Genomic DNA, 55703 nt, shown 5'->3' with positions numbered 1-55703 from the left:
TTTCTCCGCATCGTCGAGGCCGGCAGCCTGTCCGCGGCCGCGCAGCAGTTGGGCACCAGCCAGCCCACCATGAGCCGCAGGCTGCAGGCCCTGGAGCGCCTGCTGGGCGTGAAGCTGCTGCAGCGCTCCACCCACGGCATGCAGCTGACCGAGGAGGGCGGGCGCTGCTTCGAGCATGCGCGCGAGCTGGTGGGCCACTGGCAGGCCATGGAGGCCGATCTGCGCGGCCCTGCCGACCAGCCGCGCGGCACGCTGCGCGTGGTGGTGCCGCATGCCTACGGCCAGGAGCAGCTGGTGCGCCCGCTGATGCGCTATCTGCGCCGCCACCCCGAAGTGAACGTGGAGTGGATGCTGAGCGACCGGCCGCCCAACTTCGTGGCCGACGGCATCGACTGCGCCATTCGCGTGGGCATGGTGGAGGACCTGTCGGCGGTCGCCATCCGCATCGCGCAGGTGCGGCGCATCGTGATCGCCGCGCCTTCGGCCCTGCCCCGGGGCGCGGGCCTGCCGCGCTCGCCCGCCGAGCTGGCGCAACTGCCCTGGCTGGCCGCCAGCATCTTCTACCGGCGCGAGCTGACGCTGCAGCGCGTGGACGAGCCCGGCCGCCAGAGCCTGATCGAGATCGCGCCGCGCCTGTCCACCGACAATCTCTACGCCCTGCTCAGTGCCGCGCGCGACGGCCTGGGCCTGGGCGTGGTGTCGGCATGGCTGGTGGACGATGACCTGCGCTCGGGCCGGCTGCTGCACCTGTTGCCCGAGTGGGAGGCCGCGCCCCAGCCTGTGAGCATCGTCTACCCCTATGCCAAGTTCTACCCGGCCAAGCTGCGCCACTTCGTGGAGGCCATGCGCGAGGCCATTCCCCACATGCCGGGCATGCGCGGCGCCTGAGGCGCCGGCGCGGGCGATCTTGCACAATAGCCGCCTTTGCTTTACGGTGCGCCCCTTGTCCGACTCCTTGCTGCCTTCCTGCCCCGAAACCCCTGCGCCGCAGATTCCGCTGAGCTATCTGCGCAGCGTGGATTCGGGCGTGGCGCCGCATGCGGTCGCGCGCCTGCGCACCGAGCGGCTGGCGCGCAGCACGCGGCCCTTTCTCTCGCGCGGCGGCCCCAGGGGCGAGCGCTGCGAGGGCTGCCGGCTGCGGCCCTCGCACTGCATGTGCCACCTGCGCCCGCAGCTGGCCACGCAGGCGGGCGTGTGCCTGCTGATGCACGACGCCGAGCCGCTCAAGCCCAGCAACACGGGCTGGCTGATCGCCGACGTGGTGCGCGATACCTGGGCCTTCGGCTGGTCGCGCACCGAGGCCCACCCGCAGCTGCTGGCCATGCTGGACGACCCGCAGTGGCAGCCCTACGTGGTGTTCCCGGGAGAATTCGTGCAGCCGCCCGGGCGCGTGGTGCAGGCGCTGGTGCCGCAGCCCGGCGCGCCAGCCCGGCGCCCGCTGTTCATCCTGCTGGACGCCACCTGGCCCGAGGCGCGCAAGATGTTCCGCAAGAGCCCGTACCTGGACCGCTTTCCGGTGCTCAGCCTGCACCCAGACCAGATCTCGCACTACCGGCTGCGCCGCTCCACGCGCGCAGACCATTTCTGCACCAGCGAGGTGGCGGCGCTGTGCCTGGAGCTGGGCGGCGACGCCGCCGACAGGCAGGCGGGCCGGGTGCTGGAGGCGTATCTGGCCGTGTTCACCGAGCGCTACCTGCAGGCCAAGCACCAGCAGCCGGCCGATCCGGACAGCGCCGCGCACCGGCAGCTGCAGGCCTGCATGCATGAAAAACGATAGCTGCCGACGCTTCGTGGGAAAGGGACAAAGGCTGTCCCGGATGGAAATTTTGCGCAGCCCTACGGCATAAGCATTCCACTCCAAGCGATAAAGCCTGCGGGACAATGGGCGGCTGGAGCCTGCATGGATGCAGGGTTGCAGCGTATGCCGGGGTGGATGGTGAAGACAGGCGCCGATGGCCAGAGGTCTCGGCGCTTTTGTTTTTTCCGGAAGTGGATATGAGTCAGAGCTTGCAGTGGATGGGCCGGGCCGTGGTGGCCGCGGGTGTGGTGCTGGGTGTGGCCGCGGGAATGGGTTCGGCCGTGGCCGCCGTGCCGGCGCAGGATATTCCCACATCGCCCACGCTGCAGCGCTGGCAGGCCGGCGGCACCGTGGTGCTGGGCGTGCGCGAGGCCGCCCCGCCCATGGTCTATGCGCTGGGCGCGAACGAGAAGTTCGTCGGCTACCACCTGGAGCTGTGCGAGCGCGTAGTGCATGCCATCGCGCCCAGGGCCCGGCTCAAGTACATGGTGCTGACGCCGCAGAACACCATGCCGCTGATCCACAACGGCACGGCCGACTTCAACTGCGCGAGCATGACCAACAACCTCACGCGCCAGAAGCAGGTGGCCTTTGGCCTGACCACCTATGTGAGCGAGGTGCGCATGGCCGTGCGCGCGGACTCGGACATCACCTCCTTCAAGCAGCTGCAGGGCCGCAACGTGGGCGCCATCACGGGCACGACGGCGGTGCAGATCCTGCGCAAGTACGCAAGCGACCATGGGCTGAGCTTCACGACGCTGATGAGCAAGGACCAGTACGAGAGCTTTCTGCTGCTGGAGTCGGGCCGTGTCGATGCCTTCGTGCTGGACGACAACATGCTGGCCGGCGTGATCGGCCAGAGCCGGAATCCCCAGGGCTACAAGATCGTGGGCGAGGTGATCGGCGCCGAGCCCATCGCCATCCAGTTCAGCCGGCACGATCCGCAGATCAAGAAGGCCGTGGACGCGGCCATCCTGCAGATGATCCGTTCGGGCGAGCTGCACAAGCTCTACGACAAGTGGTTCATGCAGCCGATTCCGCCCCGCAACGTGAACCTGAACCTGCCCATGGGCGAGATGCTCAAGAGGCAGCTGGCCGCGCCCGACGACACGCCGCTGGAGCAGTTCGTATTGCCCCGGTGAGGCCGGGCCGCCGCTGCGGGCGATAGACTGCAGGGCAAACCTCGGGGAGCTTTGCCGTGCTGGAGTATCTGGTCTATCCGCTGATTGCGCTGATGTTCGTCGCCGTGTTCACGCGCGAGGTGATCGCGCCGGCATCGCGCAATGCCTGCGACCGGCGCTGGCTGCTCTATAGCACGGGCCTGGGCCTGCTGACCCTGACCGCCGCGCTGGCGCTGGGCTACCTGCTCGAGGACCGCATCCGCGCCCATGCGCTGCTGGACGTGGGCGCGCGCTGGAATCCGCTGCTCACGGGCCTGCTGAGCTTTTTCCTTACCAGCTTCGTCTTCTACTGGTGGCACCGGGCCACGCATGCCTCGGACCTGCTGTGGCGCGTGTTCCACCAGCTGCACCACAGCGCGCGGCGCGTGGAGGCGCTGACTTCGTTCTTTGCCCATCCGCTGGATTCGGCCGCCGCGGTGCTGCTGAGCACGCTGTCGAGCTACTGGGTGCTGGGCGCCAGCCCCGCGGCGGCGGCCGTGGCCCTGGCGCTGACGGCGGCCTTCGACCTGTTCACCCATGCCGACCTGCGCACGCCGCGCTGGCTCGGCTACGTGTTGCAGCGCCCGGAGATGCACACCGTGCACCACCGGCATGGCCACCATGCGCAGAACTATGGCCTGCCGCTGTGGGACCTGCTGTTCGGCACCTGGTCCAACCCGGCCGAGCGCGCCGCGCGCCTGGGCTTCGACGACGAGAAATCCGAGCGCATTGCCGAGATGCTGCTCTGGCGCGACGTGCACAAGACGGCGCCGGCCTGTGCGACCGCCGCCGCCCGCGCCGACGAGCCCCGGCGCTGAGCGCAGGCATCCGGTCGGCGGTTTCAATAGTCAAAATTGATAGCTTGTTCCGCAATGTGGAAGAGCGCCGGACCCTGATTTTGTGGGAATTTGTTAACGGCCGTCCACATGGCCGCCGGCGCTGTTCGACTATTCAAACCCAGGGCTTACCCTGAGCTGAAAAATCTGTTCCAATTCGCCGCGCCAGCCTGACACAAGGCTGGCAAACCCCTGCCCGGCAGGGCGCGCATGCTGCTGCACGCCTGCGCCGTAGGCTGCCATGCCCACCAGCGCAAGCGGCCGCCCGGCTGTAAAGCGCTGTTACCCGCCGCCCGGCCGGATTTCCGAATACTAGTCCGGTCAAGCCTGCATCCGCCGGCAACTTTTGGGCTGCAGGCCGCTCCAATGCCTGACGGCGCGGCGGCCCGGACGCGGCAGGTCCCGCTTCCTGGGGCAGCGGCTGCACGCAGGCCAGCCCGCCCGGGGCCCGTTTTTTTGATCGCAAGCCCGACCCTCGCTCGGGCGAAAGGAAAGGTGTCCGGTTTTGATGGAGACAGCGTACAAGCTGCACTACAACCCAGCGCTCGACGGGTTGCGCGGTGTGGCAATCCTGTTGGTGATCCTCTCCCACGCGCATGCGCCGCTGTTCGATGGCGCGTTCTTCGGCGTGGACCTGTTTTTCGTGCTCAGCGGCTTTCTGATCACATCGCTGCTGCTGATGGAATTCCGCAGCCAGGGCCGCATCGACTACTGGCGCTTCTATCGCCGGCGTTTCTTCCGGCTCATGCCGGCGCTGGCCCTGTTCCTGGGCGTGTACTGCATCGCCGCGCCCTTCATCTGGCCCGACCTCACCGACATCTACTCGGACGCGCTGGTCTCCATCCTCTACCTGGCTGACTACGGCATCGCCTTCTTCGACAGCCCCGACACGCTGCTGCACATGTGGTCGCTGTCCGTGGAGGAGCACTTCTACCTGATCTGGCCGCCGCTGCTGGTGGTGCTGCTGCGCAAGTCCGCGGCCATGCGCGGGCGCATCTGGCTGCCGCTGCTGGCGCTGTGGGTGCTGAGCACGCTGTGGCGCGCGTTCTGGGTGGGCCAGGGCCAGCAGTTCTACGAAATCTTCTTCCGCTTCGACACGCGGGCCTCGGGCCTGGTCGCGGGCGGCCTGCTGGCCGCGCTGATGGTGGAAAAGCCGCAGTGGATCGAGCGCCTGAAGTCGCAGCGCGCCTACTCCATGTGGTTCGTGCTGGCCGTGCCGCTGATCATGGAACTGGGCTGGGACAACCAGCATGCCATGCTGTGGGGCATCACCGTGGTGGAGGTGGCGGCCATCGTCATCCTGCTGTCCGTGCAAAAGCCCGCAGGCCTGGTCTACGAGATGCTGACCGCGCCCGCCCTGGTCAAGCTGGGCCGCCTGTCCTATGGCGTGTACCTGTGGCACTACCCGGTGGTGCGCTACCTGCGCGCCGAGTATTCGTGGCCCGTGGCGGTGATCGGCGGCGTGCTGATCTCGACGGCGCTGGCGGCCCTGTCGTTCTACACGGTGGAGCGCTGGGCGCTGCGCTACCGCGACGGCCGCCAGACCGGCCGCATGCCGGCAAGGTCCGGCATGGCGCGCCAGGAGCCCGCGCTGCGCGAAGCCACCCAGAACTCCTGATGAAGCCGAACCCCCCGGAGCCTGCAAGCCCCGGGGGTTTTTTCATGGCGGCTTCAGAAGCCCGCGCCGGGCTGGGCCAGGTATTCGCTTTCCTGCGGCGTGCTGGCGCGGCCCAGTATCGGGTTGCGGTGCGGAAAGCGGCCAAAGCGCGCAATGACTTCCCGGTGCCGGTAGGCATAGTCCAGCGTGCCGGCCAGGAACTCGCGGCTGGCGGCGTCGGGCGCCATCTGCGCCAGCGACTGGAAGGCCTGCACGCTGCGCTCCTGCATGGCCATGTCCTCGGCATGCTCGAGCGGCAGGTACATGAAGATGCGCGCCACTTCGGGCAGCTCCAGGTCGAGGCCGCGGTCCTGGGCCTCCAGCGCCAAAGCCAGCGCCTGCGGGTCGCCCGCGAAGCTCCGGGGCGTGCCGCGGTGGATGTTGCGCGTGAACTGGTCCAGCAGCAGGATCAGCGCCAGGCACGGCCACGGGCCCTGCGCGGCCCAGTGGCGCAGCTGTCCGTCCAGCGCCGCCTGCACGGCGGCGCCGAAGCGCTCGCGCAATGCGGCGTCGAATGCCGCGGACTTGGTGAACCACTGGGCCTGGTGCGCGAGCGCCGTGGCATTGTCGGGGCGGGTGCTGCCGAACCACTGGGCGAGCACGGCATCGGCCAGGCCGGCGTCATGGGCCGGTTGGCCGGCGGCGGTGGGGAGGGGAGGCTGGGAGGAGGTCATGCGCCATTGTGGTGCGCGCTGGCGACAAGCTCAATGATTTACACGGCTTGCCCGCAGCTCACAATTTTCCCGGGCATGCTGGGGCCGGGCCGCGCAGGCCGGGCGCGCCTGCGTCAACGCCGGCCGGCCTGCCGCGTTAGGCAGGAGCCGGCCGGCGGTGGAAGAATGAATCCCCCGCCCCTGCAGGGGAATCGGCCCGCATTGAAAATCAAAAACAATAGCGCATTGCGCGTGTTTTCTCGGGCTGCAAGGCTTGAATCGCTGAGAATTTTTACGGAACTGGTGTCGTGATGAATCGCCGCTCTTGGTTGTTGGTGGCTGCAGTGGGCATGGGCTTGGCTGCGTCGGGGTGCTCGGGCAAATCCATGCCCAGCAGCGTGAGCGTGACCACGCAGAAGCTGCAGGAGATGGTGGCGCGGCGCTTTCCCAAGGAGTTCCCGGTCGCCGGCCTGCTGCAGCTGCAGCTGAAGGCGCCCGCGCTGACCACGGTGCCCGAGCGCAACATGCTCAACGCCGTGATCCCGGCCGAACTCACGGGCAAGGTGCTCAAGGAAAGCTACAGCGGCCAGCTCAACGTGGATTTCGCCCTGCGCTACGAAAGCACCGACCGCACGCTGCGTGCCCACCAGATCAAGGTCAACAGCCTGGAGATGAGCGGCCTGGCGCCGGCCATGAGCGACATGCTGGCCACCTACGCCAATGCGCTGGCCGAGCAGGCGCTGGGCCAGATCGTGCTGTACCAGCTGCAGGACCAGGACTTGGAGCTGGCCAACACGCTGGGCGTGGAGCCCGGCGCCATCACCGTGACGCCCCAGGGGCTGACCGTGGCGCTGGTGCAGAAGAAGGCTGGCGCGCCGGCGCGCTGAACGCCTGCTTACGCACCCGCCGCACCGGCGAGGAGCGGAGAGGCGGAAAAATCCACGCGGGCCTGCACCAGCGGCTGCATGGCCGCGATCAGGGCGCGCGCATCGCCGCGCCGCCACTGGAAGGCATAGTGCAGCGGTGCCAGCGGCAGGCGCGCCCCCACGCTGCGCAGCTGCAGCGCCTGTACCCAGTGCGCGGGCAGAAAACCCACGCCCACGGCCTGGCGCAGCATGCCCGCCACGGCCGCCCAGCTGTTGCAGACAATGCGCTCGTGCACCGTGGCCTGGTGGGCCAGCAGCCAGTCGTCCAGCAGCCGGGTCGTGCCCGCGCTTTGCGGCAGCGTGACCAGCGGGTGGCGCTGCAGCAGCGCCGCCACGCCCAGGCGCCCCGCGCCCGCCAGCTGCGGGGCGCAGGCCCAGGCAAAGCGCGCCGCGCCCACGGGCTGGGACAGCAGTTCGCTGCGCGACGAGCGCCCGGCTATCACGGCAAAGTCCAGCTCGCCGTCGGCCAGGCGGCGCTCGAGCACGCCGCCCACATCCACCACGGGCTCCAGCGTCAGCCGCGGATGCGCCTGGCGCACGGCGGCCACGAAGGCCGGCAGCCAGGTCAGCGCCGAGAGGTCGCCCACGCCGAAGCGGCAGTGGCCGGTGAGCGCGGCCCGCGCCGGGCTTTCATCCAGCGTGCGGCCCAGCGCGGCCATGGCGTTGAGCACCTCCAGCGTGGCAGGCAGCAGGCGCTGGCCCTGCTCGGTGAGCACGGCGCGGTGGCCGCTGCGGTCGAACAGCGGCTGGCCCAGCGCTGCTTCGAGCTCGGCGATGCGCTTGGACAGCGAGGACACCGACAGGTGCACGCGCTCGGCTGCCGTCGCGAAATTGCTGCAGGTGGCGGCCCACCAGAAGGCTTCGAGCTGCTTGACCGAGGGCTGCGGCATGGTGAACTTGTTTCCAGAAAGCGAATTTCTTCATTCTAAATAACTCGCTTTTCTTCACCATGGCGCGGGCCTACAGTGGCGCCTCATTCCCTGATCCCGCCTCCCGCCATGGCTTCCTATGCTGAACCTTCGTCCGTGAAACTGCCGGCCGCGCTGCGCCCCATGCTGTCGCTGCACGACTTCGAGGCCGCCGCGCGCCGGCGCCTGCCCCGGCCCATCTTCGGCTACATCGCGGGCGCGGCCGAGGACAACAGCTCGCTGCGCGACAACCGCGAGGTGTTCGGCGAATACGGCTTCGTCACCCGCGTGCTGCGCGACGTGTCGCAGCGTTCGCAGTCCGTGGAGCTGTTCGGCCGGCGCTACAGCAGCCCGTTCGGCATCGCGCCCATGGGCATCAGCGCGCTGTCCACCTACCGGGGCGACCTGGTGCTGGCGCGCGCGGCCCAGCAGGCGGGCATCGTCTCCATCATGAGCGGCACCTCGCTGATCCCCATGGAAGAGGTGGCGCGCGAGAGCCCGGACACCTGGTTCCAGGCCTATATCCCGGGCGACCAGGCGCGCATCGACGCGCTGATCGACCGGGTGGAGCGCGCGGGCTTCGGCACCCTGGTGGTGACGGTGGACATTCCCATCTCGGCCAACCGCGAGAACAACATCCGCACCGGCTTTTCCACGCCGCTGCGCCCCAGCCTGCGGCTGGCCTGGGACGGCCTGACGCGGCCGGGCTGGGTGGCCGGCACCTTCGCGCGCACGCTGCTCAGGCACGGCATGCCGCATTTCGAGAACTCGTTCGCCACGCGCGGCGCGCCCGTCATGTCGTCCAGCGTGCTGCGCGACTTCTCGGCGCGCGACCACCTGAGCTGGAGCCACATCGAGGCCATACGCCGGCGCTGGAAGGGGCCGCTGGTGGTCAAGGGCCTGCTCAGCGTGGAGGACGCGCTGCAGGCCCGGGGCGTGGGCGCCGACGCCATCGTGCTGTCCAACCACGGCGGCCGCCAGCTCGACGGCGCGGCCTCGCCCATGCGCGTGCTCGAAGCCGTGGTGGCGGCCCTGGGCCCCGGCTATCCCGTGCTCATCGACAGCGGCTTTCGGCGCGGCTCGGACGTGCTCAAGGCCCTGGCGCTGGGTGCGCGCATGGTGCTGGTGGGCCGCCCCTTCAACTATGCGGCCGCCGTGGCCGGCGAGGCCGGCGTGGCGCACGCCATCGGCCTGCTGCGCGATGAGGTGGACCGCAACCTGGCCATGCTCGGCGTGACGGGCTGTGCCGAACTGGGCCCGCAGCACCTGGTGCGCCGCGGCGCCTGATCCCGCCATCACCCATTAATCCAAGAAGGAGACTTCCCATGCCCCGCTTCTTTTCGCGCTGCAGCGCACGCAGGCTGCTCGGCAGCCTGGCCTTTGCACTGGCCGTGCCGGCAGGCACATCGGCGCTGGCCCAGTCGGCCTATCCGAACAAGCCCATCCGCCTGATCGTGCCCTTTGCCGCGGGCGGCACCACCGACATCATCGCGCGCGTGGTGGCCGATCCGCTGGGGCGGGAGCTGGGCCATCCGGTGGTGGTGGACAACAAGGGCGGCGCCGGCGGCACCATCGGCGCATCCGAGGCCGTGCGCGCCAGGCCGGACGGCTACACGCTGAGCGTGGCCACGGTGTCCACCATGGCCACCAACCCGGCCATCACGCCCCGCTTCCCGTACAACCCCGAGACGGACTTCGTGCACATCGTCAACATCGCGGCCACGCCCAACATCATCGCGGTCAATCCCCGGTTCCCGGGGCATGACTACAAGGGCTTTGTCGAGGCACTGAAGAAGAATCCCGAAAAATACTCGTACGCCTCCACCGGCACCGGCAGCATCACCCACATGCTGATGGAGCTGTACAAGAGCATGGCCGGCGTGCAGATGACCCATGTGCCCTACCGGGGCGCGGGCCCGGCGCTCAACGACGTGGTGGCCGGCCAGGTGAACATGAACCTGGACAACCTGCCGTCCTCGCTGCCCTTCATCAAGGCCGGCCAGCTGTTGCCCATCGTCGTGGCCGCGCCGCAGCGCCTGGCCGTGCTGCCCCATGTGCCGACCTTCAAGGAAGTGGGGCTGGAGCCAGTCAACCGCATGGCCTGGTACGGCATCGTCGCTCCCAAGGGCACGCCCAAGGAGGTCGTGGACCGGATCAACGCCGCCGTCCGCAAGGTGCTGGCCGAGCCTGCGGTGAAAAAGCGCATCGAGGACACGGGCTCGCTGGTGATCGCGAACAGTCCCGAGCAGTTCGCCGAGCAGATCAGGAGCGAGCTCGCCACCTACAAGGAGGTGGTGAGCCGGCAGAAGCTGACGCTGGATTGAATCCCCGGGGCGCCAGCTCCGGGCGCGCGCCCCGGCGTCCGGTCAGCGCGGCTTGGCGATGGGCTCCAGGCCGGTGTCGCGGATGGCCTTGTGGGCCGCGGGCGAGGTGTAGAACTTGAGCAGCTGCTCCAGCCCCTGCGGGTTGCCCGAGGTGCTGGCCGTGCCGGCCGAGAAGATGGTGTAGTGCTGCACCGAATCGGGCAGCGTGCCCACGTAGGTGATGCCTTCGATGGGCAGCAGCTCGCTGACCTGCTGCAGTCCGATCTCGGCCTCGCCGCGCGCCACGATGGTGCCCACGCGCTCGGTCACGATCTTGCGGCTCTTGGGCATGACCTGGTCGTGGATGCCCAGCTTCCTGAGCATCTGGGTCTCGTAGTAGGTGCCGCTGGCGCTGGCCGAGTAGGCAATGCTCTTGGCGTTCAGCAGCACCTGGCGCAGCTTGTCCTCGGTGCCGATGTCGGGCACGGGCGCGCCCTTCTTCACGGCCACGCCCACGGCCGAGCGCACCAGGTCGACCTGCGTGCCGGGCACGACCAGACCCTTGTCCGCGAGCTGGTCCAGCGCGCCGCGCGCCAGGATCACCACATCGGCCTTCTCGCCCTTGGCCAGGCGGTTGGGAATGGAGGTCGGCGAAGCGCCCATGGACGATCCGTAGGCCGATTCCACGGGGATGCCGGTCTGGGCCGTGAACTGGGGCGCCAGCAGCTTGTGCGCGGCCGTGAAGCCGCCCGAGGTCATCAGCCGCACAGGCTCCTTGCCGGACGTGGCCGTCGGCTGCTGGGCGCAGCCTGCGGCCAGCAGCGCGGCCGCCAGCAGCAGGGCGCGGCGGCCGCGCTGCAGCGCGGGGGCGTTCGGGGATGTCTTCATGGTGTCTCCTGCAATGGGAATGGTTGTAGTGGTCGGGAAATAGGGCGCAAACCCTTGCGGGCCATGCGCGGCACACTATGCTTGCGATAGCGGCCCGGACTGCGCATTGTGGTCGCCGGCCGCGCAAGGCGTCCAATACTGTTTGCGTCTGAACTTGATATGAAATTCGTTTTATGGATCTGCGCCGCCTGACCTGCTTTCTGGCCGTGGCCGAGGAGTTGAACTTCAGCCGCGCGGCCCAGCGCCTGCACATGAGCCAGCCGCCGCTGAGCCAGCAGATCCGCCTGCTGGAGCAGGAGATGGGCGCGCAGCTGTTCGAGCGCTCGCGCCGCGCGGTGTCGCTGACGCCGGCCGGCGCGCTGCTGCAGGACAAGGCGCGGCAGATCGTGGCCCTGCACCAGCAGGCGGGCGAACTGTGCCGCATGGCGGCCTCGGGCCTGGCCGGGCGGCTGCGCATCGCCTTCACGGCCTCGGTGCCGCTGTTCGCGCAGTTCTCGCGCATGCTGGGCGAATTCCGCCAGCGCTATCCGCAGGTGGAGCTGGATCTGCAGCACATGACCACGGGCGAGCAGATCGCGGCGCTGACGGCCGGCCAGATCGACGTGGGCTTCATGCGCCCTTCGCCGGCCTTCCGCATCCCCCTGCCCATCCGCGAGCAGACGCTGTGGCGCGACGAACTCATGCTGGCCCTGCCTGCGGCGCATGAGCAGGCGGCGGCGGGCACGCCGCTGGCGCTGCGGGCCCTGGCCGAACAGCCCTTCGTGCTGCACCCGGCCGTGCTCGGCGGCGGATTGCACGAGCACATCCTGGCGCTGTGCAGCGAGGCCGGTTTCGTGCCGCGCATCGCCCAGCCCGCGCGCGAGACGGCGACCATGCTGGCGCTGGTGGCGGCGGGCCTGGGCGTCTCGGTGGTGCCCAGCGTCTACGAGCGCATCTGCCCGCCGGGCGCGGTGTTCCGGCCGCTGGCCGACGCGGCCCGCCATTCGCGCATTGCGCTGGTCTGCCGCCAGGACGAAAGCGCACCCTGCGTGCAGATGTTCTGGCAGCAGGTCTGCGCGGTGCGCGACTGAGGCGGCCCCTCAGTCCGCGCGGATGCGCGCGGCCTGGATGACCTCGGTCAGCTCGCGGGTTTCGGCCTGGATGAAGCTGGCGAACTGGGCCGGCGTGCCGCCCTGCAGCGTGGCGCCCATGTCCGACAGCGTCTGGGTGACGGCGGGCGTGGCCAGGCTCTTGTTCAGCGCATCGTTGAGCGTCTGGATCACGGGCGCGGGCGTGCCCCGGGGCGCCACCAGGCCCCACCAGACCGTGGCCTGCACGTCCACGCCCTGCGATCGCGCCGTGGGCACCCTGGGCAGCAGCCGCGAGCCGTCCTTGTTGAGCACGGCCAGGGCGCGCAGCGTGCCGTTGTTCACATGGCCGGCCACCTCCAGCGGATTGATGGCCATGAAGTCCAGACGCCCGCCCAGCAGGTCGGTCACGGCCATGGAGCCGCCCTTGTAGGGCACGTGCACGGCCTCGAAGCGGGCCGTGTGCTCCAGCTGTGCGCTGGCCATGTGGCCCGAGCTGCCCACGCCGGCCGTGCCGTAGGACAGTCCGCCGGGCCTGGCCTTGCCTGCGGCCACCAGATCGGCCAGGGTGCGGTAGGGCGACCTGGCGTTGACCACCACGACCAGTGGCGCCTCGGCGATACGGCCCACGGGGATCAGGTCGGTGGCCGGGTCGAAGCTGAGCTTGGCGTACAGCGCCTTGTTGGTGGTCAGCGTGTTCGAGGCCGCGAGCAGCGTGTAGCCGTCGGGCGTGGCGCGCGCCACGGCGCCCATGCCGATGTTGGTGCCGCCGCCGGGCTTGTTGTCCACCACCACGGGCTGGCCCAGCGCATCGCTCATGGATGCGGCCACCAGGCGCGCGACGATGTCCACGCCGCCGGCGGGCGCGTAGGGCACGATGACGGTGAGCGGGCGCTGCGGAAAGCCGGCGGCCCGGGCGCCCGGCCCCAGGCTTGCCAGGCCCAGGCCGATCAGCCCCAGGGCCTGGCGGCGGTTGCGCAAAGGATTGCTGAGAGAAGATGCGGCGGCATTCGGCAGGCGGTGCATGCAGGTCTCCATGAAGGTGTTGGCTGTCAGCCGGACATGCTACGGGCCAAAGCGGGGGCCGGCCGCACGGCGGCATAAGCAGATTTGCGTATGCGCGGCAGGAAAGAGCGCCTACCTGCGGCCGCGGTAGGCGAGCAGCCGCAGCGCGTTGAAGACCACCAGCAGCGTGGAGCCTTCATGCACCGCGACGGCGGCGCCGATGCCCAGCCCCATGATGGTGGCCGGTACCAGCAGGGCCACGATGCCGAGGCTGACGAACACGTTCTGGCGGATCACGGCGCGGGTGTGGCGGCTCAGCCCCACGGCGAACGGCAGATGCCGCAGGTCGTCGGCCATCAGCGCGATATCGGCGGTCTCCAGCGCCACGTCCGAACCGGCCGCGCCCATGGCGATGCCTACCGTGGCATTGGCCATGGCCGGCGCATCGTTGACGCCGTCGCCCACCATGGCCACCCGGGTTTCCCGGCGCAGCCTACGGATGGCCTCGACCTTGTCCTCGGGCATCAGGTCGCCGATGGCCTCGTCCAGGCCCACCTGCTCGGCAATGGCCCGGGCCACCTTGCTGTGGTCGCCCGAGATCATGATCATGCGGCTGATGCCCAGCTCCCGCAGCTGCTGCAGGGCCTCGCGGGCCCCGGCGCGCGGCGTGTCGAGCAGGCCGATGGCGCCCAGGTCGCGGCTGCCCCGGCGCACCGCCATGGTCGTGCGGCCGCTGTCGCCCAGGCGCCCGATGGCCGCGCGCGCCGCATCGCCCAGCGGCGCGACACCGTCGCTGCCGAACATCCCGGCCTTGCCGATCCAGACCGTCTCGCCGCCCAGCCTGGCGGTCACGCCGCGGCCGACGAGGTTCTGCAGGCCCTCGGCTGCTTCGGGCGGCTGGCCGCCCAGGCGCTGCAGCCCGTCGCGCACAATGGCCGCCGCCAGCGGGTGGTCGCTCAGGGATTCGACGGCCACGGCCACGGACAGCAGCTCTTCCTCGGTGGCGCCGTCGGTGGGCACGATGTCGGCAATGCGCGGCCGCCCTTCGGTGAGCGTGCCGGTCTTGTCGAAGGCCATGGCCGTCAGCGCGCCCAGTTCCTCCAGCGGCGCGCCGCCCTTGATCAGCACGCCGCTGCGGGCCGCGCGCGCAATGCCCGACAGCACCGCGCTGGGCGTGGCGATGGCGAGCGCGCAGGGGCTGGCGGCCACCAGCACGGCCATGGCCCGGTAGAAGCTCTCGCGGAAAGGCTCGTCGACCACGACCCAGGCGAACAGCAGTAGGAACGACAGGCCCAGCACCACGGGCACGAAGATGCGCTCGAACCGGTCGGTGAAGCGCTGCGTCGGGGACTTGCGGGTCTCGGCCTCGCCGACCATCCGGACCACCCGGGCCAGCGCCGAGTCGCCCGAGCGCCGCGTGACTTCGATCTCGATAGCGCCGGCGCCATTGAGGGTGCCCGCGAACACGCGCGATGCCGCGTCCACGGCGTCGGGCCGGGCCCGGGCGGCCGCGGCGTCCGCAACCGGATGCTTGTCCACGGGAATGCTCTCGCCGGTCACCGGCGCCTGGTCGATGGCGGAGCTGCCGGCGACGATGAAGCCGTCGGCCGGCAGCCGCTCGTTCGGCCGCACCAGCACGATATCGCCGACTGCCAGCTGCTCGACGGGAAGGCTCTGCGTCTGTCCGCCGCGCCTCACCGTCGCGGTCTCGGGGGCCAGCTGCGCCAGCGCCTCGATGGCGCGCCTGGCGCGCCCCATCGCATAGTGCTCCAGCGCATGGCCGAGGCTGAACAGGAACAGCAGCAGCGCGCCTTCGGCCCAGGAACCGAGCGCGGCCGCGCCCGCGGCGGCGACCAGCATCAGCGAGTCGATCTCGAAGCGCCGCAGCTTGAGGTTGTCGACGGCCTCGCGCAGCGTGTAGAAGCCGCCGAAGGCATAGGCCAGCACGAAGCAGGCCAGCGGCGCCCAGGACGGTGCCGCCGTCGCCCAGCGGGAGATGGCCGCGCCCGCGCCCAGCAGCACGCCGCAGGCCAGCGCAAAAATCATCTCGGTATTGGGGCCGAGCAGGCCGCCATGCGCGTGAGCATGATCGTGGTCGTGGCCGCCTTCTCCGGGGGCATGGCGATGACCGGCTTCGCCGTGCGCTGCCGCGGGCGGCGCGGCCCCGGCCTGCTGCGGGGTCACGCCCAAGCCGGCCAGGGCGTCCAGCAGGGCCGGCTCGCCGGTCAGCCGGCGGTCGAAGTCGATATGCACCAGGCCCGTCGCGCTGGCCTGGGCCTGCAGCACGCCGGCCAGGCCCTGCAGATGGCCGGTCACGGTTTCCGCGCGCCGCGGGTGGCCTATCCCTTCCATCTGCCACAGCACATGCGCGAAGCGTTCGGCGATGCGGGCGCCGGCGGCCTGGGCCAGCTCGCGGATGCGGGCCAGCGGCAGGGCCTGCGGATCGAAGTGGATGCACAGCTGCGCCGGTGCGTCTCCTGCGGCTTCGCTGACATGGACCTTGTCTATGCCCTGGCGGCCCTGCAGGTCTTGCAGGAGCCGCTTCACGACGGCGTCGTGCGCGTCGGGAATCTGGGGCAGCACCAGGGGGATGTCGAGGCGGAGCTTGTGGGTCATGGAGGTTCTTGCGTTCGGCGGCAGGCCTGTTGGCCTCTGGCGCACCAGGGACATGCCGCCTGGGGCAGGCTTGCCGGGGTGCGTGGAAATGGCTGGCCCCATGCTCCTATCGAACGGCCCGGCCCGATGTAGGGTGGGACCAATATTGCAGGTGCGTCCAGGCGTCGTGCCGCGGCCGGCGCCGGCATGGACCCTGTGCCATGGCAAGAACGCCTTGCTTTTCAGCTGCTTATATGATGAATGGATTGATGAGGAACCCTGAACGATGACACAGCATCCGCAACTTGCCGACTACTCCGTCACGCGCAAATGGCCGGCCCGGCATCCCGACCGCATCCAGCTGTATTCGCTGCCCACGCCCAACGGCGTGAAGGTGTCGATCGCGCTGGAGGAGATGCAGCTGCCCTACGAGGCGCACCTGGTCAGCTTCGAGACCAACGACCAGCTCACGCCCGAGTTCGTGGGAACCTTCCCCAACAACAAGATCCCGGCCATCATCGATCCGCAGGGCCCGGGCGGCAGGCCGCTGGCGCTGTTCGAGTCCGGCGCCATCCTGATCTACCTGGCCGAGAAGAGCGGCAGCCCGCTGCTGCCTGCCGATCCCGTGGCGCGCTACGAGACGCTGCAGTGGCTGATGTTCCAGATGGGCGGCGTGGGCCCCATGTTCGGCCAGGTCGGGTTCTTCCACAAATACGGCGGCAAGGACTACGAGGACAAGCGCCCGCGCGACCGCTACATCAACGAATCCAGGCGCCTGCTGGGCGTGCTGGAGCAGCGCATGCAGGGCCGCCGGTGGATCATGGGCGACGGCTTCACGATTGCCGACATCGCCATCTGGCCCTGGGTGCGCAACATCTCGGCGGCCACGGGCTACAACGCGGGCGAACTGGTGGGCTGGAGCGGCTTCCCCGAGCTGCAGCGCGTGCTTGCGGCCTTCGAGGCGCGGCCGGCCGTGCAAAAGGGCCTGAACATCCCGCCGCGTGGCTGAGCGCGGCGCCCCGGCGTTGCAAAGGCACGGGCCACTGTCCCAGCCATGATGTCTTTCAATACGGGCTTTTGCCTACATATTCTTCCCATCGGGCCTGGCCTGCCGCCAGCCCCCCAAGGAGAACGACATGACAAGCACCCGCAAGCCCATCCTCGAAAGCGCGCCGCTGGGGCCGCGCTGGCCCTGCCTGGACCCGTTCCTGTTCTGCGCCCACCACGACGATGCCTATCCGGCCGGTGACGGCAGCCTGGGCGTGCAGGCCGTGGAACTCGAGGGCCGCGAAATGGGCAGCGACTTCAGCGCCAGGGACGGCTTTTCGATGTACCACGGCGACAGCGTGCCCGGCTTTCCGGGCCATCCGCACCGCGGCTTCGAGACCGTGACCCTGGTGCGCAAGGGCCTGATCGACCATTCCGATTCGCTGGGCGCGGCCGCGCGCTTTGGCGGCGGCGACGTGCAGTGGCTCACGGCCGGCAAGGGCATACAGCATTCGGAAATGTTCCCGCTGCTCCACAGCGACCGGCCCAATCCGCTGGAACTGTTCCAGATCTGGCTGAACCTGCCCGCGCACAGCAAGATGGTGGCCCCGCACTTCACCATGTTCTGGAACGAGCGCATTCCGCGCCTGGAGCATGCCGATGCCGACGGCAGGAAGACCACGGTGACCGTGGTGGCCGGCGAACTGCCGGGCGCCGGCCGGCCGCTGGCGCCGCCGCCCGAATCCTGGGCTTCGCAGGCCGAGGGCGACGTGGCCATCTGGACGCTGGCGCTGGAGAGCGGCGCGCGCTGGACCCTGCCGCGCGCCCGGGGGGCCGAGACCCACCGCATGCTCTACTTCTTCGTGGGCCAAAGCCTGCAGATCGCCGGCCAGGGCGTGGACAGCCACCAGGCCCTGCACATCGATGCGCAAAGCGACCTGGAGCTGGTCAACACCGGCGGCGACCTGGTGGAACTGGTGCTGCTGCAGGGCCGGCCCATCGGCGAGCCCGTGGCCCAGTACGGCCCGTTCGTGATGAACACGCAGCAGGAGATCATGCAGGCCATGCAGGACTACCGCCGCACCCGGTTCGGCGGCTGGCCCTGGAAGTCCGACGATCCCGTGCACGGCAGCGAATGGCGGCGCTTTGCGCGCTATCCGGGCGCGCAGCACGACGATCTGCCGCCCGCGGCGTTGGAGGCAGCGCGCTAGCGGGCCTGAAAGAACCGCCTGCCGGCGGGGCTTCAATCGCTGACACAATGTCGGCCTGACCGCCACGATCCCGGGTCGTGGCGGCTTTGTTTTGACTGGACGCATGCCATGAACATCACCAAAGACACCGCCGTCACCATCCACTACAAGATCCACGAACTGCTCAAGGGCGGCGTCGCCGTCAAGCTGCTCGACAAGGGCGACGTGGCCTATCTGCACGGCGGCTACGACAACATCTTCGCCAAGGTGGAGCAGGCGCTGGACGGCAAGCAAAAGGGCGATGCCGTCACCGTGGACCTGGCCGTGGAAGACGCGTTCGGCGAGCGCGACGAAAGCCTCAAGCGCACCATTCCCAAGGGCGAGTTTCCCCCGGGCGTGAAGGTGGGCGGCCAGCTGCGCGGCACCAACGACCAGGGCCAGCCCCAGATCTACAACGTGGTCAAGATCAAGGGTCCCGTGGTGCTGCTGGACGGCAACCATCCGCTGGCCGGCATGGCGCTGCGCTTCAGCTGCGTGGTGAACGACGTGCGCGCGGCCACGCCCGAGGAAATCGAGCACCGCCACGTGCACGGCGGCCACGGCCATCACCATTGAGCCGCAAAGGCGCGCCGGCCTGCGGCGCGCCCCCGGCCCGAAAAAAAAGCCGCCGCCCTTCTTGGCAGGCGGCTTTTTCATGCTCCTCTTACGGGAGCTGCTGGCGCCGGCTGTTGCTCATTTTCATGCTGCTTACAACGTGGAAACACCATTTGACAGGCGCTGGCAGCTATCAAATGCAAAGCGGTAGAGGATGCCACCGGTGCGACCGCGCGGCTACTTGAGCCGGTGCAGCAGCGCGCGGCGCAGCAGGCGCGCGGCACGGTCGCGGATCTGGAAAGGGCTGTGGCTCTGGCCCGGCCGCACGCGCGCCCGCGCGCACGCACCCAGGAAATCGTGCAGCAGCACGCTGTCGTCCAGCGTGCTGATGTTCGGGTGGCTGAACTGGAATTCCGGATGCCACTGCGTGGCCGCGATATAGCTCTTGAGCGAGAAGGGATTGCGGTAGATCGCCTCCGGAATGTGGTCGGGAAGGCTCCAGGCCTCGATGTTGAATTCGGGCGCCACTTCCTTGATGCCCTGGTGGTGGATGCTGTTGACGCGCGCGCTCTGCAGCCCGCCGTAGAGCGTGGCCAGGCGGCTGCCGGGCTCGATGGCGATGTCGTGGTAGTGGCGGTCGTACTCTGTGGCGTTGCGGTGCTGCTGCGCCCCCGCTACCTGGGTCTGGATGTCCTGGTAGAGCGTGCCGCCGAAGGCCACGTTGATGATCTGCAGGCCGCGGCAGATGCCGAAGATGGGCTTGCCGGCCTGGGAGAAGGCCTCGATCACGGCCATGTCGTAGAGGTCGCGCACCTTGTCGCCCTTCCACTCGGGGCGCAGCGGCTGCTCGCCGTAATGGCCGGGCCACACGTCCGAGCCGCCGTGCATGACCACGCCGTCGAGCCAGTCCGCATAGTGGGCCAGGGTCACGTCGCCGCGCGCCGTCTCTCCCGTGGGGCAGGGCACCATGACCACCATGGCCCCGCCCGACATCACCCAGTGCAGCACCGACTGTTCCACGTATTGCAAAGTCTTGCCGGTGAACAGCGGACGTTGCGGGTCGGCGTAGGAAAAGCAGGCCGACAGGCCGATCTTGAGGCGGCGCGAGGCAGGCAGGCTCATGGGCAGGCTCCTTTTGTTGCTTTTGCGGGCAAGGCTCGGGCCCATGTTAGGGCCTGTGCGCCCTCCGCGCGAGCCCGCTCGCAAACAGGACGCATCCATTGCAAACAGATGTGAAGCCATCCGCGCGCGGGTTGCCGCAGTGCAGCGCCCCGGCCTGTTCTTGCGCTCCGTCAGGGTTTACGCGGGATTTGCCCGGCAATGGTTTTCGGCTCCGGAAGAGCGCGTCACAATGATCCAAAGCCCATGCCATCAACCGGCATAACAGGGCCTGTTGGGCAGACCCGGAAGCCGGCGTTACCATGGTTTCGCCGGCTCTCGAGACGGCCACGACAACTCTCGCCGCAGCGACTGCGGCATTTGGTGACTAGGAGGATTTGCATGCAAGTACAGGTTCATGCCGACGATTCCATCCAGGGTGGCGAATCTTTGGCGCAGTGGGCGCAGGAGGAAATCAATGCCAAGTTGGCCCGCCTGAAGGAGTATGTAGTGCGTGTGGAAGTGTTCCTCACGGGAGTGGATGCGCTCAAGACCACGGGCGGACCCGGCAAGCGATGCGTGCTGGAAACCCGGGCCACGGGCCGCCCGCCGATCGCGGTCAACGCCGAGGCCGAGAAGGTCAAGGATGCGTTCAATGCCGCCATCGAAAAGCTGCGGCGCGCGGTGGAAACCGATCTGGGCAAGCTCAAGGACAAGAACGGCCGAGAAAGCGTGCGCGGCGTGGACGATCCCACGGCCGAAGGCGTGGCAACGGCCTGAGTATTCAAGTCGTTTTTGCGGCCGGCGCTGTGGGGACAAGCGCCGGCAGCCAGCAAGACCGGGGCATGTTCAGCAGAACATGCCTTTTTTGTGCGCCGTGCCTTGTTGGCGGCGCGGGCATCAGGCCGCGGTCAGCGCGCCCGCCCGGGTGAGCTTGTCGGCCACCAGCAGCTTCTCCATGTCGCCCTCGCTCATGATGCCCAGTTCCTCGGCCACCACGGCGATGCGCTTGCCGCTGGCAATCGCGGTCTTGGCGATCCGGGCGGCCTTCTCGTAGCCGATCAGCGGGTTGAGCGCCGTCACCAGCGTCACGGACTCGGCAATGCGCGCGTCCAGCAGGTCCGTGTTGGCCGCGATGCCTTCCACGCAGTTGTGCTGCAGCGTCGTGCAGGCATTGCACAGGTGGTTCAGGCTCTTGTGCAGGGCCCAGGCCATCAGCGGCTCGAAGGCATTGAGCTGCAGCTGGCCGGCTTCCACGGCCATGGTGATCGCGGCGTCGTTGCCTATCACCTCGAAGCAGACCTGGTTCATCACCTCGGGAATCACGGGGTTGACCTTGCCGGGCATGATGGACGAGCCCGCCTGGCGCGCGGGCAGGCGGATGTCGGCCACGCCGGCCTGCGGGCCCGAGGACAGCAGGCGCAGGTCGTTGCTGATCTTGGACAGCTTGACGGCGATGCGCTTGAGGATGCCCGAGATATCGGCGAACGCGCCGGTATCGCCGGTGGCCGCGATCAGATCGCCGGCCTTGACCACGGGCACGCCCGAAATCTGCGCCAGTGCCTGCACCACGGCATCGGCATAGCCCACGGGCGCGTTGATGCCGGTGCCGATGGCCGTGCCGCCCATGTTCACTTCGGTCATCAGGTAGGCCGATTCGCGCAGGCGCTTTTCGTCGTCGGCAATCATGGCGGCGAAGGCGGCGAATTCCTGGCCCAGCGTCATCGGCACGGCGTCTTGTAGTTGTGTGCGGCCGATCTTGAGGATGGAGGCGAATTCGCGTGCCTTGGCGTCGAAGGCGCCGCGCAGCGCGGCCAGGGCGGCCAGCAGCTTCTGGATGCCGGCATAGGTGGCGAGCTTGACGGCCGTGGGATAGGCATCGTTGGTGCTTTGCGATGCGTTGACGTGGTCGTTGGGGTGGATCACGTCGTAGCGGCCCTTGGGCAATCCCAGGTGCTCCAGCGCACGGTTGGCGATCACCTCGTTGGCATTCATGTTCGTGGAAGTGCCGGCGCCGCCCTGGATGACGTCGACCACGAACTGCTCGTGCAGCCGGCCGGCAATCAGGTCGTCGCAGGCGCGGGAGATGGCGCCGGCCTGTGTGGAATCGATGGCGCCCAGCTGCAGGTTGGCCTGGGCGGCGGCCTTCTTCACGAAGGCCAAGGCGCGGATCAGCTCGGGCATGTGGGCCACGGAGTGGCCGGTGATGGGGAAGTTCTCCACCGCGCGTGCGGAATGGACGCCCCAGTACGCGTCGGGAGGGATGGTTTTGATGCCGATGAAGTCGTGTTCTTGGCGCATGGGTCTGCTTTTTCTGTAGCAAGAATGGAAGAAGCCACGCGCGGCGGCGCCGGACGTGGCGACGCCCCGGACGGGAAAGCGGTGCTCGCGTTCCCGTGGCCAGGGCGTCGGGCCGCATTATGTAAGCAGGATGCGCATGAGGCCAGACGTTCTGTGCATAACGTTGGCGTGTCGAACAGGCAGCCTCGGCATTGGAAGGAAAAGCACTGCAATTGCGTCCAAAGGTGCTCAATTACGGTCAATTCTTCAAATTTTCTGCTTTATTTCGCACCAATTTGGTGCGAAATAATCAGCGCCGACGGACTGACCTTGGCTACCTGGAAGCGCGCAGCGCCACGCCCTCCAGCGAGGGCGCATGCAGCGGCTGCAGGGGCGAGGCCACGGGAACGCCGAAGCGGCGCGGCTGGCCGTCGATCATGGGAGCGTTGCTGGCGGCTTCCGCTTCCCATTGCGTGCGGGCCTGCTGCATTTCTTCGGTGGTGCGGGCCACGAAGTTCCACCACAGCAGGATGGCTTCGTCCATGGGCTCGCCGCCGATGACGAGCAGGCGGCTGTCGGGCGTGCATTGCAGGTCCACGGCCTCGGTGCCGACGGGCAGGTAGATCAGCTCCTGTTCGGGCAGGTGCAGGCCCTCCACCTCCACGTGGCCCGAAAGGCTCATGACGGCATGCTCGAAATCCCGGCGCAGCGGCATGCGGGCCCGCGCGGGACTGGTACGGTCGGGATGTGCATGCAGGTCCACGCCCATCAGCGGCGAATGCACCTGCGCGGGCGAGGCATGGCCCAGCGCCTCGCCGGCCAGCACGGTCGCGTCGAAGTCGCCCACGCGGGCCCGCGGCAGGTCGGGATAGTGCTGGAAGCGCGGCGGGATGTGGCGGTGGCTGTCGGGCAGCGCGATCCACAGCTGGGCGGCATGCACATGGACGGTCTGGCTTTCCTCGGAATGCGCGATGCCGTGGCCGGCCGTCATCAGATTGACCTGGCCGGGGCGGATGATCTGCTCGCTGCCCAGGCTGTCGCGGTGCAGTACCTCGCCCTCGATCATCCAGGTGAAGGTCTGCAGCCCGATGTGCGGGTGCGGGCCCACCTGCATGCCCGGCGGCGGCGGTTCGGCGGGGCCCGCATGGTCGAGAAAGCACCAGGCACCGACCTTGCGCAGCGCACGCTGCGGAATGGCGCGGTGGATGGGAATGCCGCCCACGTCGGCAATGCGGGTGGGCAGGCGCACCGGGGAGCCGGCGGGCAGGGGGGCGGAATCTGTAGTCATGCGAATCCTGACGGTGGAGGGCATCAGTGTGCAAGGAATCGCCCGCAGCGGCAAACAACCGGCAAAATGCGCCGTCACGCCCGGCTGCGGCCCGGCGGTCGGCATCCCGGGGCCAGGGCGGACGCCATGTTTTGCAGGCGGTTACAAAGCAGCGGGCCATAACGCCTGTTGGCTGACAGCGGCTTGTGCCGGCGCCGGGTAACTTCGATGGCGAAGGCCGTGAGGCCGCGCAACAACCCAACAATGCAGGAGGATCATCAATGAGCGAACAGAACAAACCCGGCAACCAGCTGTCTGCAGTGGAGGTCCAGCAATACCCTGCACATTTCCAGGCACGCGTGGTGGGCGAGGTCCAGCACCGCTCCGGCGATGGTCCGCTGGAGAGCATTCCCCCGGGCACCGAGCTCAAGGTGGACACGGCCATCGCCAGCTATGTGCTGTCCTGGGTGAACCCCGTGGACCAGCAGCCCGAGACCGCCTATCTGGCCAAGCGCGAATTCGAGCACTACGTGGAGGTCGGCGCGCTCAACGTCACGGTCTGAGCTGCTGCTGACTCAAAAAAGCCCTGCCATGCAGGGCTTTTTTCATGGTGCAGGCCGTTCAGTCCAGCGTGGTGGGGATCTGCACCGGTCCTTCGAGCAGCTTGTGCACCGGGCAGGCCTGGGCGACCTGCAGCAGGCGCTGGCGCTGCTCGTCATCGAGATCGCCCTGCAGCGTGATGTGCCGCGTGATCTGGTTGCCGGCAGCCGGCACGCCGTCCGGGTTGAGCTGCACGTCGACCTGCACGCCGGTCAGCGGCCACTGTTTGCGCGCCGCGTACATCTGCAGCGTGACCGTGGTGCAGGCGGCCAGCGCCGAGAGAACGATCTGCAGCGGGCCCGGTGCGGTGTCGGCGCCCCCCTTGTCCAGGGGTTCGTCGGCATACCAGACATGGCCTTGGGGGTCGGTCAGCGTGACGCGGTACGGGGTATTGCCGCTCTGGGCACGGGCGCTGTGGGTCATCTGCAAAAGCTCCTCGACAAAGAATGCCGTCACTCTACGCTGCCTGGCGCATCCGTGCCCGCAGCGGTGGCCACCGCCTCGCGGGCGCGCTTGGCGGCCAGCACGCGCCGGCGCCAGAGGAACAGGGCCATGGCATAGCCCATGTTGTGCCCGGCCATGAGGCCGAACACCGCCATGGTCAGCGGGCTGGCCACAAAGGCGTGGAAGCCGGCCTGCGATTCGGGCAGCAGCCAGACGATCTCCACGATGCGCCAGGCAATGCGCGCGGCAAACAGCAGCAGCAGGGCCACGCCCAGATGGGTGTGGGGCGTGTAGTACAGGCCTTGGGCAGTGGGCTCCAGCCGGGTCTGCCGCCAGGCCCAGCGCGACAGCAGGCCGCCGGCGCACAGGCCGCCGGCCAGGGTCTGCAGCGCATGCCACTGGCCCCAGGCGGCCCAGCCGGTGAGGCCCAGCAGCACCGCGTAAATGCCCATGCCGATCCACGGCCGGTACTTGCTGGTGCGCTGGCGTCCGATCAGGCGCTTGTAGCGCGCGCGCAGCCGCCATGCCAGCAAGGGCAGCAGCACGATGAGCGTGGTGGTGGTCGAGGCGTGTACGGCCATGGCAGCAAAAAACGTAGAGCGAAGCTGCAGTGTGAGGGCTGTGTGGCTGCTGCGCAATGGAGCCGTCGATTCCGGAGGCCGATCCGGTGTTGATCGGCCGATATCGATTTCTGATCCAGAATGTCTGCACAGGGGATGTCTTGAAATCAGGCCCTGATTGAAAACCAATCCCGCAGCTCGGCATCGATGCGGGCCAATACAAAAGACATGGGGAGTAAGGGCATTGAATTCAGTACGCGGCACTCGCCATGACGCGAATGCTTCCGAGTGGAAGATTGCGCCGTTCTGGCAGAAACTCAACAGCTTTTTCCTTTTCCCGCTGCAGGCCGAGCCGCTGTTTTATGCCCTGGTCCTGTCGGTATGCAGCTACGGCCTGATGTTCGGCCTGATCGGGATATTTGCCGTGGGTCTGGGCCTGACGCTGGCGGTCAGCCGGTATGCATTCAAGGTGGCGGCCCTGGCTTCGCGCGGAATTACCCATAGCTCGGATTTTCGTGCCAGCCATGTCGATGAGGCCTGGAAATGGCTGCCCTGGAAATTCTTTGGCGTGCTGTTTTTCTTCGGCATTTTTGTCGGCCTGCTGGCCCGCCAGAGCATGACGCTGGGCGTGGTGGCCAATCTGGTGGTGGCGTTTCTGGTCCCGGCCGTCTGGATCGTGCTGATCAATACCCACAGCCTGCGCTCGGCGGCCAATCCTTTTGAGCTGCTGGCCACGATTTTCGGTATCGGCAAGTCGTATCTGCTGCTGTGCTTTTTCCTGTTCCTGCTGCAGCAGGGCTCGCCCATGGTCATGGTGATGCTGCTCAAGGTGGCGGCTCCCGTGCTGGTGCTGCCGCTGGTGAGCTTCGTGGTGATCTATTTCACCTGGGTGATGGCGGCCATGATCGGCTATGTCATGTACCAGCACCATGCGGCGCTCGATATCGATCCCGTGCAGGCCCCCGACGGTCCGTCGACGGTGCAGGTCGATCCCGTGGTGCAGGAGGCCAGGCGCCGCGATGCCGTGGTGGCGCGGCTGGTGCAGGACAACAGCATGGACGAGGCCGTGAACCAGGCGCGCGCATGGCAGCGCGAGGACTATGAAAGCCTGCCTGACCACCGCCGCTATTTCCGGGTGCTCAAGCTGACCGAACGCGTGGATGCGCTGGCCGAGCTGGGCCAGCGCTTCATTCCCATGCTGATCGCCCGCCAGTGCGCCGGCGAGGCCTTGGAGGCCTGGGTGAGCTGCGCCAAGCGCAAGCCGGATTTCCGGCTCGATTCGGCACAGGCCAGCTACGACCTGGCGCAGCAGGCATGGAAGGCCGGCAAGCCCAAATATGTGCTGCTCCTGGCCAGGGAGTTTGAAAAGCGCTTTGCCGGCAGCAGCCTGATTCCCCCCATGCTGGAGCTGGTGGTGCGGGCCTACAAGCAGGGGCTGGAGCAGCCCATGCAGGGGGTGCACGTCTACATGCGCATGAAGCAGCGCTTTCCCGAGCATGCGGCGACCCGGGAAGTGGAATGGGTGCTGCGCGACGAACTGGAAATGCTGGGCGCCAAGTCCTGACCGCCCTTCGCCCGGCCCGTTCTGCTAGCCCTGCCGGGCCAGCCACTGTGTCACGGCGTCCCGAGGCGCCAGCTGCTGCAGCGTGGGCAGCCAGGCCCTGGCCTCCTGGATGCGCCCCGCCTGGGCCAGGCCGTTGACCAGCAGCAGCAGCGTGGCCGGCCACTGCGGATGGTCTGCCGCCCGGCGCAGCGACTGGCACAGTGTTTCCGCCTCGGGCAGGGCGCCTGCGCGCACGAAGCTGCGCACCAGCCCGTGCATGGTGTCCGCGCTCACGCGCATGGCGGGCTGGGCGCGCTGGCGGTAGCTGCGGTAGCTGGCCAGCTGCAGCTGGCGTTCTGCATCCGTGGCGCCCGGCAGCTTGAAGATCCGCCGTGCCGCGGCATGGAAATCCTCGCTGCCCGGATGGTGCCGCGCGCTTTCGAACCAGGCACGCAGGATGTCCGGATCCGAGGGCGCGAGGCGCGCGGCTTCGCGCCAGGCCGGGGCCGCGCGATCGAATTCCAGCGCATCGGTGTAGCGCTGGGCGCGGGCCACGGCGTCGGCCAGCGGCCTGGCGGCCGCCTTGGCCCGTTCTCTTGCGTCGACCGGCGCCTCCACGGCCTGCAGGCGCATATAGATCCACATCAGCACGGCTCCGGTCAGCAGCCCGCCGAAGTGGGCCATATAGGCCACCTGCTTGCCGCCCATAAGGTGCTGCAGCAGCTCCACGCCCATCCAGACCGGCAGCATGACCAGCGCAGGCCAGGTGGCGTAGTTGAAGTAGAACAGCAGCATGTAGAAGAAGCGGATGCGCCGCATGCGGTACATCACCGCATACATGGCCATCAGGGCCGAGATGGCGCCCGACGCACCCAGGCCGTACCCGCCCATGCCCGCATAGAACAGCAGCGCGAACAGCGAGGCGCCGATGCCGCCCAGCACATAGAAAGCTAAATAGGTGAAGGCACCCAGCGCGATCTCGAGCGTGAAGCCGAACAGGAACAGAAACGCCATGTTGCCCAGCAGGTGGCCGGTGCTGCCGTGCAGGAAGGTGGAGGTGAAAGCCTGCAGCGGCTGCCAGCCGGCGCCGGGCTCATAGCTCATGGACCAGCGTTCGGTGAAGCCGCCGTGCGGTGCTGGCGGTTCCTGGCGCGCAAAGGCGGCGCGGGCCTCCTGCCACTGCGCATGGAGCGGATGGCTGGGGCCGATGGCCTGGCCTTGCAGCAGCCGCTGGCGGAATTTCTTCTCCTGCCACATCAGCGCATAAAGCTGGGCGTAGGCCTTGTGCCGGTACAGGGCCTCGGCGGCCTGCACGGTGTTGCGCTCACTGTTGCGTTCATGGCGGGCACTGCCCTGGGCGGCCTGCTCCTTGAGATGGGCCAGGAACAGCGGCAGCTCGATGGCGGGCAGCGCCGTCCGGGCGTACTGCTGGCCGGCACGCTCCACGGCGGCTTCTTCGGGGGCCTGCCAGCCCCAGAAGATCACGCAGTTGATGACGATGAGCAGCACCGTCATCCAGGGGGGCGAACTCCACGACGGCTTGTTTTCAAGAGGAATGGCGAGGAACATGGGCGGGGCGGTTGCGGCGCTCGGTCAATTGCTGCCGAATGTAATGCAGCCTCCCGCACGAAGCCCTGGCAGGGCGCCAACAAAAAAGCCAGCAACGCTGCCGCTGCTGGCTTTTCGATAGCTGCTGGCGCTTGCCGGGCAAGCGCTGCAGCCCTGTCTGGCTGCAAGCCGTGCCGGCTTACTTGGCGGCCACCACGCGCACCATTTCCAGGCACTTGTTGGAGTAGCCCCACTCGTTGTCGTACCAGGACACGACCTTGACGAAGGTCTTGTCCAGGGCGATGCCGGCTTCGGCGTCGAACACGGAGGTGCAGGTTTCGCCGCGGAAGTCGGTGGCCACCACCTTGTCCTCGGTATAGCCGAGCACGCCCTTGAGCGCGCCTTCGGACTGGGCCTTCATCTCGGCGCAGATTTCCTCGTAGGTGGCTTCGCTGTTCAGTTCCACGGTCAGGTCGACCACGGACACGTCGGACGTGGGCACGCGGAAGGACATGCCGGTCAGCTTCTTGTTCAGCTCGGGGATCACCACGCCCACGGCCTTGGCGGCGCCGGTGCTGGAGGGGATGATGTTTTCCAGGATGCCGCGGCCGCCGCGCCAGTCCTTGTTGGAAGGGCCGTCCACGGTCTTTTGCGTGGCGGTGGCGGCGTGCACGGTGGTCATCAGGCCGCGCTTGATGCCCCACTTGTCGTTGAGCACCTTGGCCACGGGAGCCAGGCAGTTGGTGGTGCACGAAGCGTTGGAGATCACGTCCTGGCCGGCATAGGTCTTGTCGTTCACGCCGAACACGAACATGGGGGTCGCGTCCTTGGAAGGAGCCGACATGATGACCTTCTTGGCGCCGGCGGCGATGTGCTTGCGGGCGGTTTCGTCGGTCAGGAACAGGCCGGTGGACTCGATCACCACTTCGGCGCCGACTTCGTTCCATTTCAGGGCGGCGGGGTCGCGCTCCTGGGTCAGGCGGATCTTCTTGCCGTTGACGATCAGGGTGTTGCCTTCGACGGCCACGGTGCCTTCAAAGCGGCCGTGCACGCTGTCGTACTTGAGCATGTAAGCCAGGTAATCGGGCTCGAGCAGGTCGTTGATGCCCACGATTTCGATGTCCGAGAAGTTCTGCACGGCGGAGCGCAGCACATTGCGGCCGATGCGGCCGAAGCCGTTGATGCCTACCTTGATCGTCATAGTTGCCTCTTGGATGGTTGGATGGTGAAAAAACGAAACTGGGGCGGATTGTGCCCGGACTGTCTGCCGTCAGGCCGGGTCCGGCTGGCGAAGATGTGACAAAGCTCGTCTTTGCGCCAGAAAATGAGCAAAAAGGGGCACAAGGCCCCTTTGTTTTACTTGCCGGCGTTCTGCAGGGCGACCTGCACGGTGTCGGCCACGTTCTCGGCGGTGAAGCCGAAGTGCTTGAACAGCACGCCGGCCGGCGCCGATTCGCCGTAGGAGTCGATGCCCACCACGGCGGCGCAGCCGTACTTCCACCAGAAGTCGGTCACGCCCATTTCCACGGCCACGCGCGGCAGGCCGGCGGGCAGCACGGCCTTCTTGTACTTCACGTCCTGCTGGTCGAAGGTCGTGGTGCTGGGCATGGAGACCACGCGCACGGCGATCTTGCGTTCGGCCAGCAGCCTTTGCGCGGCCAGGGCCAGCTGCACTTCGGAGCCGGTGGCGATGATCACGGCCTGGGCCTTCTTCTTGAGGCCGACATCCTTGGGCTCGGACAGCACATAGGCGCCGCAGGCGATGTCGTCCAGCGCGTCCTCGCTCTTGGGCGAGTAGGCCAGGTTCTGGCGCGACAGCAGCATGGCAGTGGGCTTGTTCTTGTGGCTCAGGGCCACGGTCCAGGCCACGGCGGTCTCGGTCGTGTCGGCCGGGCGCCATACGTCCAGGCCGGGGATCAGGCGCAGGCTGGCGGCATGCTCGATGGACTGGTGGGTGGGGCCGTCCTCGCCCAGGCCGATGGAGTCGTGCGTGAACACATGGATCACGCGCTGCTTCATCAGCGCGGCCATGCGGATGGCGTTGCGGCTGTAGTCGGAGAAGGTCAGGAAGGTGCCGCCGTAGGGAATGAAGCCGCCATGCAGCGCAATGCCGTTCATGATGGCGGCCATGCCGAACTCGCGCACGCCGTAGTTGATGTGGCGGCCGATCTGGCCGTCCTCGGTCTTGACCACCGCGCCCTTGTCGTCCATGCGCAGCGCGGGAGTGGACTTGGTGTTGGTCAGGTTGGAGCCGGTCAGGTCGGCCGAGCCGCCCAGCAGCTCGGGCAGCGCGGCCGTCAGGCCTTCCAGGGCCAGCTGGCTGGCCTTGCGGCTGGCCACGGTGGCGCCGGCGTCATGCGCGTCGGAAGCGATCTTGGCGGCGATCTCGCCGAAGTTGGCGGGCAGGTCGCCGGCCATGCGGCGCTTGAACTCGGCGGCCAGCTCGGGGAAGGCCTTCTCGTAGGCCACGAACTTGTCGTTCCAGGCCGCTTCGGCCTTGGCGCCCGGGGCCTTGGCGTCCCAGTCGGTGTAGACATCGGCAGGGATCTCGAAGGGGCCGTAGGTCCAGCCCAGCGCTTCGCGCGTCAGCGTGATCTCGTCCAGCCCCAGGGGTTCGCCGTGGGCCTTGGCCGTGTCCTGGCGGTTGGGCGAGCCCTTGCCGATATGGGTCTTGCAGCAGATCAGCGTGGGCTTGTCGGCGCTCTTCTTGGCGGCGGCGATGGCAGCGTCCACGGCGCCCACGTCATGGCCGTCGACATCGCGGATCACGTTCCAGCCGTAGGCCTCGAAGCGGGCCGGCGTGTTGTCGATGAACCAGGGCGCGACCTTGCCGTCGATGGAGATGCCGTTGTCGTCGTACAGCGCGATCAGCTTGTTGAGCTTCCAGGCGCCGGCCAGCGCGCAGGCTTCGTGACTGATGCCTTCCATCAGGCAGCCGTCGCCCAGGAACACATAGGTGTGGTGGTCGACGATCTCGTGCTTGTCCTTGTTGAACTCGGCGGCCAGCAGCTTCTCGGCCAGCGCGAAGCCCACGGCGTTGGTGATGCCCTGGCCCAGCGGGCCGGTGGTGGTTTCCACGCCGGGCGTGATGCCCACTTCGGGGTGGCCGGCGGTCTTGCTGTGCAGCTGGCGGAAGTTCTTCAGTTCGTCCAGCGGCAGGTCGTAGCCTGTCAGGTGCAGCAGCGCATAGATCAGCATGGAGCCGTGGCCGTTGGACAGGATGAAACGGTCGCGGTTGGCCCAGTGGGGATTCACGGGGTTGTGCTGAAGGTGGCGGCTCCACAACGCAACGGCCATGTCGGCCATGCCCATGGGCGCACCGGGGTGACCGGAATTGGCTTGTTGAACGGCGTCCATTGCGAGTGCGCGGATTGCATTCGCCATTTGTTGAGTGTTGGCCATCAGGGCGTTCCGTAAAGGAGGGTAATCAGGGTAAGCCCATCATTTTAATTGAGGGCGGCTTTTCGCAGGCGGGCTGCGGGTCAATGCACTAAAGTGCTGTCACGATGACGATCTCTCTCCCTTCAGACTTTCAGCCGCCGGCCATGCTGCTGGCCGCAGGTCGCGGCGAGCGCATGCGGCCGCTGACCGATGCCACGCCCAAGCCGCTGCTCAAGGTGCAGGGCATCCCCCTGCTGCAGCACCATCTGCAGGCCCTGGCCGCGGCCGGCGTGCCGCGCGCGGTCGTCAATACGGGCTGGCTGGGCGAGCAGATTCCCGCGTATTTCGGCCAAACGTTCACGGCCGATGGCGATGCGGGACGGCTGTCGCTGGCCTATTCGGCCGAGCCGGCCCAGGCCTTCGAGACCGCCGGCGGCATTGCGCGCGCGCTGCCGCAGCTGGGCGAGGTCTTCTGGCTGGCCGCCGGCGATGTGTATGCGCCGGATTTCGACTTTCCCGCGGCGGCGGCCCGGGCCTTTGCGACCGGCGACAAGCTGGCCCATCTGTGGCTGGTGCCCAACCCCGCCCACAACCCGCGCGGCGACTTCGGCTTGAGCGAGCAGGGCCTGGCGCTGGACCTGCCCGAGGGCGACGGCCGGCCGCGCTACACCTACAGCACCATTGCGCTGCTGAAGGCCGAGCTGTTTGCCCGGCCCTGGTGCGAGATTCCCGCCGGCAACCCCGAAGGCCTGCGCGCGCCGCTGGCGCCGCTGCTGCGCCGCGCCATGGCCGCGCAGCGCGTGAGCGCGGCGCTCTACACGGGCCGCTGGACCGATGTGGGCACGCCAGAAAGACTGGCGCAGCTCAACACGGCCGAGGTTTGAGCGGCCGGCGACACCGTCAGCCACCCGCCATATGCACACTTCCATCCAGCAGTACGATATTCCGATGACTTCTCATTACGCCCAACGCCGCGCACGCTTGGCCGCCCAGTTGGGCGACGGCGGTGTCGCCATCATTCCGACCGCGCCCGAGCATCTGCGCAACCGCGATACCGAGTATCTGTACCGCCATGACAGCTACTTCTACTACCTCACCGGCTTTTCCGAGCCCAACGCCTGCCTGGTGATCACCAGCGACGGCCACAGCACGCTGTTCTGCCAGCCCAAGGACCTGGAGCGCGAGATCTGGACCGGCATCCGCCTGGGCCCCGAGGCCGCCCGGGCCACGCTGGGCGTGGACGTGGCGTATTCGTCGGACGAGCTCGATGCCCGCCTGCCGCGCCTGCTGGAAAACCGCGAGCGCGTGTGGTTCCCGTTCGCCACGCACCGGGGACTGGCCGAGCAGGTGGAAGGCTGGCTGGGCCAGGTGCGCGCGCGTTCGCGCTTCGGCGTGCTGTGCCCCACCCAGCAGGGCGATGTGTGCGCGCTGCTCGACGAGATGCGCCTGGTCAAGGACGCGCACGAGCTGGCCATCATGCGCCGTGCGGCCCAGATCAGCGCGGGCGCCCATGTGCGCGCCATGCAGCGCTCGGCCCGCATGCTGCGCGCGGGCCAGGAGGTGCGCGAATACCACCTGGACGCCGAGCTGCTGCACGAGTTCCGCCAGCACGGCTCGCAGTACGTGGCCTATGGCTCCATCGTGGCCGCGGGCGCGAATGCCTGCGTGCTGCACTACCAGGCCGACAAGGCGCCCGTGCGCGCGGGCGAGCTGGTGCTGATCGACGCGGGCTGCGAACTCGACGGCTATGCGAGCGACATCACGCGCACCTTCCCGGCCAACGGCCGCTTCACCGGCCCGCAGCGCGCGCTCTACGACCTGGTGCATGCGAGCCAGGAGGCCGCGATCGCGGTGACCAAGGCCGGCAACCGCTTCAACGATCCGCACGAGGCCACGGTGGCCGTGCTGGCCCAGGGCCTGCTGGACCTGGGCCTGCTGGACAAGGCCAAGTACGGCACGGCAGAGGACGTGATCGCATCGCGCGCCTACTTCCAGTTCTACATGCACCGCACCGGCCACTGGCTGGGCATGGACGTGCACGACTGCGGCAGCTATGTGGAGCCCACCGAGCTGGGCGTGGTGAGCGAGCGCAAGGACCCGATCTCGGGCGAGACCATTGCCAACCGCCCCAGCCGCATCCTGCGCCCCGGCATGGTCACGACCATCGAGCCCGGTCTTTATGTGCGCCCGGCGCCCGGCGTGCCCGAGGCGTTCCACAATATCGGCATCCGCATCGAGGACGATGCGGTGGTGACCGAAACCGGATGCGAGCTCATCACGCGCGGCGTGCCGGTGCAGGCCGACGAGATCGAGGCGCTGATGCGCGACTGAGCGCACGCATGCCCGGCAGCCTGCGCATGCACCCCTTCGCCGCCAGCCGCCGCCTGCGCGTGTACTGCGCCGCCGTCCGGGTGCCCGTGCCGGCGGGCCCTTCCGTTTTCCACTGACCGACTTTTGCCGCCATGTCCGCAGCCCCCCAGGCCTCCGTCATCGAAAGCCCCGTCGCACCGCCGCTGGACTGGCGCATGGCGCTGGTGCTGTGGCTGCTCGGCCTGCCCGGCGTGGTGGCGCTGGCCTGGAACGTGGTGCCGCAGTGGCTGGTGTTCCTGGACTGGCATCGCTCGCTGGCCTCCTGGCGGCTGGTGGTCGTGCTGCTGCTGTCGCTGCTGACGGCCATGTCCGTGCTGGTGGGCCTGCGCCTGGGGCAGAGCGCCTGCCTGGGCGCGCCGCTGCTCACGGCCTGGATGACGGGCAAGTCGCCCTGGCGCGCCATCCGTTTCCTGAGCCTGCCCGGCATTGCGGGCGGCGTGGTGGGCGCGGCCTGGCTGGTGACGCTGGCCGTGGTCTGGCCCGAGAGCCTGTCCGTCGTCGATCCCGTCTATGGCATGGAGCTGCTGCCCAAGCTGCTCTACGGCGCGGTCACCGAGGAGCTGCTGCTGCGCTTTGGCGGCCTGTCGCTGGTGATGTGGGTGCTGTGGCGGCTGTTCGGCCGCACCACGCAGCGGCCCAGCTGGCGCCTGGGGTGCTGGGCCGTGGGCATCACGGCCGTGGTGCTGGGCACGGTGCCCATCGCCATGGCCTGGTCGCTGGTGGGCACCATGCCGCATGCCGTGGTGCTGCAGCTGCTGCTGTGCGAGATCGTGTTCGGCGCCATGGCGGGCTTTCTGTACTGGCGCTACGGGCTGGAGTCGGCCATGCTGGCCCATGTGGTGGCCTATCTGCTGTCGCACGGCCTGGTCTGAAGGCGCCCGCCGGCATTGGAACCCCGGGTGTTAAAACACTTTCAACGCCCGGACGGCGCCCGGGCGCGGCGCGGCCCGCGCAGGGCGCGAATGTTCCTCGTATGCTCCTGTTTCGGGAGCTGCCGACGCTTGATTCTTATTGAAATCAAGGGTGTTTCAATTCGAATCGAAGCAGGGGCAAGCGGCAGGTGCTCCTGAAATACTTCGATTTCGGACCGGGTTTCCAGGCCGTACCGGGTGTGGCGGGCGCAGCGATGATGCTCCCATGTAACCGCTTCCATGCAAGAATTGAAACCCAATTACATTCATCCCCGCTAGAGAGACATTCCATGCAAGTTCGTCGTGCTACCAAGATCGTTGCCACACTGGGTCCGGCGTCGAGTGACCCGCATCTGCTCGAGCAGATGGTGCGCGAAGGCGTGAACGTCGTGCGCCTGAACTTCAGCCACGGCAAGGCGCAGGACCATATCGACCGCGCCACCATGGTGCGCGCCGCCGCCCAGCGCGCGGGCCGAGAAGTGGCCATCATGGCCGACTTGCAGGGTCCCAAGATCCGCGTGGGCAAGTTCGCCGAAGGCAAGGTCATGCTCGAGCCCGGCGCGCGCTTCGTGCTCGACGCCTCGCGCACCGAGCCCGGCGACATCAATGGCGTGGGCCTGGACTACAAGGAACTGCCGCGCGACGTGAAGGCCGGCGACGTGCTGCTGCTCAACGACGGCCTGATCGTGCTGACCGTGGAAGCCGTGCGCGGCGAGGCCGTGCACACCGTGGTCAAGCTCGGCGGCGAACTGTCCAACAACAAGGGCATCAACAAGCAGGGCGGCGGCCTGACGGCGCCGGCGCTGACGGCCAAGGACATGGAGGACATCAAGACCGCGATGTCCTTCCAGGCCGACTACGTGGCCGTGAGCTTCCCCAAGAACGCCACCGACATGGAAATGGCCCGCCAGCTGTGCAACGTGGCTGCGGCCCAGTACGGCCACAAGCCCGGCCTGATCGCCAAGATCGAGCGCGCCGAAGCCATTCCGCGCCTGGAGGAAATCCTCAAGGTGTCCGACGGCATCATGGTCGCCCGCGGCGACCTGGCCGTGGAAGTGGGCAATGCGGCCGTGCCCGCGCTGCAAAAGAAGATGATCCGCATGGCGCGCGACATGGACAAGGTGGTGATCACCGCGACCCAGATGATGGAAAGCATGATCACCAACCCCGTGCCCACGCGCGCCGAGGTCAGCGATGTGGCCAACGCCGTGCTCGACGGCACCGACGCCGTGATGCTCAGCGCCGAGACCGCCGCCGGCAAGTACCCGCTGGAGACCGTGCGCGAAATGGCTGCCGTGTGCGCGGCTGCCGAAGCTGCCGAGGACCGCGTCAAGGATGCCGACTTCACCAACAGCCCGTTCAAGCGCACCGACCAGGCGATTGCCATCGGCGCCCTGTTCACGGCCCACCACCTGGGCGCCAAGGCCATCGTGGCGCTGACCGACTCCGGCTCCACGGCCCTGTGGATGAGCCGCCACCGCATCCACATCCCGATCTACGCGCTGACCCCGCGCCTGTCCACCCAGCGCAGGATGGCGCTGTACCGCAACGTGAGCCCGCTGCTCATGGATACCAGCGCGGACCGCGATACGGCCCTGGACCAGGCCAAGATGCACCTGCTGTCGCGCAACATCGTGCAAAGCGGCGACGTGTACGCCATCACCTGCGGCGAGCCCATGGGCCAGCCCGGCGGCACCAACATGCTCAAGATCTGCCGCGTGGACTGATCGGCTTGCCGCCAGCCGGCCGGGCGCCGCAAGGCGCCATGCGGCTATTCGGCGGTATGGGGGGCGGCGGGCGCCGCAGCGATGGCTGCCGCGGGCAGCGGCACCGGAGCGGTCATCGGCGCGGGCGCAGGGGTCTTGCGCCGCAGGGCATGGCGGCGCCTTTCGATCCACAGCGCCGCATGCCAGACGCACAAGGCAGCGGCGCTGCCGACGACGGCACCGACCAAAACGTCCGAAGGAAAGTGCACGCCCAGGACGATGCGGCTCAGGGCCACGGAGCAGGCCAGCAGCCAGGTCAGCGGCGGCAGCCAGGCCTTGTGGCGCGTCACGCCCAGCTGAACGCTCTGCGCCAGCGCAAAGGCGCCGGCCGCATGCATGCTGGGAAAGCTGGCGCTGGCGCCGTGGTGTATCCATTGCAGCCCCAGGCCCAGCTGTGCCGGGCGCGGCATGGGAAAGCCCCAGCGGATCAGGCGGCAGGCCACCCAGGCAAAGCCCATGGACAGCAATGCCAGCTGCAGGCTGCGGCGCCAGCCCTTGCCCATGGCCAGCATGCCGGCGATCACGGGCAGCCCGCACAGGCCCGGCAGCCAGGCCGAGGCAAAGCGCGCACTCTCGACCACCCACAGCGGGGTGTGGGTGCCAGCGTTGAGCAGATGGAAGAGATAGGGGTCGAAACGCAGCATGGTCGGGTGCTTTCGGCGCAGAAGGCCCGGGTGGATCGAAGACTGCAGACAGCGTGCAGGCCGTTTATTCCGATGCGAACAGAGGGGCGGTCGGCAGCGTGCTCTCCTGTGTCTCGCGCTGCGCCATGTAGCGAGTGGTCGCCAGATCGCAGATCCAGCTGGCCGTCCAGCACAGCCAGGCCGTCCACAGGGTGTGGCTCATGAAGTGGGCACCGCGCATCTGCTGGGCCAGGCCCAGTGCGAAGCCTGCGGCCAGTGCGCCGGCCAGGCACAGCCGGGCCGTGTGGGGCAGGGCGCGGCGCAGCGCGAAATACACACCCAGGAAGGCAAAGCCTGCGGAGGCGTGGCCTGCGGGAAAGCAGTGGCCGCCGCCGCCGTCGGTTACGCCCAGCGCCCAGTGCGAAACGTAATGGGCCACGCCGCCGAACTCGGCCAGATCCCACGGGCAGCTGGTCGTGCTGGTGCGCTTGAGAACCGCCATCACCAGCAGCGCCAGCAGTGCCGACACCACGAGCTGCACGCGCCGCTCATAGGCCACGCGGCGCAGCGCGCCCATGGGCCACCAGATGCTCAGCGCCAGCCCCAGGACGATGAGCCAGGCCAGCGCACGTGCGCCCTCGTGGGCCACGTGGACCATGAACCAGGTCGAACGCAGCGCAAAGCCCTGGCCGTCGCCGAACCAGCGCGCCATGGGCAGGTCCAGCCCGCTCATGTCCCAGGCGATCAGGCAGGCCAGAGCGATCAGCGTCCAGCCCAGCAGCTGGCGCGGGGTAGCCAGCGCGTTCTGCCTGGCTGAAAAAAGGGTCAATGAGGGCTCGGTCATGCCGGGCACCTTAGAAAGCCAGTCTTAATGCCGGCTTAAGGTCGTCTCGGCAAAACCCCTGATTGCGTGCGCCAGAAGCAGGTGCGGGGCGCTAGGCGGGCCCCAGGGAAAAGCCGCGCAGCCGGTAATGCAGGCCCCAGACAGCCCGGGCGCAGCAGATGCCGACAATGGCGCCGCCGAGCACGTCCGAGGGGAAATGCACGCCCAGGTGCACGCGGCTCCAGGCAACCAGCAGCGCGGCGCCCCAGGCCAGCCACACCAGGATGCGGCGGTGGCGGGTGCAGCCCAGGCTGAGGGCCTGGGCCAGTGCAAAGGCGCCGCAGGCATGCATGCTGGGAAAGCCGGCCCGCGTGCCGTGCCCTATCCACTGCATGCCCATGTCCAGCTGCGCGGGGCGCGGCACGGGCCAGCCCCAGCGCATCAGGCGCGCAACGCACCAGGCAGCCGCCATGGACAGCAACAGCAGCGCCAGCGTGCGCCGCAGCGCCGGCGTTCCGCGCCACAGGGCCAGTGCCATCGCGCCGCCGGCCAGGCCCGGCAGCCAGGCCGAAGCCAGGCGCGCGGCCTCGATGCTGGCAGGCCAGGTCTGCGCATCGGCATTGAGCAGCGCATAGACGGGTGGGTCGAAGAAAAGCATCGCGGGCAGCTTCCGGCAAACGGTGGTGGCCCATGCTGGGGCTTTTGTTTGACAGGCGTATTGCAGGCGGTGCGGGCAAGGCCGTCTTCTGTGTGGACAATGCGGGGATGCGAATACTGGTGGTCGAAGACAACGAAGGCATCGCGGCCGGGCTGCGGGCCAATCTGACGCAGCGCGGCTATGCGGTGGACATCTGCACCAGCGTGGCCGATGCCTGGCATGCGCTGGGCACGGCGCGCTTCGATGCGGTGCTGCTGGACCTGGGCCTGCCCGACGGGGACGGCAGCGATATCGTGCGCCGCCTGCGCGCGGTGCGGCATCGGCCCGGTTCCGCCCGGCCCGGGCTGGACGCGCTGCCCGATCCGGCCACGCCCGTGCTGATCCTGACGGCCCGCGACCAGATCCATGAGCGCGTGGCCGGCCTCAACCTGGGCGCTGACGATTACCTGGTCAAGCCCTTCGACATGGACGAGCTGGAGGCGCGCCTGCGCGCCATGATGCGCCGGGCCGCGGGCCAGGCCTCGCCGGTGATCCATTACGGCGCGCTCGAAATCGACCCTGCCGCGCACACCGTGCGCCAGGGCGGCCGGCTGGTGGAGACTTCGCCGCGCGAATTCGCGGTGCTATGGGCCCTGGTTCAGGCCCGCGGCCGCGTGCTTTCGCGCCAGCAGATCGAGGAGCATCTGTACAACTGGGGCGATGCGGTGGAAAGCAATGCCGTGGAGGTCTATGTGCACCATCTGCGCAAGAAGCTGGGCCAGCGCAGCATCGTCACCATGCGCGGCGTGGGCTATTTCCTGCCGCTGGAGCCGGCATGAAGCCCGCCAGCCCGCCGGATGCCGCCCGCGCCGCGCCGCGCCGGCCCTCCCTGTTCCTGCACCTGCTGGCCTGGATGCTGGGCACCATGGCGCTGGTCTGGGGCAGCTTTGTCGTCTGGGGCTACCAGACCGGCGTGCAGGAGGCGGACGAGCTGACCGACGGCCACCTGGCCAGTGTCGCGGCCCTGGTGCTGAACTGGGACATCCATGGCGATGTGGCCCGCGACGAGACCACGCCGGTGCAGGCACCGCCCTGGCTGCGCGCGCATGACTACCAGGAATCCCTGAGCGTGACGCTGTGGAACGCCAAGGGCGAGCTGATCTCGCGCACCGGCAATGCGCCGCTGCCGCAGTTCGATGTCGAGCAGGGCTTTGCCACGCTCAAGCTGGCCCCGCAAAGCGCATGGCGCAGCTTCACCCAGTGGAACAAGGAGGGGACCGCCAAGGTCACCGTGATGGTGGCGCTGGACGAGCGCGACAGCCTAGCCGACGATATCGCCCTGCAGATGGTCACGCCGGGCTTCTGGCTGCTGCCGGCCATCGTGATCGCGCTGGGCATCGCCATCCGCCGCGGCCTGCGTCCGGTCACCACCCTGTCGCATGCGGTGGCGCAGCTGGACCTGTCGCAGGACCAGCGCCTGTCCGAAAAACATGTGCTGCGCGAGCTCGATCCCATGGTCCATTCCATCAACACGCTGCTGGACCGGCAGCAGGAGGCACTGGAGCGCGAACGCAATCTGGCCAACGAGGTGGCGCACGAACTGCGTACGCCGCTGGCCTCCATCGTGCTGCAGGCCCAGGCACTGGCGTCCGCGCAGGACGGCCGGGCGCAAGCAGAGGCCGGGACCGACGGCCTGCGCCAGGCGCTGCAGCGCATAGGCAAGGATGCGCTGCATGCCGGCCATGTGCTGGACCAGCTGCTGGCGCTGGCCCGCGCCGGGCGCAGCATGCAGGGCAGCCCGCTGCAGCCCGTGGACTGGGCCGGCGTGGCGCGCGAAGTGGCCGCCGCCCAGGCGCAGGCGGCCTGGCAGCGCGACGACAGCCTGTCCGTGGGCGCGCCGGAGCATTTGTGGGTCCGTGGTAATGCCGTGCTGCTCGAGTCGGCGCTGCGCAATCTGGTGGAAAACGCCATCCGGCACACGCCGCCCGGCACCCAGGTCGAGGTGCAGGCCGGCCAGGGCGACGACGGCAGCGCCTGGATGCAGGTCTGCGACGATGGCCGCCGCCTGGGCGGCTCGCCCGTGGCCCCGCCGGCGGACAGCCTGCACCTGGGCCATGAAATCGTGGCCCGCGTGCTGCAGGCCCATGGTGGCAGCTTCGGCGCGGCGCCGGCCCCGCAGGGCTTCACCACCTGTTACCGCATGGAAATCCCTTCGGCCGGTTAAAATCGGCAGTTACCAAGCGGTTACCAGAAGCCTCTGTCAGGGCCCTGGCGCTTTCCTTCCCCGGGCCGCTGCCGTGCAGGGCGCTGCAGCGACACAACGCCAGGGGCGTTGCCTCTCACAACTTTGGACGGAACCCACCATGCCTCTTATCTCGATGCGCGAAATGCTCGACCATGCCGCTGAAAACAGCTACGGCATTCCTGCTTTCAACGTCAACAACCTGGAGCAGGTCCAGGCCGTGATGTCGGCAGCCGACGAAGTGGGCGCACCGGTGATCCTGCAGGCCAGCGCCGGCGCCCGCAAATACGCCGGCGAGCCCTTCATCAAGCACCTGATTCTGGCGGCCGCCGAGATGTACCCTCACATCCCCCTGGTCATGCATCAGGACCACGGCACCACGCCCGAAGTGTGCCAGGGCGCGCTGAACCTGGGCTTCGGCTCCGTGATGATGGACGGCTCGCTGATGAGCGACGGCAAGACCCCCTCGTCCTTCGACTACAACGTGGATGTGACGCAGAAGGTCGTGGCCATGGCCCACAAGATCGGCGCCACCGTGGAAGGCGAACTGGGCTGCCTGGGCAACCTGGAAACCGGCGATGCCGGCGAGGAAGACGGCATCGGCGCGGCCGGCAAGCTGGACCACAGCCAGATGCTGACCGACCCCGAGGAGGCTGCCGTGTTCGTCAAGGCCACGCAGCTCGATGCGCTGGCGATCGCCATCGGCACCAGCCACGGCGCCTACAAGTTCTCGCGCAAGCCCACGGGCGACATCCTGGCCATCAGCCGCGTCAAGGAAATCCATGCCCGCATCCCCAACACCCACCTGGTGATGCACGGCTCCTCGTCCGTGCCCCAGGAACTGCTGGCCATCATCAACGAGTACGGCGGCAAGATGAAGGAAACCTACGGCGTGCCCGTGGAGGAAATCCAGGAAGCCATCAAGTACGGCGTGCGCAAGATCAACATCGACACCGACATCCGCCTGGCCATGACCGGCGCGGTGCGCAAGTTCCTGGCCGAGAACCCCGACAAGTTCGATGCCCGCGAATGGCTCAAGCCCGCCCGCGAAGCCGCCAAGCAGGTCTGCAAGGCCCGCTACCTGGAATTCGGCTGCGAAGGCCAGGGTGCCAAGATCAAGGGCTACAGCCTCGAACAGATGGCCAGGAAATACGCCGCCGGCGAACTGGCCCAAGTCGTGAACTGATCACGATTTGATAGCTGCAGGCGCTTGCAGTGCAAGCGTCGCAGAGCGAAAACATACAAAGCCCGCAGGCGCAAGCCTGCGGGCTTTCGGCGTTCTGGAGTTGTTGCGAGGCGGTGCTGTCGCCTGGGCAACTAGGGGGTAATACTAGGGTTAGTACAGTATCGAACGATCGTGCTTTTTATGACAATGCGCGGATTGAGCGATTCGCAACCGGAGACAAGCAGCATGAGTGACCGTCCATGGCTGGGCGCATATCCGGCAGGTGTGCCTGCCGACATCGATCCGTCGCAATACCCTTCGCTGGTGGCCTTGATGCAGGAGGCCTTCGACAAGTACGCCGATCGCGTGGCCTATTCCTTCATGGGCAAGGAGCTGACCTATGGCCAGGTCGACCGCCAGAGCCGCGCGTTTGCCGCCTATCTGCAGGGCCTGGGACTGGTGCGCGGCGACCGCGTGGCGCTGATGATGCCCAACGTGCCCCAGTACCCCGTGGCCGTGGCCGCCGTGCTGCGCGCGGGCTTCGTGGTGGTCAACGTCAACCCGCTGTACACGGCGCGCGAGCTGGAGCACCAGCTCAAGGATTCGGGCGCCAAGGCCATCGTCATCATCGAGAACTTCGCCAGGACGCTGCAGGACGGCATGCAGGGCAGCGCCATCGAGCACATCGTGCTGTGCGCCATGGGCGACGAGCTGGGCCTGCTCAAGGGCGCGCTTGTCAACTACGTGGTGCGCTCGGTCAAGAAGCTGGTGCCGCCCTTCGAGCTGCCCGGAGCCGTGCGCTTCAACCGCGCGCTGGCCAGGGGGCGCGGCGCGCCCTTTACCGCGCCGGCCATCCATCCCGACGACATGGCGCTGCTGCAGTACACGGGCGGCACCACGGGCGTGAGCAAGGGCGCCGTGCTGCTGCACCGCAACATCATTGCCAACGTGCTGCAGGCCGAGGCCTGGAACGAGCCCGTGATGAAACAGGTGCCGGCCGGCGAGCAGCCCACCAGCATCTGCGCGCTGCCGCTCTATCACATCTTCGCCTTCACGGTGAACATGATGCTGTCCATGCGCACGGGCGGCAAAAGCGTGCTCATCCCCAATCCGCGCGACCTCAAGGCCACGCTCAAGGAACTGTCCAGGCACCGCTTCCACAGCTTCCCGGCCGTGAACACGCTGTTCAACGGCCTGGCCAACCATCCCGACTTCAACACCGTCGACTGGTCCCATCTCAAGGTCTCGGTGGGCGGCGGCATGGCCGTGCAGAGCGCCGTGGCCCAGCTGTGGCTGCAAAAGACCGGCTGCCCCATCTGCGAAGGCTACGGCCTGTCGGAAACCAGCCCCACGGTCAGCTGCAATCCGGTGACCTCCAAGGAGTTCTCGGGCACCATCGGCGTGCCCCTGCCCAGCACCTACATCAAGCTGGTGGACGAGGCCGGCAACGACATGACCCGCCCGGGCCTGACCGGCGAGATCGCCGTCAAGGGCCCCCAGGTCATGGCCGGCTACTGGCAGCGGCCCGACGAGACGGCCAAGGTCTTCACCGAGGACGGCTACATGCGCACCGGCGACATCGGCACGGTGGACGAGCGCGGCTATTTCAAGATCGTGGACCGCAAGAAGGACATGGTCATCGTCAGCGGCTTCAACGTCTATCCCAACGAAGTGGAGGACGTGGTCTCCAACTGCCCCGGCGTGCTCGAATGCGCGGTGGTGGGCGTGCCCGACGAGAAGTCGGGCGAGGCCATCAAGCTGGTCATCGTCAGAAAGGACCCGTCGCTGACCGAGCAGGCCGTGCGCGACTACTGCGCGGCCAACCTCACGGGCTACAAGCGCCCGCGCATCATCGTGTTCCGCGACGAACTGCCCAAGACCCCCGTGGGCAAGATCCTGCGGCGGGAGCTGCGCGATGCGTGACTGATTTCATCTTGTCTTCCAAGGCAATTCACAGGGTGCGTCAAGCACCCTTTTTTTATGGCCGGGCCATCCGGGAAAGGTATCTCCGGCGGCGCCGGCCCGGGCGGGCGCCGCCGCCTAAGAGAAAGAAGCTGGAGGCCTGTTTTCGCCCGCGCCTCCTCTCGGCCCTGCATATAAGTGACATCCCGTACTTGTGGATGCAGCGGGAGTCTTTCTATAATTGTTTCACCAACTGAACTGTGTTTTATTGGTAAAACAAAAGCCGGAAGGCTTTTGCCATGTGTCAGCGGTTACAGGAGAGACAAATGACAGACTCCACACAGAACACCCCCCGCAGCTGGGACCGCCCCGAGGGCGCCAGCTTTGAAGACTGGATGAACACGCGCATCGCGCGCTTTTCCACGCGCAAGTACGACTTCGACGCGCTGAAGTTCCAGGCCGACTACGACCCCAAGTACCGCCGCGGCCAGATGCGCTACATCGGCACGGGCGGCACGGGCGTGGCATCCGACAGCAACACCATTCCCTCGGAGCACTTCACGTTCTCCACCATGGTGATCCCGGCCGGCCATGAAGGCCCGTCGCACCTGCACGTGGACGTGGAAGAAGTGTTCTTCATCATGCGCGGCAAGATCAAGCTGGTGCTGGAGAAGGACGGCGAGCGTTTCGAGACCATCCTGACCGACCGCGACGTGGTTTCCGTGCCCCCGGGCGTGTATCGTGAAGAAATCAACATCGGCGACGAGGACGCGCTCATGTGCGTGATGCTGGGCTCCAAGAAGCCCGTCACCCCGACCTATCCGCCCGAACACCCGCTGGCCAAGATCAAGCGCTGAGCCCGGCCATGACGCAGGACACGCTGTCCCTCAAGGTGCAGCAGCTGCAGGCCGGCTTTCCCGAGCGTCTGGTGCAGTTGCCGGACGGCTCCGAGGTCGCCTGGCGCGAGGCCGGCAATGTGGCCGGCGATGCTGCGGCCGGGTTTGCGGTCGTGCTGCTGCACGGCATCAGCTCGGGCGCGGCCTCGTGGCTGGACGTGGCGCTGCCGCTGGGTAGCCAGGCGCGCGTGCTGGCCTGGGATGCGCCGGGCTACGGCGCCTCCACGCCGCTGGCGCAGCCGGCACCCACCGACGCCGACTATGCCGGGGCACTGGCCCGGTCGCTGGACGTTCTGGGCCTGCGCCGCTGCGTGCTGGTCGGCCACTCGCTGGGAGCGCTGATGGCAGCCCGGCTGGCCTGCACGGCCGAGCCCGGCCTCATCGAGCAGCTGGTGCTGATCAGCCCGGCCGGCGGCTACGGCGCGCCGGCCAAGGCCGAGCAGCGGGCCAAGGTGCACCAGGGCCGGCTGGCGTCGCTGGCCGAGAAGGGCGTCGCCGGACTGGCCGCCGTGATCGACCAGCGGCTGGTCTCGGACCAGGCGACCGAGGCGGTGCGCGAATGGGTGCGCTGGAACACGGCCCGCATGCATGCGGGCGGCTATGCGCAGGCGGTGGAACTGCTGTGCGGCAGCGACCTGGGGCAGGCGGCCGGCAAGCTGTCCATGCCGGTCCAGGTCTGGGTCGGCGAGCATGACGTGGTCACGCCCCCGGCTGCCTGCAAGGCCTGGGCCGAGCTGCTGGGCGCGCACTACGGTACGCTAGCGGCCGCCGGCCATGCTTCACCCGTGGAACAGCCTGGGGTGATCGCGCAAAAGCTGGCATCTTTGCTGAACCAGAGCACCAGCCCATAGCCATGAACGAAACTCTCGAGACTTCGACCAACGACAACGACCGCTACACCGTGCCCGCGCTGGAGCGCGGCCTGCGCCTGCTGGCCTGCTTCAGCCCGGCGCAGCCCGTAAGGAGCGCGCCCGAGCTGGCCCGCTGCCTGCAGCTGCCGCGCTCCACGGTGTTCCGCATGTTGACCACGCTCGAAAACTCGGGGTATTTGCAGCGCAGCGGCACCGAGTACCGCCTCGGTCTGGCCGTGCTGCGCCTGGGCTATGACTATCTGTCGACCCAGCCGCTGGCGCAGCTGGCCGAGCCGGTGCTGCAGGGCCTGTGCGATGCGCTGGGCATGACCAGCAATCTGGCACTGCGCGACGGCACCTCGGTGGTCTATGTGGCGCGCATCACGCCCCCCGGCGCCTTCCAGGGCGCGGTGCGCGTGGGCTCGCGCCTGCCGGCCCACGCCACGGTGCTCGGGCGTGCCCTGCTGCATGACATGGATGCCGCGCAGCTGCGCGAAATCTTCGGCGGCGAGGAGCTGCCCCAGTTTTCCGAAAGCACGCCGCACAACGTCGAGGAACTGATGCGCCTGCTGGTGCAGGACCGCGAGCGCGGCTACGCGATGGGCGAGGGCTTCTACGAGCCCGGCATCTCCAGCATCGCCGCACCGGTGCGCAGCGCCGACGGCCGGGTGGTGGCGGGGTTGGCCATGGCCATTCCGTTCACCGAACTGGTGCCCGAAAAGACCCAGCGCTGGGCGCAGCAGGTGCGCGAGGCGGCCGAGACCCTGTCCGGCCACCTGCGCCAGCAGCACCCGGACTTCCTGCGCTGACAGCCTGGAGCAACGCCGGGCCAGCGCATTTTTCAGGAAATTGAAATGAAGAACATTGCATTGATTGGCTGCGGCGCGATTGGCTCCAGCGTTCTGGAGCTGCTGAGCGGCGACGCCCGGCTGCAGGTGCGCTGGGTGCTGGTGCCCGAGGCCGGCGCTGCGATCCAGGAAACCGTGGGCCGCCTGGCCCCGCAGGCGCAAATCCTGCCCGCCCTGCCCGCCGACGCGCGCCCCGACCTGATGGTGGAGTGCGCGGGCCATGGCGCCATCGAGGAGCATGTGCTGCCCGCGCTGGCGCGCGGCATTCCGGCGGTGGTCGCGTCCATCGGTGCGCTGAGCGCACCCGGCATGGCCGAGCGCGTGCAGGCGGCGGCCGAGGCCGGCCAGACCCAGGTGCAACTGCTGTCCGGCGCCATCGGCGGCATCGATGCGCTGGCCGCGGCCCGCGTGGGCGGGCTGGATTCGGTGGTCTACACGGGCCGCAAGCCGCCCAAGGCCTGGAGCGGCACGCCGGCCGAGCAGGCCTGCGACCTGGCCGCATTGACCGAGGCCTTCTGCATCTTCGAAGGCACGGCCCGCGAGGCGGCCCAGCTCTACCCCAAGAACGCCAATGTGGCGGCCACGCTGTCGCTGGCCGGCCTGGGCCTGGACAAGACCATGGTGCGCCTGTTCGCGGACCCGGCCGTGTCCGAGAACGTGCACCACGTCGAGGCGCGCGGCGCCTTCGGCGCCATGGAGCTGACCATGCGCGGCAAGCCGCTGGCGGCCAATCCCAAGACCTCGGCGCTGACCGTGTACAGCGTGGTGCGCGCCGTGCTCAACAACGTGGCCTCGCTGGCCATCAGATCCGACCCCGACCCGCCCCGCAGGGTTTCACCATGCGCCGTGCCCCTGGCATCCGCCTTGCCCGCGCCCTCGCGGAAATGCGCGCAGACGCATGCCCATTTGAGCATGGCGCCCATGGTGGCATGCCGCAGCCTGGCGGCCTTTGCGCTGCATCAAGCCCGATGCGCAGGGACCCGGGGCCTTTCTGAAATTTCCGTTCTCCGAGGAGACCACACCATGCAACGTTCCGCATTCCTCAAATCCTGCCTGGCGCTGGCCTGCGCCGCCGCACTGCCCGCGGCCATGTCGCCCGCGTGGGCCGCTGGCGCCACCGAACAGCTGTCCAGCGGACAGTTCACCATCATTGCGCCGTTTCCCGCCGGCGGCGCGGTGGACATCCTCTCGCGCATCCTGGCCACGGGCCTGACCGAGGAGTACAAGCAGGCCGCCATCGTGGACAACCGCCCGGGCGCCAACGGCAACATCGGCATCGACATGGTCAAGCGCGCCAAGCCCGACGGCCACACGCTGCTGGTCGTGCCCCAGGGCAACCTGACCATCAACCCCACGCTGATGCCCAAGTTGCCCTACAGCGTGTTCGGCGACTTCGTGCCCGTGGCCTCCATGGGCCGCGCCGCCAACGTGATCGCCGTCAATCCCCAGGTGCCGGCCAAGACCATCCAGGAACTGGTGGCGCTGTCCAAGGCCAAGCCCGATTCGATCAGCTATGCCTCGCCCGGCGTGGGCTCCAGCCTGCACCTGGCCGGCGAGCTGTTCAAGGACAAGTCGGGCGCCGACATCATGCACGTGGCCTACAAGGGCTCGGGCCAGGGCCTGAACGACGCGCTGGGCGGCACCATCCCCATGCTGATCGCCAACATGCCCACCGTGCTGCCCCATGTGCAGTCGGGCAAGCTGCGCGCGCTGGCCGTGACCGATGCCACGCGCTCGAACTTCCTGCCCAATGTGCCCACGCTGGCCGAGGCCGGCATCCCGGGCATTGCGGTTTCGTCCTGGTACGGCGTGCTGGCGCCCAGGAACACGCCGCCCGAAGTGGTCAGGCAGCTGGCCGAGGACATCGACAGGATCATGAAGACCCAGGCGGCGCAGAACCAGCTCAAGGCGCAGGGCATGACGCCCTGGGTGGTCAAGGGCGAGGCCTTCGGCGAGCTGATCCGCAAGGAGACCGCGCTGTGGGCGCCCGTGGTCAAGAGCCACCACATCGTGGCGCAATGAGAGCCGTTCTGGTGCTCTAATCGCGTTCTTGCGCCCCGACAAAAAGCGGCCCCGTGCCGCTTTTTGTCTTTTCCCCCCTTGTTCCGGAATCACCACGCCCATGACCATCGCCATCCTCAGTGCTCTTGCCGAAGAACAACACGGACTGGTGGATGCCATGGACGGGATGCAGAGCCTTCGCCATGCGGGGCGCGAATTCTGGCGGGGCCGGCTGCACGGGCACGAGGTGGTGTGCGCGCTGTCGGGCATAGGCAAGGTGGCCGCAGCCACCACCACGGCGGCGCTGATCGAGCGCTTCGGCGTGCGGGCAATCGTGTTCACCGGCGTGGCCGGCGGCATGGGGCAGGGCGTGAACGTGGGCGACGTGGTGATCGCGCGCCAGTTCCTGCAGCACGACATGGATGCCTCGCCGATCTTTCCGCGCTGGGAAATGCCGGGCTACGGCCGCAGCACGCTGGCCAGCGACGGCGCGATGACGGACGCCCTGGCGCGGGCGGCGGCCGGCGCGGTCCAGGCCGGCATCGTCGCTTCCCATGCCTCGGCCCGTGTGCACCAGGGGCTGATCGCCAGCGGCGACCGGTTCGTGGGCTCGCGCCAGGCCAGCGACCGCCTGCGCAGCGAGCTGCAGGCCGCAGGCCACGATGTGCTGGCGGTGGAGATGGAGGGCGCGGCCGTGGCCCAGGCCTGCTTCGACTACGGCGTGCCGTTCGCGGCCATGCGCACCATCTCGGACCGCGCCGACGACAGCGCCCATGTGGACTTCTCCACGTTCGTGCGCACCGTGGCCAGCCGCTACGCCCAGCAGGTGGTGTCGGACTTTCTGCGCCAGCTGGCATAGTGTCCTGCGCTTGCCTCAGCTTTTTGATAGCGGCTGGCACCTGTCCCGACTGAATCCTGATTGGTTTCCTGCATGAAGCCATGAGCTGGTGCGCGCTATCCGCTATCAAACCAGGACTCCGCCATGCCCTGCCGGGGCTGCCGCCGGTTCCTTGGGCGAACCCTGTTTTCCCCACCGCGCTTGCCGCGGTTTTTTTGCGCCCGCGGGGCGCGTTATTTTTTGTATCTCTTACGGGTTTTCCCGTGGTGTTGCCCGATTTGATCGTCACTAAACTGCCATCTGTTTCAAGAAAAAAGTGTCATTTCATATTTGAAACAAAACAGGGCAGAATGAGCATGAACACCACGCAACCCACCGGATCGCTCGCAGGGCGCCGGATTCTCGTCACCGGCGCCGCGCGCGGCCTGGGTTTTGCCTTTGCGCAGACGCTGTGCACGCAGGGGGCGCAGGTCGTGCTGGCCGATCTGCGCGAGGAGCTGCTGGCCCGGTCCGTGGAGCAGCTGCGCAGCCAGGGCCTGCAGGCCCATGGCGCGGCCTTCGACGCCAGCAACCCCGCTTCCATCGACCAGTGCGCGCAGCAGGCCGTCAAGCTGCTGGGCGGCCTGGACGGCCTGGTCAACAACGCCGCCGTCACCGACTCGGGCGGCAAGGGCATGGACGACATCGCCCTCGAGAAGTGGGACCAGGTAATGAACGTCAACGTGCGCGGCGTCTGGCTGATGACGCGCGCCTGCCGCGCCGCGCTGCGTGACAGCGGCTGCGGCGCCGTGGTCAACCTGGCTTCCGACACCGCGCTGTGGGGCGCGCCCAACCTCATGGCCTACGTGGCCAGCAAGGGCGCCGTCATGGCCATGACCCATGCCATGGCCCGCGAAATGGGTGGCGACAACGTCACCGTCAACGCCGTGGCGCCCGGCCTGGTGCTGGTCGAGGCCACCGAGTACGTGCCCGAGCACCGCCACCGTCTCTACATCGACCAGCGCGCGCTGCAGCGCGAGCAGCGCCCCGAGGATGTCTCGGGCGCCGTGGCCTATCTGCTGTCGGACGGTGCCCGCTTCGTGACGGGCCAGGTGCTGCCCGTCAACGGCGGCTTCGTCATGAACTGAGCGCAGGCCCGCCATGAGCGACAACGACAACGCGACCGCCGACGGCGGCTCCGACAAGTACATGGTGCCCGCGCTGGAGCGCGGCCTGCGCCTGCTGCAGGAGTTCGGCCGCGACAACGCCACGCTGGGCGCGCCCGAGCTGGCGCGCCGCCTGCAGCTGCCGCGCGCCACGGTGTTCCGCATGCTCAACACGCTGGAAGCCATGGGCTTTCTGCAGCGCGCCGAAGGCGGCAACGACTACCGGCTGGGCCTGTCCGTGCTGCGCCTGGGCTTCGAGTTCCTGTCCTCCATGGACCTGACCGAGCTGGGCCAGCCCGTGATCGCGCGGCTGTGCGACGAGATCCGCGTCCCCTGCAACATCGTGGTGCGCGACGGCCGCTCCATCGTCTACGTGGCCAAGGTCACCCCGCCGACGCCGCTGACCAGCTCGGTGCGCGTGGGCACGCGGTTGCCCGCCCACGCCACGCTGCTGGGCCGCATTCTGCTGGCCGACCTGTCGCTGCCCGAGCTGCGCGCGCTCTATCCGGAGGAGCACCTGGAAGGCCATTCGCCCAAGACGCCCAGGACGGTGCTGGAGCTGTTCGACCTGGTCCAGGCCGACCGCGAGCGCGGCCATGTCGCGGGCGCGGGCTTCTACGAAAGCTCGATCTCCACCATCGCGGCGCCCGTGCGCGACCACAGCGGCCGCGTCGTCGCGGCCCTGGGCGTGACCCTGGCCTCTGCCCAGATCGATCCCGAGCGCCAGGCGCAGCTGGTGCCGCGCGTATGCGCCGCGGCCGACGAGCTGTCGGAGCTGCTCAACTACCGGCCGCAGACCAGCGCGCAGGTTCTGTCCATCACTTCACGGCGCGCAGGAGGCGGCCATGCATGATTACCAACTCGACGCCACGGCCGTCGTCACCGGCGGCTCCTCGGGCATAGGCCTGGCCACGGTGGAACTGCTGCTGGCCCGGGGCGCCCGCGTGGCCCTGTGCGGCCGCAACCCCGAGCGCCTGGAGCAGGCCGTGCAGCATCTGCTGCACATCCATCCCACGGCGCGCGAGCGGCTGTTCGCCAAGGCCTGCGACGTGCTCGACGCCGCCCAGGTGCGGCAATTCGCCCAGGACTGCGAGGCGGCCCTGGGCCCGGCCTCCATCCTCGTCAACAACGCAGGCCAGGGCCGTGTCTCGACCTTCGAAAGCACCACCGACGAAGCCTGGACCGAGGAGCTGCACCTGAAGTTCTTCTCGGTGCTGCATCCCACGCGCGCCTTTCTGCCGCAGCTCGAGCGCGGCGAGGGCTCGGCCATCGTCTGCGTGAATTCGCTGCTGGCCTCCCAGCCCGAGCCGCACATGGTCGCCACCTCGGCCGCGCGCGCCGGCCTCAAGAACCTGGTGCGCTCCATGGCCACCGAATTCGCGCCCAGGGGCATACGTGTCAACGGCATCCTGGTCGGCCTCATCGAGTCCGGCCAGTGGCGCCGCCGCTTCGAGGCCCGCGAGGACCGGAGCCAGACCTGGGAGCAGTGGAGCGCCGACCTCGCCCGCAAGAAATCCATTCCGCTGGGCCGCCTGGGCTCGCCCGCGGAAGCCGCCCGCGCCATTTTCTATCTCGCCACGCCGCTGTCGTCGTACACGACCGGCAGCCACATCGACGTTTCCGGAGGCCTTTCCCGCCATGCCTAACACCCCCCAAATCACCGTTGGCGCCGTCATCGCCGAATTCCTCGAGCATTGCGGCGTGAAGGCCGCATTCGGCGTGATCTCCATCCACAACATGCCCATCCTCGACGCGCTGCATGCGCGCGGCAAGGTGCGCTTCGTGATGGCGCGCGGCGAAGCCGGCGCCGGCAACATGGCCGACGCCTGCGCCCGCTCCACCTCCAGCCTGGGCGTGTGCATCACCAGCACCGGCCCGGCCGCGGGCAACATCGCCGGCAGCCTGGTGGAAGCCTATACGGCCGGCACGCCGCTGCTGCACATCACGGGCCAGATCGAGACCCAGTACATCGACCAGAAGCTGTCGTACATCCACGAAGCGCCGGACCAGCTGACCATGCTGGGCGCCGTCTCCAAGGCGGCCTTCCGCGTGCGCAGCGCCGAGACCTGCCTGTCCACGCTCAAGGCCGCGGTGCAGGCCGCGATGACCGCGCCCACCGGCCCGGTGAGCGTGGAAATTCCGATCGACATCCAGCAGGCCCTGATCGACATGCCCGCCGACCTGTCGCCCCTGCCCGTGACGGCGGCGGCGCCCAGCCCGGCTGCGCTGGACGCGCTGGCCGACACGCTGGCCAAGGCCAGGCGCCCGCTGCTGTGGCTGGGCGGCGGCGCACGCCATGCGGGCCCCCAGGTGGAGCGCCTCAAGAAGCTGGGCTTCGGCATCGTCACCACCGTGCAGGGCCGCGGCATCGTGCCCGAGGACGATCCGGCCTCGCTGGGCGCCTACAACATCCAGAAGCCCGTCGAGGCCTTCTACCAGCGCTGCGACGCCATGCTGGCCGTGGGCACGCGCCTGCGCAGCAACGAGACGCTGAAGTACGAACTCAAGCTGCCGCGCCCGCTGCTGCGCATCGACGTGGACGCCGCCCAGCAGGGCCGCTGCTACATCGATGACGGCTTTGTCTGCGGCGACTCGGCCCTGGCCCTGGCGGGCCTGGCCGACCGTCTGGAGGCGCGCGGCTACCAGGCCGACCCCGAACTGCTGGCCGACCTGCGCCAGACGCACAAGGAAGTGGTGGCCACGCTGCACGACGGCCTCGGTCCCTACAGCGCCCTGGTGCAGCAGCTGCAGCAGGTGGCGGGCCGTCAGTTCAACTGGGTGCGCGACGTGACCGTTTCCAACAGCACCTGGGGCAATCGCGAGCTGCGTTTCTTCGAGCCCAACGCCGGCGTGCACGCCACGGGCGGCGGCATCGGCATGGGCATGCCCATGGCCATCGGCGCGGCCATCGGCGCGGCCGAGACCGGCTCGGGCCGCAAGACCCTGGGCCTGGCCGGCGACGGCGGCTTCATCCTGAACCTGGGCGAACTCGCCACGCTGGTGCAGGAAAAGTGCAACACCCTGATCGTGCTGATGAACGACCAGCGCTATGGCGTGATCCAGAACATCCAGGACGCCTCCTACGGCGGCCGCCGCTGCTATGTGGAGCTGCATACGCCCGACTATGCGCAGCTGTGCGCCTCGATCCAGCTGCCCCATGCCCGCGTGGGGAACCTGCAGGAGCTGCCCGCCGTGCTGCAGTCCGCCTGGAACCAGGAAGGCCCCTTCCTGCTGGAGATCGACATGCGCGCCATCGGCAGCTTCAAGACCGCGTTCTCGGGCCCGCCGGTGAACAAGCTCGACCAGATCCCGGCCACCACCAAGGCGCAGTGAGGAGTTTCACCATGGCCAACCTTGAACTGCTCCCCATCAACATCGCCGGCGAATGGCGCCTGGGCGGCGGCGACGAGTCCGCCACGCTCTACCCCGCGACCGGCGAAATCGTGGGCCGCCTGCGCGCCCCCAGCCTGGCCGATGTGGAAGAGGCCATCCAGAAGGCCGACCAGGCCTTCCGCACCAGCGGCTGGGCCCGCAAGAAGCCGCACGAGCGCGCCGCCGTGCTGCACCGCGTGGCCCAGCTGATCCGCGAGCGCGCCGAGCCGCTGGCCCAGCTGCAGCGCCTGGACAACGGCAAGCCCATCAACGAGACGCGCGCGCTGGTGGCCAGCGCCGCCGGCACCTTCCAGTATTTCGCGGCCGCTGCGAGACCATGGAGGAGACCCTTACGCCGCCCCGCGGCGACTTCATGACCATGAGCGTCTACGAGCCCATGGGCGTGGTCGCGGCCATCACGCCGTGGAACTCGCCCATCGCCAGCGAGGCGCAGAAGCTCGCTCCCGCGCTGGCGGCCGGCAACGCCGTGGTCGTCAAGCCCGCCGAAGCCACGCCGCTCTTGGCGCTTGAGCTGGCGAAGATCTGCGAGGAAGCCGGTGTTCCGAAGGGCATGGTCAGCGTGTTGCCCGGCCGCGGCTCGGTGATCGGCGACGCCATCACCAAGCACCCGCTGGTCAAGCGCGTGTCCTTCACCGGCGGCACCTCCACCGGCAAGCACATCGCCCGCATCGCGGCCGACAAGATGATGCCCGTCTCGCTGGAGCTGGGCGGCAAGTCGGCCACCATGGTGCTGGAGGACGCCGACCTCGACCACGCCGTCAACGGCGTGCTCTACGGCATCTTCAGCTCCTCGGGCGAATCCTGCATCGCCGGCTCGCGCCTGTTCGTGGCCAAGAAGCTCTATGGCGACTTCATGGAGCGCCTGACGGCCAAGGCCGCGCAGCTGCGCGTGGGCGACCCGGCCGACGAGCGCACCCAGATGGGCCCGCTGATCACCGCCAAGCACCGCGAAACCATCGAGAGCTACGTGGCGCTGGGCCTGTCCGAAGGCGGCCGGCTGCGCACCGGCGGCCACCGCCCCGAGGGCGCGCAGTACGAGCGCGGCTACTACTACCGCCCGACCATCCTCGAAGGCGTGACCAACAGCGACCAGATCTGCCAGCAGGAGATCTTTGGCCCCGTGCTCGTGGCCATGCCCTTCGACGACGAGGAATCGCTGCTCGAGCAGGCCAACGACAGCGTGTATGCGCTGGCCGCCGGCATCTGGACGCGCGACTACAAGGCCGCGTGGCGCATCGGCCGCGCGGTGCAGGCCGGCACCGTGTGGATCAACACCTACAAGCAGTTCTCCATCTCCACGCCGTTCGGCGGCTGGCGCGACAGCGGCCTGGGCCGCGAAAAGGGCCGCATGGGCATCCAGCAGTACATGGAGCAGAAGAGCCTGTACTGGGGTCTGAACGCCAATCCCCTGGCCTGGGCAAATTAAGGAAAGATCATGAGCGTACTGGGCATTGACGAAATCAGCTACGGCGCCGACGACCTGGCGGCCTGCCGCCGGTTCTTCCTCGACTGGGGCCTGAAACTGGTGGAGGAGCAGGCCGACCGCCTGGTGTTCGAAACCTTGAACGGCTGCCGCGTGATCGTGGCCGCCACCAACCACCCCGACCTGCCGCCCGCCATCGAGGCCGGCCCCACGCTGCGCGAAGTGGTCTGGGGGGTGGAGAGCGAAGCCGACCTCGCGCTCTACGAAGGCCGCATTGCACAGCTGCCGGGCTTCGTGAAGCAGGGCGGCCCGAACGGAGGGCGCATCGGCTGCACCGACCCCAACGGCCTGGCCGTGCGCCTGCAGGTCACGCAAAAGCGCGACGTCGAGGTGCCCAGCGCCGAGTACAACACCTGGAGCCGCAAGGGCCGCATCAACCAGGCCAGCCCGGCCTACGAGCGCGCCCAGCCCATCGAGGTCGGCCACGTGGTCTTCTTCGTCAAGGACGTGCAGGCCTGCGAGCGCTTCTATGTGGACAACTTCGGCTTCGCGGCCTCGGACCGCTACCCCGAGCGCGGCGC

The 55703-nt window shown here is 68.2% G+C and carries 49 protein-coding genes and 2 pseudogenes (2 of these 51 cut by a window edge); 35 read left to right on the top strand and 16 right to left on the bottom strand.

What is annotated here, in order from left to right:
• The 5 genes from V8Z74_RS16315 to V8Z74_RS16295 all read left to right on the top strand — a co-directional run.
• On the top strand, positions 1–888 hold the 3' portion of the coding sequence (locus V8Z74_RS16315) for a LysR family transcriptional regulator (RefSeq protein ID WP_066474105.1). Its footprint begins 51 nt before the window's first position; 888 of the gene's 939 nt are visible here — the last part of the coding sequence; its start codon lies beyond the left edge, outside the window; its stop codon occupies positions 886–888.
• A 103-nt stretch (positions 889–991) separates the two neighbouring features.
• Positions 992–1777: a tRNA-uridine aminocarboxypropyltransferase gene (locus V8Z74_RS16310; protein WP_349710232.1), complete on the top strand. Its 786-nt coding sequence runs from the start codon at positions 992–994 to the stop codon at positions 1775–1777.
• A 218-nt stretch (positions 1778–1995) separates the two neighbouring features.
• Complete coding sequence (locus V8Z74_RS16305; protein WP_349710185.1) at positions 1996–2940, top strand: transporter substrate-binding domain-containing protein; 945 nt, start codon at positions 1996–1998, stop codon at positions 2938–2940.
• Positions 2941–2996: 56 nt separating this feature from the next.
• Complete coding sequence (locus V8Z74_RS16300; RefSeq protein WP_245633311.1) at positions 2997–3776, top strand: sterol desaturase family protein; 780 nt, start codon at positions 2997–2999, stop codon at positions 3774–3776.
• 523 nt (positions 3777–4299) lie between these two features.
• Entirely contained in the window at positions 4300–5412 is a 1113-nt protein-coding gene (locus V8Z74_RS16295; RefSeq protein WP_502879562.1) for an acyltransferase family protein, read from the top strand.
• A 53-nt stretch (positions 5413–5465) separates the two neighbouring features.
• Here V8Z74_RS16295 and V8Z74_RS16290 read toward each other — a convergent pair whose 3' ends face one another.
• The gene (locus tag V8Z74_RS16290) at positions 5466–6125 is read right to left on the bottom strand and encodes a DUF924 family protein (protein ID WP_349710183.1); all 660 of its coding nucleotides are present in this window, start codon (positions 6123–6125) and stop codon (positions 5466–5468) included.
• 290 nt (positions 6126–6415) lie between these two features.
• Between V8Z74_RS16290 and V8Z74_RS16285 the strand changes: the two genes are divergently transcribed.
• Positions 6416–6991, top strand: a complete 576-nt coding sequence (locus tag V8Z74_RS16285; protein ID WP_245633310.1) for a DUF1439 domain-containing protein — start codon at positions 6416–6418, stop codon at positions 6989–6991.
• Positions 6992–6999: 8 nt separating this feature from the next.
• Here V8Z74_RS16285 and V8Z74_RS16280 read toward each other — a convergent pair whose 3' ends face one another.
• Positions 7000–7920 (bottom strand): LysR family transcriptional regulator, encoded by a 921-nt coding sequence (locus tag V8Z74_RS16280; protein WP_349710182.1) that lies wholly within the window; start codon positions 7918–7920, stop codon positions 7000–7002.
• 108 nt (positions 7921–8028) lie between these two features.
• Between V8Z74_RS16280 and V8Z74_RS16275 the strand changes: the two genes are divergently transcribed.
• The gene (locus V8Z74_RS16275; RefSeq protein WP_349710181.1) at positions 8029–9225 is read left to right on the top strand and encodes an alpha-hydroxy acid oxidase; all 1197 of its coding nucleotides are present in this window, start codon (positions 8029–8031) and stop codon (positions 9223–9225) included.
• 38 nt (positions 9226–9263) lie between these two features.
• On the top strand, positions 9264–10262 hold the full coding sequence (locus V8Z74_RS16270; RefSeq protein WP_349710179.1) for a Bug family tripartite tricarboxylate transporter substrate binding protein: 999 nt from the start codon (positions 9264–9266) through the stop codon (positions 10260–10262).
• Between the two features lie 42 nt (positions 10263–10304).
• Here V8Z74_RS16270 and V8Z74_RS16265 read toward each other — a convergent pair whose 3' ends face one another.
• Complete coding sequence (locus tag V8Z74_RS16265) at positions 10305–11129, bottom strand: substrate-binding domain-containing protein (RefSeq protein ID WP_349710178.1); 825 nt, start codon at positions 11127–11129, stop codon at positions 10305–10307.
• A gap of 173 nt (positions 11130–11302) precedes the next feature.
• Here V8Z74_RS16265 and V8Z74_RS16260 point away from each other — a divergent pair, with 173 nt between their 5' ends.
• The gene (locus tag V8Z74_RS16260; RefSeq protein ID WP_349710177.1) at positions 11303–12199 is read left to right on the top strand and encodes a LysR family transcriptional regulator; all 897 of its coding nucleotides are present in this window, start codon (positions 11303–11305) and stop codon (positions 12197–12199) included.
• A 9-nt stretch (positions 12200–12208) separates the two neighbouring features.
• Here V8Z74_RS16260 and V8Z74_RS16255 read toward each other — a convergent pair whose 3' ends face one another.
• Together V8Z74_RS16255 and V8Z74_RS16250 are read right to left on the bottom strand one after the other, a co-directional pair.
• Positions 12209–13222, bottom strand: coding sequence for a Bug family tripartite tricarboxylate transporter substrate binding protein (locus tag V8Z74_RS16255; protein WP_066481041.1), 1014 nt, complete (start codon positions 13220–13222; stop codon positions 12209–12211).
• A gap of 111 nt (positions 13223–13333) precedes the next feature.
• Positions 13334–15817, bottom strand: coding sequence for a heavy metal translocating P-type ATPase (locus tag V8Z74_RS16250; RefSeq protein WP_349710175.1), 2484 nt, complete (start codon positions 15815–15817; stop codon positions 13334–13336).
• A gap of 265 nt (positions 15818–16082) precedes the next feature.
• On the opposite strand from V8Z74_RS16250, the gene V8Z74_RS16245 reads away from it, so the two are divergent.
• The 3 genes from V8Z74_RS16245 (at position 16083) to V8Z74_RS16235 (ending at position 18588) form a co-directional block, all read left to right on the top strand.
• Positions 16083–16805: a glutathione S-transferase C-terminal domain-containing protein gene (locus V8Z74_RS16245; protein WP_066481011.1), complete on the top strand. Its 723-nt coding sequence runs from the start codon at positions 16083–16085 to the stop codon at positions 16803–16805.
• 127 nt (positions 16806–16932) lie between these two features.
• Positions 16933–17994: a pirin family protein gene (locus tag V8Z74_RS16240; protein ID WP_349710174.1), complete on the top strand. Its 1062-nt coding sequence runs from the start codon at positions 16933–16935 to the stop codon at positions 17992–17994.
• A gap of 108 nt (positions 17995–18102) precedes the next feature.
• On the top strand, positions 18103–18588 hold the full coding sequence (locus V8Z74_RS16235) for an FKBP-type peptidyl-prolyl cis-trans isomerase (protein ID WP_349710172.1): 486 nt from the start codon (positions 18103–18105) through the stop codon (positions 18586–18588).
• Between the two features lie 216 nt (positions 18589–18804).
• On the opposite strand, the gene V8Z74_RS16230 is transcribed toward V8Z74_RS16235, so the two are convergent.
• Positions 18805–19689, bottom strand: coding sequence for a gamma-glutamyl-gamma-aminobutyrate hydrolase family protein (locus V8Z74_RS16230; RefSeq protein WP_066481005.1), 885 nt, complete (start codon positions 19687–19689; stop codon positions 18805–18807).
• A 378-nt stretch (positions 19690–20067) separates the two neighbouring features.
• On the opposite strand from V8Z74_RS16230, the gene V8Z74_RS16225 reads away from it, so the two are divergent.
• A complete protein-coding gene (locus V8Z74_RS16225) occupies positions 20068–20445 on the top strand; it encodes an HPF/RaiA family ribosome-associated protein (protein ID WP_066481003.1) in 378 nt (125 codons plus the stop codon).
• A 120-nt stretch (positions 20446–20565) separates the two neighbouring features.
• Here the strand turns inward: V8Z74_RS16225 and V8Z74_RS16220 are convergent, their stop codons facing one another.
• Positions 20566–21966 carry an aspartate ammonia-lyase gene (locus tag V8Z74_RS16220; RefSeq protein WP_349710171.1) on the bottom strand — a complete coding sequence of 467 codons (1401 nt, stop codon included), beginning with the start codon at positions 21964–21966 and terminating at the stop codon, positions 20566–20568.
• Positions 21967–22279: 313 nt separating this feature from the next.
• Positions 22280–23233 (bottom strand): pirin family protein, encoded by a 954-nt coding sequence (locus V8Z74_RS16215; RefSeq protein WP_349710170.1) that lies wholly within the window; start codon positions 23231–23233, stop codon positions 22280–22282.
• A gap of 260 nt (positions 23234–23493) precedes the next feature.
• Here V8Z74_RS16215 and V8Z74_RS16210 point away from each other — a divergent pair, with 260 nt between their 5' ends.
• On the top strand, positions 23494–23775 hold the full coding sequence (locus V8Z74_RS16210; RefSeq protein WP_066480992.1) for a hypothetical protein: 282 nt from the start codon (positions 23494–23496) through the stop codon (positions 23773–23775).
• A 58-nt stretch (positions 23776–23833) separates the two neighbouring features.
• Here V8Z74_RS16210 and V8Z74_RS16205 read toward each other — a convergent pair whose 3' ends face one another.
• Together V8Z74_RS16205 and V8Z74_RS16200 are read right to left on the bottom strand one after the other, a co-directional pair.
• On the bottom strand, positions 23834–24235 hold the full coding sequence (locus V8Z74_RS16205; RefSeq protein ID WP_066480991.1) for an OsmC family protein: 402 nt from the start codon (positions 24233–24235) through the stop codon (positions 23834–23836).
• Positions 24236–24264: 29 nt separating this feature from the next.
• Positions 24265–24837 (bottom strand): CcdC protein domain-containing protein, encoded by a 573-nt coding sequence (locus V8Z74_RS16200; RefSeq protein ID WP_066480990.1) that lies wholly within the window; start codon positions 24835–24837, stop codon positions 24265–24267.
• Positions 24838–25060: 223 nt separating this feature from the next.
• Between V8Z74_RS16200 and V8Z74_RS16195 the strand changes: the two genes are divergently transcribed.
• The gene (locus V8Z74_RS16195) at positions 25061–26380 is read left to right on the top strand and encodes a hypothetical protein (protein WP_349710169.1); all 1320 of its coding nucleotides are present in this window, start codon (positions 25061–25063) and stop codon (positions 26378–26380) included.
• Between the two features lie 24 nt (positions 26381–26404).
• Here V8Z74_RS16195 and V8Z74_RS16190 read toward each other — a convergent pair whose 3' ends face one another.
• From V8Z74_RS16190 to tkt, 3 genes are all read right to left on the bottom strand, one after another.
• Positions 26405–27928 (bottom strand): rhomboid family intramembrane serine protease, encoded by a 1524-nt coding sequence (locus V8Z74_RS16190; protein ID WP_349710168.1) that lies wholly within the window; start codon positions 27926–27928, stop codon positions 26405–26407.
• A gap of 178 nt (positions 27929–28106) precedes the next feature.
• The gene (gap, locus tag V8Z74_RS16185; protein WP_066480986.1) at positions 28107–29108 is read right to left on the bottom strand and encodes a type I glyceraldehyde-3-phosphate dehydrogenase; all 1002 of its coding nucleotides are present in this window, start codon (positions 29106–29108) and stop codon (positions 28107–28109) included.
• A gap of 155 nt (positions 29109–29263) precedes the next feature.
• Positions 29264–31312 (bottom strand): transketolase, encoded by a 2049-nt coding sequence (tkt, locus tag V8Z74_RS16180; RefSeq protein ID WP_349710229.1) that lies wholly within the window; start codon positions 31310–31312, stop codon positions 29264–29266.
• A 101-nt stretch (positions 31313–31413) separates the two neighbouring features.
• Between tkt and V8Z74_RS16175 the strand changes: the two genes are divergently transcribed.
• The 4 genes from V8Z74_RS16175 to pyk all read left to right on the top strand — a co-directional run bounded on the left by V8Z74_RS16175 (position 31414) and on the right by pyk (position 36296).
• Positions 31414–32172, top strand: a complete 759-nt coding sequence (locus V8Z74_RS16175; RefSeq protein WP_349710167.1) for a nucleotidyltransferase family protein — start codon at positions 31414–31416, stop codon at positions 32170–32172.
• A gap of 64 nt (positions 32173–32236) precedes the next feature.
• On the top strand, positions 32237–33619 hold the full coding sequence (locus tag V8Z74_RS16170) for an aminopeptidase P N-terminal domain-containing protein (RefSeq protein WP_349710227.1): 1383 nt from the start codon (positions 32237–32239) through the stop codon (positions 33617–33619).
• A 131-nt stretch (positions 33620–33750) separates the two neighbouring features.
• The gene (locus V8Z74_RS16165; protein WP_349710165.1) at positions 33751–34530 is read left to right on the top strand and encodes an abortive infection protein; all 780 of its coding nucleotides are present in this window, start codon (positions 33751–33753) and stop codon (positions 34528–34530) included.
• A 329-nt stretch (positions 34531–34859) separates the two neighbouring features.
• On the top strand, positions 34860–36296 hold the full coding sequence (gene pyk / locus V8Z74_RS16160; protein ID WP_066480977.1) for a pyruvate kinase: 1437 nt from the start codon (positions 34860–34862) through the stop codon (positions 36294–36296).
• A 44-nt stretch (positions 36297–36340) separates the two neighbouring features.
• Here pyk and V8Z74_RS16155 read toward each other — a convergent pair whose 3' ends face one another.
• The 3 genes from V8Z74_RS16155 to V8Z74_RS16145 all read right to left on the bottom strand — a co-directional run bounded on the left by V8Z74_RS16155 (position 36341) and on the right by V8Z74_RS16145 (position 38439).
• On the bottom strand, positions 36341–36979 hold the full coding sequence (locus V8Z74_RS16155) for a phosphatase PAP2 family protein (protein WP_349710164.1): 639 nt from the start codon (positions 36977–36979) through the stop codon (positions 36341–36343).
• A gap of 64 nt (positions 36980–37043) precedes the next feature.
• A complete protein-coding gene (locus V8Z74_RS16150; protein ID WP_502879561.1) occupies positions 37044–37802 on the bottom strand; it encodes a phosphatase PAP2 family protein in 759 nt (252 codons plus the stop codon).
• A gap of 91 nt (positions 37803–37893) precedes the next feature.
• The gene (locus V8Z74_RS16145; protein ID WP_349710163.1) at positions 37894–38439 is read right to left on the bottom strand and encodes a phosphatase PAP2 family protein; all 546 of its coding nucleotides are present in this window, start codon (positions 38437–38439) and stop codon (positions 37894–37896) included.
• A 107-nt stretch (positions 38440–38546) separates the two neighbouring features.
• On the opposite strand from V8Z74_RS16145, the gene V8Z74_RS16140 reads away from it, so the two are divergent.
• The 16 genes and pseudogenes from V8Z74_RS16140 to V8Z74_RS16065 form a co-directional block, all read left to right on the top strand.
• Positions 38547–39257, top strand: coding sequence for a response regulator transcription factor (locus V8Z74_RS16140; protein ID WP_349710223.1), 711 nt, complete (start codon positions 38547–38549; stop codon positions 39255–39257).
• Positions 39254–40642 (top strand): histidine kinase dimerization/phospho-acceptor domain-containing protein, encoded by a 1389-nt coding sequence (locus V8Z74_RS16135; protein WP_066480966.1) that lies wholly within the window; start codon positions 39254–39256, stop codon positions 40640–40642. The genes V8Z74_RS16140 and V8Z74_RS16135 overlap by 4 nt, the downstream gene beginning before the upstream one ends.
• Positions 40643–40781: 139 nt before the next feature.
• Complete coding sequence (fba, locus tag V8Z74_RS16130; RefSeq protein WP_066480964.1) at positions 40782–41846, top strand: class II fructose-bisphosphate aldolase; 1065 nt, start codon at positions 40782–40784, stop codon at positions 41844–41846.
• A 225-nt stretch (positions 41847–42071) separates the two neighbouring features.
• Positions 42072–43748 (top strand): long-chain-fatty-acid--CoA ligase, encoded by a 1677-nt coding sequence (locus tag V8Z74_RS16125; RefSeq protein WP_349710161.1) that lies wholly within the window; start codon positions 42072–42074, stop codon positions 43746–43748.
• Between the two features lie 305 nt (positions 43749–44053).
• On the top strand, positions 44054–44584 hold the full coding sequence (locus V8Z74_RS16120; protein WP_066480961.1) for a cupin domain-containing protein: 531 nt from the start codon (positions 44054–44056) through the stop codon (positions 44582–44584).
• 8 nt (positions 44585–44592) lie between these two features.
• On the top strand, positions 44593–45474 hold the full coding sequence (locus tag V8Z74_RS16115) for an alpha/beta fold hydrolase (protein WP_349710160.1): 882 nt from the start codon (positions 44593–44595) through the stop codon (positions 45472–45474).
• A gap of 2 nt (positions 45475–45476) precedes the next feature.
• Positions 45477–46283 (top strand): IclR family transcriptional regulator, encoded by an 807-nt coding sequence (locus tag V8Z74_RS16110; RefSeq protein ID WP_349710159.1) that lies wholly within the window; start codon positions 45477–45479, stop codon positions 46281–46283.
• Positions 46284–46328: 45 nt separating this feature from the next.
• Positions 46329–47126: pseudogene (locus tag V8Z74_RS16105) on the top strand (aspartate dehydrogenase); the annotation flags it as partial.
• 219 nt (positions 47127–47345) lie between these two features.
• Entirely contained in the window at positions 47346–48344 is a 999-nt protein-coding gene (locus V8Z74_RS16100) for a Bug family tripartite tricarboxylate transporter substrate binding protein (RefSeq protein ID WP_349710221.1), read from the top strand.
• A gap of 100 nt (positions 48345–48444) precedes the next feature.
• A complete protein-coding gene (locus V8Z74_RS16095; RefSeq protein WP_349710158.1) occupies positions 48445–49182 on the top strand; it encodes a 5'-methylthioadenosine/adenosylhomocysteine nucleosidase in 738 nt (245 codons plus the stop codon).
• A gap of 335 nt (positions 49183–49517) precedes the next feature.
• Complete coding sequence (locus tag V8Z74_RS16090; protein WP_502879560.1) at positions 49518–50288, top strand: SDR family oxidoreductase; 771 nt, start codon at positions 49518–49520, stop codon at positions 50286–50288.
• A 13-nt stretch (positions 50289–50301) separates the two neighbouring features.
• Positions 50302–51159: an IclR family transcriptional regulator gene (locus tag V8Z74_RS16085; protein WP_349710156.1), complete on the top strand. Its 858-nt coding sequence runs from the start codon at positions 50302–50304 to the stop codon at positions 51157–51159.
• Positions 51152–51952: an SDR family oxidoreductase gene (locus V8Z74_RS16080; RefSeq protein ID WP_066480946.1), complete on the top strand. Its 801-nt coding sequence runs from the start codon at positions 51152–51154 to the stop codon at positions 51950–51952. Before V8Z74_RS16085 ends, V8Z74_RS16080 begins: the two co-directional genes overlap by 8 nt.
• Entirely contained in the window at positions 51945–53639 is a 1695-nt protein-coding gene (locus V8Z74_RS16075; protein WP_349710154.1) for a thiamine pyrophosphate-binding protein, read from the top strand. Before V8Z74_RS16080 ends, V8Z74_RS16075 begins: the two co-directional genes overlap by 8 nt.
• Positions 53640–53650: 11 nt before the next feature.
• Positions 53651–55125 (top strand): annotated as a pseudogene (locus V8Z74_RS16070) (aldehyde dehydrogenase).
• Between the two features lie 9 nt (positions 55126–55134).
• A protein-coding gene (locus V8Z74_RS16065) for a VOC family protein (protein ID WP_349710153.1) crosses the window boundary here: on the top strand, positions 55135–55703 show its 5' portion. It continues 406 nt past the right edge of the window; 569 of the gene's 975 nt are visible here — the first part of the coding sequence; the start codon lies at positions 55135–55137; the stop codon falls past the right edge of the window.

Source organism: Comamonas sp. w2-DMI (genome assembly GCF_040187735.1).
In the GTDB taxonomy this organism is placed as follows: Bacteria; Pseudomonadota; Gammaproteobacteria; order Burkholderiales; family Burkholderiaceae_C; genus Comamonas; species Comamonas terrae.
Note: the sequence above shows the minus strand (reverse complement) of the source record. Positions and strands in the feature narration are given on the sequence as shown.

Excerpts from the sequence above, each read along its gene's own strand:
- V8Z74_RS16305 (WP_349710185.1), top strand. The coding sequence starts at position 1,996 with ATGAGTCAGAGCTTGCAGTGGATGGGCCGGGCCGTGGTGGCCGCGGGT.
- V8Z74_RS16290 (WP_349710183.1), bottom strand. The coding sequence starts at position 6,125 with ATGACCTCCTCCCAGCCTCCCCTCCCCACCGCCGCCGGCCAACCGGCC.
- V8Z74_RS16285 (WP_245633310.1), top strand. The coding sequence starts at position 6,416 with ATGAATCGCCGCTCTTGGTTGTTGGTGGCTGCAGTGGGCATGGGCTTG.
- V8Z74_RS16280 (WP_349710182.1), bottom strand. The coding sequence starts at position 7,920 with ATGCCGCAGCCCTCGGTCAAGCAGCTCGAAGCCTTCTGGTGGGCCGCC.
- V8Z74_RS16275 (WP_349710181.1), top strand. The coding sequence starts at position 8,029 with ATGGCTTCCTATGCTGAACCTTCGTCCGTGAAACTGCCGGCCGCGCTG.
- V8Z74_RS16270 (WP_349710179.1), top strand. The coding sequence starts at position 9,264 with ATGCCCCGCTTCTTTTCGCGCTGCAGCGCACGCAGGCTGCTCGGCAGC.
- V8Z74_RS16265 (WP_349710178.1), bottom strand. The coding sequence starts at position 11,129 with ATGAAGACATCCCCGAACGCCCCCGCGCTGCAGCGCGGCCGCCGCGCC.
- V8Z74_RS16260 (WP_349710177.1), top strand. The coding sequence starts at position 11,303 with ATGGATCTGCGCCGCCTGACCTGCTTTCTGGCCGTGGCCGAGGAGTTG.
- V8Z74_RS16255 (WP_066481041.1), bottom strand. The coding sequence starts at position 13,222 with ATGCACCGCCTGCCGAATGCCGCCGCATCTTCTCTCAGCAATCCTTTG.
- V8Z74_RS16250 (WP_349710175.1), bottom strand. The coding sequence starts at position 15,817 with ATGACCCACAAGCTCCGCCTCGACATCCCCCTGGTGCTGCCCCAGATT.
- V8Z74_RS16245 (WP_066481011.1), top strand. The coding sequence starts at position 16,083 with ATGACACAGCATCCGCAACTTGCCGACTACTCCGTCACGCGCAAATGG.
- V8Z74_RS16240 (WP_349710174.1), top strand. The coding sequence starts at position 16,933 with ATGACAAGCACCCGCAAGCCCATCCTCGAAAGCGCGCCGCTGGGGCCG.
- V8Z74_RS16235 (WP_349710172.1), top strand. The coding sequence starts at position 18,103 with ATGAACATCACCAAAGACACCGCCGTCACCATCCACTACAAGATCCAC.
- V8Z74_RS16230 (WP_066481005.1), bottom strand. The coding sequence starts at position 19,689 with ATGAGCCTGCCTGCCTCGCGCCGCCTCAAGATCGGCCTGTCGGCCTGC.
- V8Z74_RS16225 (WP_066481003.1), top strand. The coding sequence starts at position 20,068 with ATGCAAGTACAGGTTCATGCCGACGATTCCATCCAGGGTGGCGAATCT.
- V8Z74_RS16220 (WP_349710171.1), bottom strand. The coding sequence starts at position 21,966 with ATGCGCCAAGAACACGACTTCATCGGCATCAAAACCATCCCTCCCGAC.
- V8Z74_RS16215 (WP_349710170.1), bottom strand. The coding sequence starts at position 23,233 with ATGACTACAGATTCCGCCCCCCTGCCCGCCGGCTCCCCGGTGCGCCTG.
- V8Z74_RS16210 (WP_066480992.1), top strand. The coding sequence starts at position 23,494 with ATGAGCGAACAGAACAAACCCGGCAACCAGCTGTCTGCAGTGGAGGTC.
- V8Z74_RS16205 (WP_066480991.1), bottom strand. The coding sequence starts at position 24,235 with ATGACCCACAGCGCCCGTGCCCAGAGCGGCAATACCCCGTACCGCGTC.
- V8Z74_RS16200 (WP_066480990.1), bottom strand. The coding sequence starts at position 24,837 with ATGGCCGTACACGCCTCGACCACCACCACGCTCATCGTGCTGCTGCCC.
- V8Z74_RS16190 (WP_349710168.1), bottom strand. The coding sequence starts at position 27,928 with ATGTTCCTCGCCATTCCTCTTGAAAACAAGCCGTCGTGGAGTTCGCCC.
- gap (WP_066480986.1), bottom strand. The coding sequence starts at position 29,108 with ATGACGATCAAGGTAGGCATCAACGGCTTCGGCCGCATCGGCCGCAAT.
- V8Z74_RS16175 (WP_349710167.1), top strand. The coding sequence starts at position 31,414 with ATGACGATCTCTCTCCCTTCAGACTTTCAGCCGCCGGCCATGCTGCTG.
- V8Z74_RS16170 (WP_349710227.1), top strand. The coding sequence starts at position 32,237 with ATGACTTCTCATTACGCCCAACGCCGCGCACGCTTGGCCGCCCAGTTG.
- V8Z74_RS16165 (WP_349710165.1), top strand. The coding sequence starts at position 33,751 with ATGTCCGCAGCCCCCCAGGCCTCCGTCATCGAAAGCCCCGTCGCACCG.
- pyk (WP_066480977.1), top strand. The coding sequence starts at position 34,860 with ATGCAAGTTCGTCGTGCTACCAAGATCGTTGCCACACTGGGTCCGGCG.
- V8Z74_RS16155 (WP_349710164.1), bottom strand. The coding sequence starts at position 36,979 with ATGCTGCGTTTCGACCCCTATCTCTTCCATCTGCTCAACGCTGGCACC.
- V8Z74_RS16150 (WP_502879561.1), bottom strand. The coding sequence starts at position 37,802 with ATGACCGAGCCCTCATTGACCCTTTTTTCAGCCAGGCAGAACGCGCTG.
- V8Z74_RS16145 (WP_349710163.1), bottom strand. The coding sequence starts at position 38,439 with ATGCTTTTCTTCGACCCACCCGTCTATGCGCTGCTCAATGCCGATGCG.
- V8Z74_RS16140 (WP_349710223.1), top strand. The coding sequence starts at position 38,547 with ATGCGAATACTGGTGGTCGAAGACAACGAAGGCATCGCGGCCGGGCTG.
- V8Z74_RS16135 (WP_066480966.1), top strand. The coding sequence starts at position 39,254 with ATGAAGCCCGCCAGCCCGCCGGATGCCGCCCGCGCCGCGCCGCGCCGG.
- fba (WP_066480964.1), top strand. The coding sequence starts at position 40,782 with ATGCCTCTTATCTCGATGCGCGAAATGCTCGACCATGCCGCTGAAAAC.
- V8Z74_RS16125 (WP_349710161.1), top strand. The coding sequence starts at position 42,072 with ATGAGTGACCGTCCATGGCTGGGCGCATATCCGGCAGGTGTGCCTGCC.
- V8Z74_RS16120 (WP_066480961.1), top strand. The coding sequence starts at position 44,054 with ATGACAGACTCCACACAGAACACCCCCCGCAGCTGGGACCGCCCCGAG.
- V8Z74_RS16115 (WP_349710160.1), top strand. The coding sequence starts at position 44,593 with ATGACGCAGGACACGCTGTCCCTCAAGGTGCAGCAGCTGCAGGCCGGC.
- V8Z74_RS16110 (WP_349710159.1), top strand. The coding sequence starts at position 45,477 with ATGAACGAAACTCTCGAGACTTCGACCAACGACAACGACCGCTACACC.
- V8Z74_RS16100 (WP_349710221.1), top strand. The coding sequence starts at position 47,346 with ATGCAACGTTCCGCATTCCTCAAATCCTGCCTGGCGCTGGCCTGCGCC.
- V8Z74_RS16095 (WP_349710158.1), top strand. The coding sequence starts at position 48,445 with ATGACCATCGCCATCCTCAGTGCTCTTGCCGAAGAACAACACGGACTG.
- V8Z74_RS16090 (WP_502879560.1), top strand. The coding sequence starts at position 49,518 with ATGAACACCACGCAACCCACCGGATCGCTCGCAGGGCGCCGGATTCTC.
- V8Z74_RS16085 (WP_349710156.1), top strand. The coding sequence starts at position 50,302 with ATGAGCGACAACGACAACGCGACCGCCGACGGCGGCTCCGACAAGTAC.
- V8Z74_RS16080 (WP_066480946.1), top strand. The coding sequence starts at position 51,152 with ATGCATGATTACCAACTCGACGCCACGGCCGTCGTCACCGGCGGCTCC.
- V8Z74_RS16075 (WP_349710154.1), top strand. The coding sequence starts at position 51,945 with ATGCCTAACACCCCCCAAATCACCGTTGGCGCCGTCATCGCCGAATTC.